Here is a 56,675-nt window from a genome sequence, read left to right as displayed (position 1 = left end):
CTACGCCTTCGGCGCGTTCTCGGCGACCATGACGATCGTGCGGCTGTTCGCCGACCGCGTCGTGGCGCGGTGGGGGCCGGCGGTCTACGTCAGCCGCGCCGCGATGCTGGGCGCCGTCGGCCTGGCAGGGGCCGCGCTGGCCCCCACGCCCGCGCTGGCCGTCGTGGCGTGGGCGGTCTTCGGCATCGGCCTGGCCGGGTGCGTGCCGCAGTTCTTCACCGCCGCCGGCAACGTCAGCGAGACGGCCTCGGGCACGTACCTCGCCCGCGTCACGAGCATGGGCTACCTGGGGCTGCTGGCCGGTCCGTCGGTCATCGGGCTGCTCACCCGCTGGGTTCCGCTGACGACGGCGTTCATCGTGCCGATCGTCGGCTGCGTGCTGGCCGGCGTCCTGGCACCCCATGCGCTGAGGAAGGTGGACGCATGACGCGGCCGCTGCGCGAGCTCATGGCCCCCGACTGGGCCGAGGCCCTCGAGCCCGTCGCCGAGCAGATCGCGGCGATGGGACAGTTCCTCCGCGCCGAGGTCGCCGCCGGACGCTCGTACCTCCCGGCCGGCGAGCACGTGCTGCGCGCGTTCGCCGAGCCGATGGCCGATGTCACGGTGCTCATCACCGGCCAGGACCCCTACCCCACGCCGGGCCATCCCGTGGGCCTGTCGTTCTCCGTGGCGCCCGACGTGCGCCCGCTGCCCCGCAGCCTGGTCAACATCTACCGCGAGCTGGAGTCCGACCTCGGCATCCCGCCGGCACCCACGGGCGACCTGACGCCGTGGTCGCGCCAGGGCGTGCTGCTGCTCAACCGCGTGCTGACGGTGGCGCCCGGGGCGTCGGCCAGCCACCGCGGCAAGGGGTGGGAGGCCGTCACCGAGCAGGCGATCCGTGCCCTCGTCGCCCGCGACCGTCCCCTGGTGGCGATCCTGTGGGGACGCGACGCGCAGAGCCTGCGGCCGATGCTGGGCGACGTCCCCGCGATCGAGTCCGTCCATCCGAGCCCGTTGTCGGCCTCCCGCGGCTTCTTCGGCTCACGGCCCTTCAGCCGGGCCAACGAGCTGCTCGTGGCGCAGGGCGCCGAGCCGGTCGACTGGAGCCTGTCCTCCACCTGAGCCGCGTGACAGCATGACGACTAGGGTGGTCTGGTGGCCGAGCAACCGAGGATCAGGGACAGGGGCGTCGTCATCGACGACGCCTTCAGCGGGCTGCAGCGCTGGGGCCTGCGCATCATCGTCATCGCGGCGGCCGCCTTCGTCATCGGCTGGGGCATCGGCCACATCTGGGTCGTGCTGTTCCCGGCGTCGATCGCCCTGATCGTGGCGACCGTGCTGTCACCGCCCGTGTCGTGGATGCGACGCAAGGGCCTGCCCGCCGCCGCTGCCGCGGGCATCGTCATCGTCACGTTCCTGGCCGCGCTGGGTGCCGTCGTGACGTTCCTGATCCCCCAGGTCACCGAGCAGGCCAGCGAGATCGCCTCGAGCGCGTCCGACGGCCTGCAAGAGGTGCGCGACTGGTTGACGGGCGAGCCGTTCAACCTGTCGGAGAACCAGATCAGCGCCGCGATCGCGGCCCTGCAGGACAAGCTGCAGGACAGCGCCAGCGCGATCAGCGAGGGCGTGTTCACGACCATCAGCACCGCCACGTCGATCATCATCAACATCGTCCTGGTGCTGATGCTGACGTTCTTCTTCATCAAGGACGGCCACCGCTTCCTGCCGTGGGTCTCGACCCTCGGCGGCCACCGCGCCGGCGACCACCTCACGGAGGTGCTGAACCGGGTGTGGAACACGCTCGGCAGCTTCATCCGCACGCAGACGCTCGTGTCGTTCATCGACGCCCTCATCATCGGCATCGGCCTGGCGATCCTCGGCTCGCCCCTGGCGCTGCCGCTGGCGGTCATCACGTTCTTCGGCGGGTACATCCCGATCATCGGCGCCTTCGTCAGCGGCGGCGTGGCCGTGCTGGTGACGCTCGTGACCAACGACTACAAGGACGCCCTGATCGCCCTGCTCATCGTGGTGGCCGTGCAGCAGCTCGAGGGCAACGTGCTCTCGCCCGTCCTGCAGGGCAAGACGATGAACCTGCACCCCGCCGTCGTGCTGCTGAGCGTCACCGCGGGCGGCTCGTTGTTCGGCATCACCGGCGCCTTCCTGGCCGTGCCGGTCGCCGCGAGCGTCGCCGAGATCCTGCGATACGTCAACGAGCGCATCGACGACTCGGTGTCGGTGCTGGCACCCAAGGACGACGGTCGAGCCGCCGAGATCCTGGCCAACGACGAGCTCTCCGACTGACGTCAGTCGCGGCCTGCGACGGCCGCCTGGACGGCCTGGCGGAAGCTCGCAGCGCCGCCGGGCGGGGCTCCCACCACGGCGTCGAGGTCGTGCTCGCGGCAGACCATGTCGAGCATCAGGCTCTCGAGCAGCGAGCTGGCCAGGCTGGTCGGCACCGGCGCCAGCCGGCCGGCCCACAGCGCCGTCGTGCGGGGCAGCAGGATCGGCACGGTGAGGATGGGCCGAGGCCGCAGGCCGGCCACCTCGGCGTACACCGAGATCAGGTCGCGGTACGCCAGCGCGTCCGCACCACCGATGTCGAAGGCGCGGTTGACGTCGGACGGCAGGTCGGCCGCCCCCACCAGGTAGTGCAGGGCGTCGCGGATCGCGATGGGCTGCACGCGGTGCGCCAGCCAGTCGGGAGCGATGACGACGGGCAACCGCTCGGTCGCGGTGCGCAGCATCTCGTACGAGACGGAGCCGCGGCCCACCACGATGCCGGCCTGCAGCACCGCCGTCGGCACCCCCGACTCCATCAGGATGTGGCCGACCTCGCGGCGTGACTCCAGGTGCGGCGACAGCGGGACGTCGTCGGGGTAGAGGCCGCCGAGGTAGACGATGCGGGCGACGCCGGCGTCGCGGCACGCCTGCCCGAAGCGCGTGGCGATCGTCCGGTCACGGGTCGCGTACTCGTACGTGCCGGTCATCGAGTGGATCAGGAACCAGGCCACGTCGACGCCCCGTGCCGCCCGGTGCAGCACCGCGGCGTCCTGGGCGTCGCCCTCGACGACGTCGACGCGCGACGACCACGGCCGGTCGCGCAGTCCGGCCGCGTCACGCGTCAGCACCCGGACGGTCCAGCCGTCGTCGAGCAGCCGCGCGACGACCTGTGCGCCGATGTAGCCGGTCGCGCCGGTGACGAGCGCGGTGCGCGGAGTGGCCATGGACCGACCATCGCACGCGCCCGGCGGCCTCGCCTCCCGAGTGCGCTCGCTGCGAACCCCTGGGCGCGCCGTGCGAGGATCGAGGGAGTCGCACGGAGGTGATGGGGATGGCAGGACGTCTGGTCCGGCGCACGCGCGTCGCCCGCTACGCCGCCGACGGCACGTCAATCGGCCGCGAGGACTCGCTCGCGGTCGAGGAGCCGCTCGAGGTGCGGGTCAACGGCTCGTCGTTCTCGGTGACGATGCGCTCGCCGGGCGACGACTTCGACCTGGTCGGCGGGTTCCTGGTCTCCGAGGGCGTCGTCTGGTCGGCCGACCAGCTCGCGTCGATGCGCTTCTGCGCCGGCACCGACGAGCAGGGGCTGCAGACGTTCAACGTCATCGACGCCGAGCTGAGCCCCGGCACGGCCCCACCCGACCTCAGCCTCGAGCGCCACGTCTACACGTCCAGCTCGTGCGGCATCTGCGGCACCGCCTCGATCGACGCGGTCCACAAGGCCACCCACTTCGGACGTCTCGACGACGACATCACGTGGGACGCCGCCCTGCTGGGCTCGCTGCCCGACCGCCTGCGCGAGCGCCAGAAGGTCTTCGACCGCACCGGCGGCGTGCACGCGGCCGGCCTGTTCTCGGCCGATGGCGAGCTCTTGTGCCTGCGCGAGGACGTCGGTCGTCACAACGCGGTCGACAAGGTCGTCGGCTGGGCGCTGCGCGACGGTCGCCTGCCCCTGCGCGGCACGGCCCTGCAGGTCTCGGGACGCGCCTCGTTCGAGCTCGTTCAGAAGGCCCACATGGCCGGCATCCCGGTGCTGGCCGCCGTCTCGGCACCGTCGTCGCTCGCCGTCGAGCACGCCGAGTCGGCCGGCATGACGCTGCTCGGGTTCAGCCGCGGCGGGGGCTTCAACGTCTATGCGGGCGATCACCGCGTGCACGGCGCCCCCACCTCGTAGGATGGTGGTTCTGCAGCTCCCCTGACGGTGCAGACCTCGACCCCACACCTCGACCTCGGGGCGACTCCGCACCACGAACAGGCAGACTGCGTGAACAGGACCATCAGCTCGATCGGCCGACCGTCGGCGGTGGTCGTCGATCCGGCACGCCTGAACGCCTTGGCCGACCTGGGCCTCACCGAGCGGTCCGACGCGCGCATGGAGCGGTTCGCCGAGCGCGTCCGCGACCAGCTGGCGGTGCCGGTGTCGCTGGTGTCGCTGGTCCAGGCCGACCAGCAGGTCTTCCCGGGGATGTGCGGGCTGCCCGATCCGTGGGCGAGCCGGCGCGCGACGCCGCTCAGCCACTCGTTCTGCCAGCACGTCGTCACGACCGGCGAGCCCCTCGTGATCGCCGACGCCCGGCTCGTGCCGCTGGTGCGCGACAACCTGGCGACCGCCGAGATCGGTGTGGTGGGTTACCTCGGCACGCCGCTGACTGACGACCGCGGACGCGTGCTCGGGTCGCTGTGCGCGATCGACACGTCGCCACGCGACTGGACCGAGCGTGAGCTGGCGATCCTGGCCGACATCGCCGCCGACTGCTCCAACGAGCTGCGGCTGCGGCTCTCGCGCCTCGACGCCGAGCGTGAGCGTGAGCGGCGCGACGCGATCGACGTGCGGCTGCAGGACGTGGTGCGACGCTCGCAGCAGCTGCTGTCGATCGCCGAGGTGCTCAACACCTGCCGGTCCCTCGACGACGTGCGCCGCGCCCTCGACGGCTTCTCCGACCGTGACAACGGTCTGATCGAGCTCGGCATCCGCCTGGGCGACGACCGCCCCCGTCTGGCCGATCCCGTCAGGCTCGTCGGTATCGAGGACATCGACGCAGCCGACAGCCCGCTCGACCTCGACGAGCGGGCCGCGCTGCGGGGGCGAGGGGCCAGCGCGGTGGCGTGGCTCCCGCTGCACGGCTCGGGGCCCAACTTGGGCCACGTCGAGCTGCTGTGGGACGTCCCGCACCGCGTCGACGCCCACGAGCGTCCCGTGGCCGCCGCGTTGGCGGCCTACACCGGCCAGGCCGTCGAGCGCGCGCTGCTGATCCAGAACCGCATCGACGTCGCCCGCGAGCTGCAGGCCGCGATGCTCGCCCCGCTGCCCCACGACACGGGCCTCGACCTGGCGGCCTGCTACCTGCCCGCGATGGCCGAGGAGCAGATCGGTGGCGACTGGTACGACGCCTTCGTCCTGGCCCGCAGCGCCGGTGCCTCGCTGGTCGTCAGCGTCGGCGACGTCACGGGCCACGACATCGCCGCCGCGACCGTCATGGGACAGGTGCGCGCCATGCTGCGGCAGGCCGCCTGGGACGCCCCCGACGCCTCGCCGTCGGCCCATCTCGCGTCGCTCGAGCTGGCCTGCGAGGCCTTCGACATCCCGGCGACGGGCACGGCCGTCATGGCACGGCTGACGATCGTGCCGGGCACCCGCCGCTGGCAGATGACCTGGGTCAACGCCGGTCACCCGCCGCCGCTCGTCGTCGAGCCCGAGGGCGGCTCGGGCCTCCTGACCGACCACGACCTGCTGTTCGGCCACCCCGAGCTGGTCGCCGGCCACCGCGGCGACCACACGATCGAGCTGCGCCCGGGTGCGACGGTCGTGTTCTACACCGACGGCATCACCGACGAGTCGTCGATCGATCGCGACGACCAGGTCGCGGCCCTGGTCGACGTCGTCGGGCGCGCGCGCTCCGGCGGCGCCCACGCAGTGGTCAGGGCGCTGGCCGACCGCTTCGTCGACATGTCGGACGACGTCGTGGCGCTCGTGCTGCAGGTGCCCGCCGACGCATGACGTGAGGTGACCGGCTCAGCGGACGACGTCGAAGACGTTCTTCTGGATGCCGTTGGAGTAGACGTCGTGCTCGACCAGCCGGAGCTTGGTCGTGTCGATGTCGGAGTCGCTCCACAGCCGCTTGCCGGCTCCGAGCAGCAGCGGGAACACCAGCAGGTGGTAGCGGTCGACCAGGCCCGCGTCGGCGAGCGACCTGGCCAGCGTCGCGCTGCCGTGCACCGCGATCGGCCCGCCGTCGGTCTGCTTCAGGGCGGCGACGTCGTCGAGCGTCCGCAGCACCGTCGCCGGCCAGCGGGCGTCGTCCGACCCGAGCGTCGTCGACACGACGTAGCGAGGCATCGCGTTGTAGCCGGCGAAGTCGTCCATCGTCGGCCAGACGGGGGCGAACGCCTCGTACGACACCCGTCCGAGCAGCAGCGCGCCGGTCTCGGCCTGCTCGCGGCCCTTCATCTCGTAGGCCTCGGGCACGAACTCGACGTCGTTGAACGTCCACCCGGCGTTGCGGTAGCCGGGCTCGCCGCCGGGCGCCTCCATGACTCCGTCGAGGGACACGAACGAGGTGACGATGAGGGGACGCATGGCGGACTCCTGGGGCTCGGGCGGCTCTCAGCCTGCCATCACCGGGAGGCCTGCGGAAGCCCGTTCGAGGATCGCGGTCAGGTCGAGCCCCGTCGGCAGGGTGCCGTAGGCGGCACCGTGGTCGCCGCCGAGGCGCGTGGCGCAGAAGGCGTCGGCGACGGCAGCCGGCGAGTGACGGACCAGCAACGACCCCTGGAAGACCGTCGCCAGCTGCTCGACGACGCGGCGTGCGCGGTGCTCGATGTCGTCGAACGACGTCAGCTCCTTCTTGAGCCGGGCGAGTGCGTCGTCGAACCGGGCGTCGGATCCCTCGGCCTGCTCGACCTCGCCGAAGTAGGCGTCGAGCGTCTGCGGCTCGCGAGCCATGGCGCGCAGCGCGTCGAGGGCGGCGACGTTGCCCGATCCCTCCCAGATCGACAGCAGGGGCGCCTCGCGGTAGATGCGCGGGAGGTCGGAGTCCTCGATGTAGCCGTTGCCACCGAGGCACTCGAGCGCCTCGCCGACGACCATCGGCGCCCGCTTGCACACGTGGTACTTGGTGACCGCCAGCGCGATACGACGCAGGGCCGCCTCGCCCTCGTCGCCGCGGACGGCCCGGTCGTTCGCGCCTGCCAGCCGCATCATGGCCGTCGTGGCCGCCTCGGACTCGACCGCGAGGTCGGCCAGCACGTTGCGCATCAGCGGCTGGTCGGCCAGCCGGGCGCCGAACGCCGACCGGTGCCGGGCGTGGTGCATCGCCTGCACGAGGGCCGACCGCATGGCGGTGCTCGACCCGATGACGCAGTCGAGCCGGGTCATGTTGACCATCTCGACGATCGTCCGCACGCCGCGCCCCTCCTCGCCGACGAGCCAGCCGGACGCACCGTCGTACTCGATCTCGGACGAGGCGTTCGACCGGTTGCCCAGCTTGTCCTTGAGCCGCATGAGCTGCATGCGGTTGCGCTCCCCGCCGGGCAGCACGCGCGGCACCATGAAGCACGAGAGCCCGGAGGGGGTCTGCGCCAACGTCAGGAACAGGTCGGACATCGGCGCGCTGGTGAACCACTTGTGGCCGACCAGCTCGAACGTCCCGTCGGGGCGCTCGGTGGCCGTCGTCGTGTTGGCGCGGACGTCGGAGCCGCCCTGCTTCTCGGTCATCGACATGCCCGCGACCAGGCCCTGCTTGGTCGCCGGGTCGCGGAGAGCCGGGTCGTACTCGCGGCTGGTGAGCAGCGGCTCGAGCTGGGCCGAGAGCGTCGGGGCCGAGCGCAGCGCCGGCACCACGGCGTACGTCATCGAGATCGGGCAGCCGTGGCCGGCGTCGACGTTCCAGACCGCGAACTTGGCGGCCCGCGCGACGTGCGCGCCCGGGCGGTCGTCACCCCAGGGGGCCCCGTGCAGCCCGTGGGAGACGGCCGTGCGCATCAGCTCGTGGTAGGCCGGCGTGTACTCGACCTCGTCGACGCGATGGCCGTAGCGGTCGTGCGTGTGCAGGATCGGCTTGTCGCGCTCGGCGACCCGGCCCAGGTGCTGGGCCTCGGCCGTGCCGGCGAGCCGCCCGAGCTCGGAGACCTCGTCGAGCGCCCACCCGGCGCCCTCGCGCTCGAGCCCCTCGCGCAGGGCGCGATCGTCGCTGGTGTCGTGGCCGACCAGCGGCGGGACCTGGTTCAGCACCTCGTGCGTCGTCATGACTCGATGTTACGCCTCAGGTATCAACTGTCAATGAATCGGTAACGCGGCGTGTGGCACAGTGGACACGTGCCCGAGTTCCCACCGCTCTCCGCGCGCTCGGCGATCCTCAGCCTGCTGCTCGGCACCCCGTCCCGCAGCCTCTCCGCCGCGCAGCTCGCCGCCGCGGCCCGGCACCTCGACATCAACCCGGCCACGGTCCGCGTGGCACTCACGCGAGCCGTCGCCGCCGACGAGCTGGTGCGCGACGGGACGAGCTACCGACTCGGGCCACGGCTCGTCGAGCGCCGGGCCCGCCAGGACGCCCACGAGGCCGTCGTCCCGTGGGACGGCAGCTGGGAGACCGCGGTCGTGGTCACGACGGGACGGCCCGGCACCGATCGGGCCGCCCTGCGGACACACTTGGCCGGCGCCCGTCTGGCCGAGCTGCGCGAGGGGGTCTGGATGCGTCCGGCCAACCTGCGCCGTGCCACCACCGACCTCTCGTCGGTCGACGTCCGCCTGTTCAGGGCCACGCCGGACGACGACCCGGCCGGGCTGGCCGCCGACCTGTGGGACCTGAGTGGCTGGGCGGCCGAGACCGTCGACGTGCTCTCGGCGCTCGACGGCACCACCGGACCGGGCCGGCGGTTGGCGGTGGCCGCGCACCTCGTCCGGCACCTGGCCACCGATCCCCTGCTGCCCGACGAGCTGCAGCCTCAGGACTGGCCGGCCGCCGAGGCGCGCCGTGCGTACGCCGGCTACCTGGCCGAGCTCGAGGAGGTCGTCAGCGACTGACCCGCCGCGGCCCCGCCCCGCCCCGCCCGCGAGTGGTGCGATCCGGACACTTCGGGACGGCGTGTCGGACCACACCGCACCACTCGAGGACACAAGCGCACCATTCGCTGACGCCCCCGACGGCTCAGCCGCGGGCGAAGATGTCGTCTTCGGGACGAATGGGGGTGCCGGAGCTGGCGGCGTAGGAACGGTCGATCGCCGCGAGCACGTGCTCGAGCGTCTCGTCACGGGCAGCCACGTCGACGGCACCCAGCGGACCGTCGAGGTGCAGCGCCGCAAAGCCGTGCACCACCGCCCAGCACGTCATCTCAGCACCCTCGCGGGCCTCGGGCGACAGGAAGCCGACGTCGACCAGACCGTCGAGCGTCTCGCTGAGCAGGCCGTACGGGTTCGCGGCGGGCTCAACGAGCGGGTCGTCGGTGGCGGCGGTCAGGGCGACGTCCTTCGCGGCGAACGCGCAGCGGAACAATCCCGGCTCGCTCAGCGCGAAGGCGACGTAGCCCTGACCGACGGCGATCAGCCGCCGCCGCGACCGCAGGACGTCGTCGGAGGTGGGCACACGCTCGACCGCGTCGACGCGCTGCTGCATGGCATCGACGAGCTCGGCCATGCCGCGCGCCGCGACCGCCGCGAGCAGCTCGTCGCGGTGCGAGAAGTGCCGGTAGGCCGCGCTGTGGGAGACCCCGACCGTGCGGGCGAGCTCGCGCAGCGCGACCCCGTCCGGGCCGCCCACCCGTGCGGCGTCCACGGCGGCCCCGACCAGGGCCTCGCGCAGGTTGCCGTGGTGGTACGAGGACGACGTCATGGCGTCACCGTATCGACCCACCCCCACCGCTGGGCACCGCGACGAGGTCGGCCTCGGCGAGCGGGTCGTAGCGGTCGCCGGGCAGCGAGACCAGGGCGATGAGCGCTCCGACGAGGCACAGCACCCCGACGACGGTGCACGCCATGCCGAACCCGTCGAGGAACGCGGTGTCGACGGCGCGCTCGAGCCCCGGCACCCGCTGCGCCAGCACGTGCGCGAAGCCGACCGAGTCGGCGGCCCGTGCGCTGGTGGCGACGTCGACCCGGTCGCCCAGCAGGCTCACGACCCGCTCGCCGTACTGGAACGAGAACAGCGAGCCGACCACCGCGACCCCGAGGGTGCCGCCCAGCTCGCGCGTCGCGTCGTTGACGGCCGAGCCGACCCCGGCCCGGGCCGGCGGCAGCACCTGCATGATCGACTCGGTCGCCGGCGTGCTGACCAGGCCGATGCCTCCGCCCAGCAGGATCATCTGCGGCACGACGACGGTCGCGAACGGCACGTCGGCGCCGATCGTCGAGATCCACAGGAACGAGACCGCCATCATCAGCAGCCCCGGGGTGACGACGGCCTTCGTGCCGCACCGCGGCGCCAGCAGCCCGCCGACGATCGACGCCGCCGCGATCGACACCGCGACCGGGAGGAACCTCAGGCCCGTCTCGAGCGCCGAGTAGTCGCGCACGAACTGGAAGAACTGGGTGATCAGGAAGACGAAGCCGAACAGCGCGAAGAAGGCGATGGTCACCGCGGCACAGGCTGCGCTGAACCGGCGGTCGAGGAACAGCGTCACGTCGATCATGGGGTGCTCCACCGCTCGCTCGACCAGCACGAAGGCGACGATCAGCGCTGCCGCGGCCACGAGACCCGCGATCGTGGACGTGCTCGCCCACCCGTGCGCGGGCGCCTCGATGATGGTCCAGGTCAGGGTGCCGAGCGCGGCCACCGACACCACGAACCCGGGGCGGTCGATCCGCGGGACGGTCACGTCGCGCGACTCCGGCACGAAGGCCACCGCCATCGCCACCGTCAGCAGGCTGACGGGCACGAGCGCCCAGAAGACGCTGTGCCACGAGAAGTGGGTCAGCAGGATGCCGCCGCCCACCGGACCGAGGGCCACGCCGATGCCGACCGACGCACCCCACAGCCCCAGCGCCGAGGCCCGCTCGCGCCGCTCGGTGAAGGTGTTGGCGATGATCGACAGCGTCGTCGGGAAGATGAGTGCCGCGAACGCGCCCATCACGAACCGCAGGGCGATCAGGGCGGTGCTGCTGTCGACCATCGCGGCGGCGGCGCTGCTGGTCGCGAAGCCCAGCAGTCCCACGACGAGGGCCGGACGACGGCCGAAGCGGTCCGACAGGCTGCCCATGGCCAGCACCAGGGCGGCGAAGGCGAGGTTGTAGCCGTCGACGATCCACAGCAGCGAGCGCGTGCTGGCGTCGAGGTCCTCGGCGAGCGTCGGCAGCGCGATGTTGACGACCATCGCGCTGAGGTTGATGGTGAGCGCCGCGAGGCACACGGTGAGCAGGACGAGCGGCTTGCGGACCATGGAGGCTCCTCGAAGTAGACGGTGTCAACATCGATCGTGAGGCATCATGTTGTCGGTGTCAACATCACCATCCTCCGGCCCTGACTACCGTGGGGCCATGAGCTCCGGTACTGCCTCGTCCACCACGCTGCGCCGCGCCGTCCAGGCAGACACCGTCGTGGTCCTGGACGGCGGTCTGTCGGTCGTCCTGGCCGAGGCGGGGTGCGACCTGTCGTCCGACCTCTGGACGGCCGCCCTCCTGAGCGACTCACCCGACCAGGTCGTCGCCGCGCACCGGCGGTACCTCGCCGCAGGCGCGCAGGTCTCGACCACCGCGAGCTACCAGGCCAGCCGTGACGGGTTCGGCTCCACGGGGATGTCGCCCGAGGAGGCCGACCGCCTCATCGGCGACAGCGTCCGGCTCGCTCGGCAGGCCCAGGACGCCGCCACGAGCGAGGCTCCGACCTGGGTCGCCGCATCGGTCGGCCCCTACGGCGCCGCCCTGGCCGACGGCTCGGAGTACCGCGGCGACTACGGCGTGAGCGCACGGACGCTGCGCGACTTCCACGCGCGGCGCCTCGAGGTGCTGGCCGCCGCCTCCCCCGACGTCCTGGCGGTCGAGACGATCCCCGACGTCCGCGAGGCCGAGGTGCTGGTGCCCCTGCTCGACGACCTCGGCGTCGACGCGTGGTTCTCGTACACCGTCGCGGACGGGCGCACGCGCGCCGGTCAGCCGCTCGACGACGCCTTCGCGGTGGCGGCGGGCAGCAGCTCGATCATCGCGGCGGGCGTCAACTGCTGCGCCCCCGACGAGGTGCTGGACGCCCTGCTGGCCGTGCGCGCAGCAGGGGTCCCGGCCGGTGTCGCCTACCCCAACCAAGGACGCACGTGGGACGCCGAGGGGCACGCCTGGACGGGGCGTGCCTCGTTCGACCTCGACCTCGTGCCGTCGTGGATCGAGGCCGGCGCACGACTCGTCGGCGGGTGCTGCGAGGTCGGGCCGGATCACATCTCGGCCCTCGCGGCGACCCTCGGCCGGTCAGCTCCGCAGCAGTAGCGCGACGACGTCGACCAGCGCGATGCCCATCGCCGCGCGGAACGAGGCGCGGCCCGGCAGCACACGGCCTGCGACCAGGAGCGCGGCGCACGCACCCAGCACCACGAGACCGACGACGTCCACACCTCCGGTGGGCGCCACGACCGTGACGACGGTGCCGGCCAGCAGCAGCGCGGTGGCGAGGTCGATCGAGCGGGCGGCACCCAGGCGGTGCGGCAGGCCGACGACACCGGTGCGCCGGTCGTCCTCGAGGTCGGGCACCGCGTTGACCAGGTGGGCCCCGACACCCAGCAGCGCGCCGGCGACCAGGATCCACCACGGCCCGGGCTCGCCGCGCGACGCCAGCGACACGACCACCGGCAGCCCGCCGAAGCAGACCGCGTAGGGCGCCCACGACAGCACCGTGCGCTTCAGGCCCAGGTTGTAGGCCCAGCCGGTCGCGACCAGCGCCAGGTGCAGCCCGCCCGGCCGCGCACCCAGCGACAGCGACGCGATGCCGCAGACGACCGCGGCCACGACGATCGCCGTCCGCACGGTCGCCGCCCCGACGTCGCCGGTGACCAGAGGCTTGTCGCGCCGGCCGGAGCGCCGGTCACGATCGCGGTCGACGAGGTCGTTGGACCAGCCGACCGTCAGCTGACCCGCCAGCGCAGCGACGCCGATCAGGACGACGTGAAGGGCCGAGGCGTCCCACGTCGCGGCGAGCAGCATCGCCGCGACCGTCACGGCGCCCGCCGGCCCCGGATGACTCGCTCGGGCCAGACCCCCCACCCGCGAGTGGTGCGGTGTGGACGTTCTGGGACGGCGTGTCCGACCGATCCGCACCACTCGGGACCCGGAACGCACCACTCGACGACGCCTACTGCACTGCCGTACGGATGCGGACCTCGCGCACGAACTGCAGCGCCGCCTCGCGGACCTCGTCATCGGCGGTCGCCGGCTCGAAGTCGTGGAGCACCCGGATCTTTCGGCACATGCGGCGACTGTAGTCGCGAAACTCCGGCAGGGGGTGCGGCGCAGAAGAAGAGTGGACTGACCGCGACGCCACCGTCACCTTTCACCCAGGATGTCGCCCATCGACAGCAGATCTGCCTCCGCGCCGAGCCGGGCGATCAGCTGGACGCCGACCGGCAGCCCCTCCACCGTGCCTGCGGGGAGGGACAGGCTGGGGGTCCCCGTCATGCTCCACGGGGAGGTCAGCGCGAGGAGGGCGCGCGGGACGTCGACGACGGTGCCCTCTACATCGACCTCACGCGCGTCGACCAGCGGCGTCCGCAGCGGGACCGTGGGCAGGGCCAGGAAGTCGAACCGGTCGAGGAGCGCTTCCAGAGCGCGTCGCCCGTCCTGACGGATCGTCCGCGCCTCCAGCAGCTGGGCGTCGGTGTGTCGGCCGCCGCGACGGAGGCGGTCTCGTACCTCGACGTCGAACAGCTCCGGGGCGGCAGAGAGTCGGCCGGCGTGGACCTCGTGGGCCTCTCGGCCCTGGATCACCTGGTACGCGGCCCGCAGATCGGCGGCGACCGGCATCGTGACCTCCTCGACGACCCAGGCACGGACGGCACCTCGTGCGACGCGCTCGACCGAGGAATCGGTGGGGTGCACCTGCCCGGGCGAGATCCAGCCGATGCGCGGCGGACGCCGGCGCGGCGCGGGTGACGGATGACGGCCGGTCAACGCCTCCCACAGGCAGCGGGCGTCGGCCGCACTCCGCGCCAGGAGCCCGACGGTGTCCATGGACGGCGCCAAGGGCTGGACGCCGGCGGTGCTGAGTGCGGACTGGCTGGGCCGGAGTCCGACGACCCCACACATGGCCGCGGGGATGCGCACCGATCCGCCGGTATCGGTCCCCAGCGCTGCGGGGACGACGCCGGCCGCCACCGCGGCAGCCGAGCCGCTGCTCGATCCTCCCGCCATGCGATCGACCGACGACGGATTGCGCGTCGGCCCTGTGGCCGACCGATCACCCGTCGGCCCGTTGGCGACCTCGTGCGTCGTGGTCTTGCCGACGATGATCGCGCCGGCTTCGCGCAGCGCCGAGACGCAGTCGGCGTCAGTCGACGCCGTGCGGCCGGCGAAGTGGAGAGATCCAGCCCCGGTCGGCAGCCCTCTCACGTCGATCATGTCCTTCACCGCGACGGGCACGCCGTGCAGCGGTCCTCGATCCACCCCGCGAGCCAGCTCCCGATCGGCCGTCAAGGCCGCTTCTCGGGCGCCCGCCACGTCGATCGTCGCGAAGGCATTGATCGACGGTTGCCACCTGGCGGCATCGTGGAGGGCTCGATCGACGAGCTGAACCGACGAGCAGCGCCCCGCCCGCAGCCCGTCCGCCACGTCGGTGATCGAACGGGTCGCGAAGTACCCCCGCTTCATGCAGGATCCGGCCCCTCGAGGGCACTCGCCGCTGCCTGGAACGGCTCGACCGGTGCGATCAACAACCCGGCCCCGGCGTGCCCGCCGTCGCGCAGGGCCGCTCCCATGTGGATGCGTGGTGTCACGCCCGTCCTGGCAACGAGCTGGGCATCGATGCCGAACGGCACTCCCCGGAAGCCCAGGTAGGGGATGCGCCACTCCGGGTGCTCGGCTCGCGTGATGGCGTACATCGCCTCCGTGGTGCGCACCATGCCTTCGGCGGTGCCGCCGCTGTAGTCCTGGAGGGAGAAGGCGGCGGCCGCCGCCAGCCCGCCGAGGCCGACCGTCTCGGTGATGAGACTCTCGCCGCCCATGAAGGCGGTGTCCTCCGGACGGATCCCGTCGAAGAGCTTCGCATCGAGTGTCGGAAGAGGCGCGCGGAACCACCTGTCCCCGGTCCCGGCCGTGCGGATGGCGAACTCCTTCTCGTTGAGCGCCATCGCGGTGACGATGGTGCTGCCGGTGGTGCCGCTGGCCGTGTCCGCGATGCACTTGCCCGCGGCCATGCCCACGTGGAGGAAGAACAGGTCGTTCTGGCTGATGAAGGCCAGGACGTCGCTGGTCGAGTCCGACCAGCCGTTCGTCTCGATGATCGGGCCGTACATCTGCTGGAAGAACACGGCCGTCGCAGCCGTGTTGCGGCTGTGCAGGTCGTCTCCCATCCCGAGCGCTCGACGCACGACAGGACGCAGCGGGACCCCGCCCGCGCTCCGTAGCGCGGTCGACAGCACGGGGGCGAGCACGTCCCTGATCCACAGGAGGCGCCGATGCACGGACTCGTTCCACACGCCGTAGGTGAGCCGCTCGCGCGCACTCCCCTCGTACACCACGCAGTGTCCTCGACGTCCCGTGACCGCGTCCTCCACGACGAGGACCGGCATCGATGCGGAGGTCACTCCGGTGACCGAGCCCACGCAACCGTGGTCATGGCACGGTTGCACGAGGATCTCGCCACGGCTCAACAGATCATCGGCCTCGGCCGGGGTGCCGGCGAGGCCCTCGAAGAGGGCAGCCCCGAGGATCGCACGACGCTGCCCACCGGAGTAGGCCGACCACGGCAGGGGCGCGCCCGAGGTCAGGATCGTTCGTGGCGTCATGCCTGGGAGCGCGTCGACGGCCGGCACGACATCTCGCAGCACGGGGGTGGCGGCGAGCATGGCCCGCACGGCGACGTCGTTCGGGTCACTCATCGGGCTGCCCAGGTCGAGACGAATCGCCGCAGCGCCGCGTTGACCTCGGCAGGCTTCGAGGCGCTCAGGAAGTGATGTCCGCCCTCGACGACCTCGAGTCGTGCATCGGCGGCACCGGAGAACAACCCGATCTCCGCCTCGGCGTTGGCGACGGAGTACACCTGGTCCGCGCTCCCGTGCAGCCACAGGACCGGAGCCTTCACGTCGCCGAGCCGCCCGTGAAGACCGTCGCGGTCCCGCAGGTTGATCGTGCACAGCCGCAGCCGATGACGCCCTGCGTCGCCCGCATAGTTCGTCTCGTAGACCCGCAGCCAGCGCGACCTCTCCTGCTCGCTCAGACCGCCCAGCGCAGCATCGAAGGTGTCGTCGACGAACTGGTCCGGCACCACCCAGTCCTCACCGACCGGGTCGCCGAACTCCTCGATGAACGGTGTGCAGAACGCCGGGCCGTCCCAGCACCCCAGGTCTCGGCTGCGCTGGCTCTCGACGTCCATCGACGTCCCCAGCGGCATCACGCCCTGCACGACCTCTGGCGCCAGCAGTGCCATGCGGACCGCGATCCACCCACCCTGGGAGGTGCCGACGACGAAGGCACGGCCAATGCCGAGGGCGGCCAGCACCTGGAGGTTCGCGATCGCGCTGTCCCAGTAGGTGAACTGGGGGTAGGCGGACCGCGTACGGCCGTGACCGTAGGGCTCGAGCGCTATCAGGTTCACCGCCTCGTTGAGGGCCTCGTCGTCGAACTGCGAGCGGTAGAGCTCGGACGAGGTCGTGTACGAGTTGATGAGCACGACCGTCGGCAGGTCCGGGTCGTACGGTCGTCCGAAGGTGGCGCCGATCGAGGACCCTCCGAGGTGCGGGATGAGGATCGTCTGGTCGAAGCTGCTCATGATGCGTCCTTGCTGTCGGGGTGGGATACCGGGATGTCGTGCGTGGCGGGGGCGAGCCGGGGCTCGTCGGGGTGCAGCTCGCGCGTGGATCGGAAGAGCTCGTCCACCCGCGCCAGCTCGGCGGCGTCGCTCGGACGGGACATGCTCACGCCCACGAAGACCGCCAGGTTCGCGACGAGTCCCACGAGCCCGGAGCCGAGGCCCTCCAGCCACGGGACCGCGCCGCCGGCGTCCATGTAGGGCAGGGTGAGCACCAGGGCGACCGCCGCCCCGACGAGCAGGCCGGCCATGGCGCCCTCACGGGTGCCGCGACGCCAGGCCAGGCCACCGAAGATCGGCACCGCCAGCTGGATGATGGCCTGGTACGCCAGCTGGGTGACTCCCGCGAGGTTCGGCGAGTCGTAGATGCGGTAGGCGATGACTGCGGCCACCACCGCGGTGGCCGCCATCGCCACCTTGGCCAGGATCAGCTCCTGCTTGTCGCTGAGCGGCCGGACCACGCCCACGATGTCGTTGGCCACCTGCGTGCCGATCGCCTGCGTCACCCCGTCGACGAAGCCCATGCCCGCCGCGAAGACGATGACGAGCGCCGCCGCCAGCAACCACGTCCCGCCCGCGTCCTGCGCCAACGCGAAGAACGACGACACCGGGTTCGCCGCCGCGAACGGCAGAGGCGCGACGCAGAGGGCGACCAGCATGAGCAGCACGCAGAACACGAAGCCGATGACCATGGTCTGCAACGCGCCGGTCTTGACCTCCCTGACGCTGGCAGCGGTGTAGATGCGCGTGAAGATCATGGGCCAGCACAGGCTGCCGACGATCCCTGCCGTGACGATCCCGAAGTAGTACAGCCCGCCGCTGTCGGACCCGAACCCGGGCAGCGTCAGCTGTGCGTCGCTCAGCTTGTCCAGGTTGCCCAGCCCGCCGAAGTAGAACACGAGGAGTCCGAGGCACAGCAGCGCCGAGCCGACGTAGGCGACGATCCCCTGCACCATGTCGGTGACGATCAGGCCGTGCATGCCCATCTGGACGGTCCAGAACTGGCGGACGACGAGGACCAGGATGCCGATCAGGATGGAGTCCGCGTCGGACAGGCGTCCCAGTGATGCCCACTGGATGACCGACCCCATGGCGATGAGTCCGAGGATCAGCCACGGCACCAGCGCGACGACGCTGATGGCGCTCGCGACCAGCTTGAGGCTCTGGCTCTTGTAGCGCAGCGCGAGCAGGTCCGCCTGGGTGCGCAGGTCGAACTGCTTGCCCCACCTCCAGACGGGTCGCGCGATGAAGTACATCGCGATGACACCCAGCACGGAGTACACGAGGAAGTACAGGCCGATGACGCCGCTGGCCACGGTCAGGCCGAAGACCGCCGTGAAGGTCGAGCCCGGCCACCACGAGTTCGTGTAGGCCATCGACACGAACCAGCTGGAGAAGGAGCGTTCGCCCACGGCGTAGTTGCTGAAGTCCGCCACGTCGCCGCGACGGTTGGTCCGGTGCAGCACCGTGACGATCAGGGCGAAGAAGAGGGCGAGCGCGCCGAAGGTGATCGTCATCGGTCCAGCTCCCCTCGACGTCGCTCGGCGACCCAGAGCCCGGTCGTCGCGGCGATGGCGGCTGCCGAGACGATCAGGAGGTACCAGACCGAGACCGGGACGGCGGCGATCAGGCCGTGCTGCCGGGTGAGTCCGACGTACACCGGCGGCAGGAGCGCGATGGCGTAGATCAGGGCGAACAGGGCCACGAAGGGCGCTGCCGCCCGGGTGGTCGGCGAGGCGGGTGCTGGTCTCATGCGCGGATCCCTTGCGGTCAGACCGGCCATGCTGACGGACCGGTGCGGCGGAGTCAGCAGCGTAGGTTCGCCGCGACCGCCCGGTCATCGGTCAGTTGACGTATTCGCAGGACCTGTCGTACGCGGTGCCGACCGATCGGCGGCTACAGCAGCAGGAGTCCCTCACGGATCGCGCGAGCGGCGACACCGGCCCGCGACGGCACACCGAGCTTGCCCAGGACGTGCTCGACGTGGGTCGACACCGTGCGACGGCTCACGACCAGCGTGTGCGCGATCTCCGGGTTGCTCGCGCCGGTCGCCAGCAGCGTGACGACCTCCAGCTCGCGAGCGGACAGCCCGTACGGTGGCGGGACCTCACGTTCGGCCACCAGCACGACGCCGCCGGCGCAGCCCGTGAGCTCGATGCTGTGGCAGGTCCCGCCCGGCTCCATCCACAGGTAGCGACCCCGAAGGTCGCCGCGGGACGCCACAAGCCGTGGCCACAGCGTGCCGTCCGCCCGAAGCACGGGGCCGACGTCGCGGCCTGGCACGTGGTGGTCGAGCCCCGACGCGACCAGCAGCGCGACATGCGCATCACCGTGCACCTCGTCCGCCACGACACGGTGGGACTGCAGCACGTTGCTGACCTCCGCGACGAGGGGGAGGAAACGCTCCGTGATCTGCCGCCGCTCGTCGGTCGCCGAGCGGGCGTTCTCCCAGTTCATGTGGATGGCACCCACGTGGGTTCCGTCGGGCAACCAGAGACAGGCCGAGAGACCTTCGTGGAAGCCCGCGGGAAGCAGGTAGCGCTCGGCCACGCTCGTCGCCTCGAAGTGGACGTCCCAGTCGCGGGCGAGGTCTGACCAACGGAGCCCGGTACGCACCTCGTTGCGAGTCACCCGGAACCCCGGGTTGTCGCTCTCGGGCACGAAGTCGCTCAGCAGGGCTCGCAGCGGCGCAGCCGGATATCCATCGGCAGCGAGCAGCTCGTGGTGCGGATCGGCCTCGAAGGGGTTGACGGCGCTCAGCGCGATCGCGTCGCAGCGCACGAGGTCCTTGAGCAGCCCGACCAGACGCTCTGCCCTCTCGAGGACGTCGGCCGACGGCGTCGACACGAGCGAGACGTTGCGGGGTCCGGCAGCCATCCCAGGCATCTCCCGCCTTGTCGCTGCGCCTCGTCGGTCATCACGGGTCGCATGGTCCGTACTCGATGGTAGTTCGATCGAGGCCGCGACATGCGCTTTCACGGGAGCGGTGATGAGCAGGACAGGCGATTCGACCCGCCTCAGTCCTGGCGGCTGCCCTCGGCGGGCCGCTCACCCACGCGCGAGGCAAGGGGAGCCGTCATCCTTCGCGTCGCGTGCGGGATGTCGCATCGGAGCCTCCGACAGGATTCGAACCCGCGACATCCTTATTACAAGTAAGGCGCTCTACCGACTGAGCTACAGAGGCGTACGGGCCAGGCCCGAGCCTCCATCGTAGGGGGCCACGGCCTCGCTCCCGGCACACAGGTACCGACGTCGACGCCCCGGCATGATCCTCGCCTGCGGGATACTGACCGGATGGATGCCTCCTTCGAGCGGCTGCTCGACGCGACGAGCCAGATCGAGACACCGTTCGCCCTCGTCGACGCGCCGGCTCTGTGGGCCAATGCCGACGACCTCGTGCGCCGAGCAGGCGGGGTGCCGATCCGCGTGGCCAGCAAGTCGGTGCGCGTGCGGTCGATCATCGAGCAGACGCTGGCGCGCGACGGCTTCGCGGGCGTCATGTCGTACTCGCTGGCCGAGTCGAACTGGCTCGCCGACCACGGCTTCGACGACATCCTGCTGGCCTACCCCACCGCGAGCCGCGCGGCCCTGCTCGACCTCGTGGCCGACGACCAACGTCGCGCCGCCGTCACGGTGATGGTCGACAGCACCGAGTCGCTCGACCACATCGACGCTCTCATCGGCGCCGACCACCCGGCCATCCGCGTCTGCATCGACGTCGACGCGTCGCTGAAGCTCGGCCCGATCCACCTCGGCGTGCGCCGCTCCCCCGTCCACACCGCCCGTCAGGCTCGCCGCCTGGCTGCGGCGATCGAGCAGCGGCGCGGCTTCGACCTGGTGGGGGTGATGTTCTACGACGCCCAGATCGCCGGGCTGCCCGACTCCTCGCGCGCGGTGCGCCTGGTCAAGCGCCGCTCGGCGGCCGAGCTGCTCGAGCGGCGCGGCGCGGTCGTGCGTGCCGTCGGTGAGCACGCCGAGCTCGAGATCGTCAACGCCGGCGGCACGGGAAGCCTCGAGGTCACCGGCGAGGACCCGGCGATCACCGAGCTGACCGCCGGCTCCGGCCTGTTCTCGCCCGTCCTCTTCGACGGCTACGACGCCTTCGAGTCGCGGCCCGCCGCGTACTTCGTGCTCTCGGTCGTCCGCAAGCCGGCCAAGGACATCGCCACGCTGTTCGCCGGCGGCTACATCGCCTCGGGCCCGACCAACAAGAACCGTCAGCCCCTGCCCACCTGGCCGCAGGGACTCAGCCCCATCGGCACCGAGGGTGCCGGCGAGGTGCAGAGCCCCGTCAAGGGCCGCGCCGCCCGTGACCTGTCGATCGGCGACCGCGTCGTGATGCGCTACGCGAAGGCCGGTGAGATGTGCGAGCGCTTCGACGCCGTCGCGGTCGTCGAGGCGTCCGGCTCCGTCGACGTCGTGCCGACCTACCGAGGCGAAGGGAAGAACTTTGGCTGAGCAGGCCGTGCAGCAGGCAGGGCGCCACCACTGGACCAACTGGGGCCGCAGCGCCGAGTCGCACCCCGTGCACGTCGCGCACCCGGCGTCGACCGCCGAGGTCGCGGAGGTCGTCCAGCACGCCGTCGCCGCAGGGCACTCGGTCAAGGCGATCGGCGCCAGCCACTCGTTCACGGCGATCGGTGCCACCGACGGCGTCCTGGTGCGCCTCGACCGCATGGCCTCGATCGTCGCGGTCGACGCAGACACGGCCCGGGTGCGCGTGCAGGCCGGCATCTCGCTGCACGACCTCAACCCGCTGCTGCTCGCGCGCGGACTGGCCCTGCCCAACCTCGGCGACGTCGACCCGCAGTCGGTCGCCGGCGCGATCTCGACCGGCACCCACGGCACGGGCGGACGCCTGTTCGGCATCTCGGCGGCGGTCGTCGGCGTCCAGCTCGTCACCGCCGCGGGCGAGGTGCTCGAGATCGACGAGCAGCACCCGTGGTTCGGGGCCGGCCGGGTGACGCTGGGCGCGCTGGGGATCGTCACCGAGGTCACGCTGCAGTGCGTGCCCGCCTTCCTGCTGCACGCCCGCGAGGAGCCCATGGCCCTGCCGGCGGTGCTGGAGCAGCTCGGCCCACTCGTCGACGACAACGACCACTTCGAGTTCTACTGGTTCCCGCACACCACCAAGACGCTGACCAAGCGCAACAACCGCGTCCCCGACGGCGCCCCCAAGCAGCCGCTCGGACGCGTGCGGCGCTGGGTCGACGACGAGCTGCTGAGCAACGTCGCCTTCGAGGGCCTCAACCGCGTCGTGTCGCGCCAGCGGTCGTGGATCCCGCGGGTCAACGCCGTCGCGGCCTCGGTGCTGTCGGCGCGCGAGTACGTCGACGACTCGTTCGAGGTGTTCGTGTCGTCGCGCGACGTGCGCTTCCGCGAGTCGGAGTTCGCGATGCCCCGCGAGGCGCTGCCGCACGTGCTCGGCGAGCTGGCGTCGTGGTTCGGCGCCGGGCACGAGGCCATCTCGTTCCCGATCGAGGTGCGCTTCACCGCTGCCGACGACGTCTGGATGTCGACCGGCCACGAGCGCGACAACTGCTACGTCGCGGTGCACCAGTACTGGCGCAGCGACTACCGCGACTACTTCGCCGCCGTGCAGGACATCTTCACCGCCCACGAGGGCCGCCCGCACTGGGGCAAGCTCCACTCGCTCGACGCCTCGTACCTCCGGCGGACGTACCGCCGCTTCGACGACTTCGTGGCCGTGCGCGACGAGCTCGACCCGGGCCGGACGTTCAGCAACCCCTACCTCGACCGCGTCCTCGGCTGACCTCGTCCCCAGCCCAGAAGTGCGGAGAAGCGCACCGGATCGACCGCCCGCATGTATGCGCTTCTCCGCTTCTCCGGATAGCACGGATGACCTGGCTCCTGGCGCCCGTCCACGTCGTGACACGCCCGCTCCGCCGACCCGAGCCGACCTACCGTCGGCGACATGAGCACACCGGTCACCGGCGCCGTCTGCCGCCGCTGTCGTCACTGACGACACCCCGCCCGTCCTCCCCATCACCCATCCCCGAAGGGACCGTTCTGCCATGCCCGAACACACTGCCCAGGACCCGCTGAAGTTCGCCTACTGGGTCCCCAACGTCTCCGGCGGCCTCGTCACCAGCACGATCGAGCAACGCACCGACTGGTCGTACGAGTTCAACGTCGAGGTCGCCCAGCTCGCCGAGAAGGTCGGCTTCGAGTACGCCCTCAGCCAGGTGCGCTACACGGCGTCGTACGGCGCCGACCAGCAGCACGAGTCGACGAGCCTCTCGCTGGCCCTGCTGACCCAGACCGAGAAGCTCAAGGTCATCGCCGCCATCCACCCCGGCCTGTGGCACCCCGCCGTCCTCGCGAAGTTCATCATCACCGCCGACCACATCTCGGGTGGCCGGGCTGCGGTGAACGTCGTGAGCGGCTGGTTCAAGGACGAGTTCACGGGCCTCGGCGAGGCCTGGCTCGAGCACGACGAGCGCTACCGCCGCAGCGAGGAGTTCATCCGTGTCCTGCGTGGGTTGTGGACCTCGGCGCAGGATGGAGGGGGAGGGTTCACCCACCTCGGCGACTTCTACCGCATCCACGACTTCACCCTGCGGCCCGCGCCTGTCGACGTGCCGGGCCGCGCGCACCCCGAGATCTTCCAGGGCGGCAACTCCACGGCGGCCCGCCGCAACGGTGGCACCGTCGCCGACTGGTACTTCTCCAACGGCAAGGACTTCGACGGCTTCACCGAGCAGTACCTCGAGGTCAACCAGAACGCCGCCCTGGCCGGACGCGCGACGCCGCCGAAGTTCGGCCTCAACGGCTTCGTCGTGGCCCGCGACTCCGAGGACGAGGCCCACGCGGTGCTCGAGGAGATCATCGCCAAGGCCAACCCCGAGGCGGTCGAGGGCTTCCGCCAGGCCGTGCGGCAGGCCGGCGCGTCCAGCGGCGACGGCAAGGGCATGTGGGCGGACTCCACGACCCGCGACCTCGTCCAGTACAACGACGGCTTCCGCACCGGACTGATCGGCACGCCCGAGCAGGTCGCGACGCGCATCGTGGAGTACAAGAAGCTCGGCGTCGACCTGTTCCTGCTCGGCTTCCTGCACTACCTCGAGGACATCGCCTACTTCGGCGAGAAGGTGCTGCCGATCGTCCGCGAGCTCGAGGCGGATGCCGTCCGCGCCGGCGAGCTCGCCCCCGCCCGCTGAATCCCTGCTCCTCGAGCCTGTCGAGAGGCCCTCTCGACAGGCTCGAGGGTCACACCGAGAAAGGCCTGCCGGGTCGACCAGGACCCGGCAGGCGTGTCCGAAGAATCCCGCTAGAGAAACCAGACAAGGAAAGACTATGACGACCACCGTTCACGAGGCCCTCGCCTCCTCCCCGTGGGCCGATCAGCCCCGTCCCACCACCACCGCCGGCTGGCTCGACCGCGCCGCCGACGTCGCCGGCATCCTCGCGACGGACGCCGTCGAGCGCGACCGCGCGCAGGCCGTCCCGACCGCCGAGGTGCAGCTGCTCAAGGATGCAGGCCTGGTGACCCTGCTCGGCCCCGTCGAGCACGGCGGGGCCGGCGAGACGTGGGAGACCGCCTACCGGGTCATCCGCGAGATCGCCTCCGGCGACGGCTCGATCGGCCAGCTCATCGGCTACCACTACCTGTGGGCGTGGGCCGTCCGCCTGGTCGGCACGCCCGCGCAGATCGCCGCGGTCGAGGAGCTGTACACCACCAACGACTTCTTCTTCGGCGGTGCCGTCAACCCGCGCGACAACGACCTGTCGATCACGGAGGACGGCGACGAGCTGGTCTACAACGGCCGCAAGTCGTTCTCGACCGGCTCGAAGGTCAGCGACCTGACCGTTCTGGAGGGGGTCCTCGAGGGGACCGAGAAGCACGTGTTCGCGATCGTCCCGACGCAGCAGGACGGCATCGTCTTCCACGACGACTGGGACAACCTCGGCCAGCGGCTCACCGAGTCGGGCGGCGTGACGATCACGGACGTGCGCATCCCGTGGGCCGCCGCGGCCGGCTACGTCGACAAGGAGCCGATCGAGCTGACCTACGGCACGCTCAACCTGCCGACGATCCAGCTGGTCTTCGCCAACTTCTACCTCGGCATCGCCCAGGGCGGTCTGAAGGCCGGGACGGCCTACACGCGCAAGAACACCCGCGCGTGGCCCTACGGCGGCGACGACAAGCAGAGCGCGTCCGAGGAGTGGTACATCCTCGAGGGCTACGGACGCCTCCAGTCGCAGGTGTGGGCCGCTGAGGCGCTCGCCGACGCCGCGGGTGCCGAGATCTCCGGGCTGTTGCACGCCGAGCGGGAGGCCCTGACGCCCGAGCAGCGTGGGCACGCAGCCGTCCGCATCGCGGCGGTCAAGCAGCTGACGACCGATGTCGCGCTCGCGGTCGGCACCACGATCTACGAGCTGACGGGAGCCCGCGCCACGAGCAGCTCGGTCGGCCTCGACATCTACTGGCGCAACGCCCGCACGCACACGCTGCACGACCCCGTCGCCTACAAGCGCCGCGAGGTCGGGGAGTACGCGCTGCTGGGCCGGGTGCCGGAGCCGTCCTGGTACACGTGAGCCACGCGAAGTAGCACGGAACACCGTGTCCCGCGAGGTGGTCCCGAACGTCGAGAACGTCCGGGACCACCCCGGTCCTCGGGGGACGATCGAGACCCGACCCACTCGAAGGATCACCACATGGCCAAGCAGATCGTCCCGTTCGTCGTCCACGGCACCGGCACCGGCGTCGCGCAGAACATCAGCGTCCCCGGCGACGTCTCGCACACGTTCGAGTCGGACACGTTGCCGCCCTTCGGCGGGGCCGACTCGGCACCCAGCCCCCTCTCGTACACGCTCGGCGCCCTGACCGGCTGCAACCAGATCTCGGCCCAGCTCGTGGCCAAGGAGCTCGGCGTGACGCTCGGAGAGTTCACGTTCGCGGCGACCGGCGACTTCGACCCGTCGGTGTTCGTGGGCGGCGCCGAGGGCAACGCCAACTTCGACGCGGTCCGCGTCGAGGCCTCGGTGCAGACCGACGCCGACGAGGCCACGTTCGCGACGCTGGTCAGCGAGCTCGAGCGTCGCTGCCCCGTCACGCAGCTGTTCAAGCGCAGCAGCCTCGACTACACGTCGACGTGGACGGCGCTCCCGCTGGAAGCCGCGTCCTGACGGTGCCCGCCACTCCTCGCGGCGTCCCCGAGCTGCTGGCCACCGTGCGCGAGCTCGTGCCGAACATCGTCGAGGGAGCTGCCGACCGCGACCGCGAGCGGCAGCTCCCCCGTGAGGAGATCGACGCGCTCTCGGCCACCGGTGCGCTGGCAATCACGGTGCCGGCGACCCATGGCGGCGCAGGCGGCGGAGCGTCCGCAGCCTTCGAGCTGACACGCCTGCTGGCGACCGCCGACCCGAACGTCGCGCAGGTCCCCCAGAGCCACTTCGTCTACCTGCGACTCGTCGAGCTCGCCGGCTCCACGGCGCTGAAGGACGAGATCTTCGCGGCCGTGCTGACCGGCGAGCGCGTCGCCAACGCCCAGTCGGAGCGCGGTGGGCGCACCATCACCGACATCTCGACCAGGATCATCGTGGACGGGTCCGACGCCGTCGTGACGGGCGAGAAGTTCTACTCCACCGGCAGCCTGCTGGCCGACTGGCTGGCGGTCCTCGGGCGGGACGACGACGGGGTCGACCACGTCGGCTTCGTCCGCGACAACACCCGCGGGGTCTCGATCGTCGACGACTGGACGGGCATGGGCCAACGCACCACCGCGAGCGGCACGATCACGTTCGACGACGTCCGCCTGCCCGCGACGCACGTCGTGCCGCGATCCGAGGCCGTCACCGGACCCTACGGCTACGGCGCGCTCGCGCAGGGCCTGCACGCCGCGATCGACGTCGGCATCGCCCGGGGCGCGCTCGCCGAGGCGTCCGCGTTCGTGAGGTCGTCCAGCCATCCGTGGTTCGAGGCGCAGGTCGACCGTGCCGAGGACGACCCCCTGCTCGTGCAGCGGTTCGGCGAGCTGGAGGTCGAGGTGCGCGCCGCCGAGAGCGCCCTGCACGTCGCCGGTGCTGCCGTCGACCACGTCGACCGCGTCCGCACCGACGATGCCGCGGCCGAGGCGTCCCTGCAGGTCGCCGCCGCCAAGGTGCTGGCCGACCGCGCGGCCCTCGCGGTGACCAACGGGCTGTTCGAGCTGGGCGGCACCCGCGCCAGCGACGACCGCCTCAACCTGCACCGCCACTGGCGCAACGCGCGCACCCACACCCTCCACGACCCGATCCGCTGGAAGCTCCAGCACCTCGGACGGTGGACCGTGCGGGGCGAGCGCCCGCCCCGCGGCCCCCAGCTGTGACCCACACCCGTACCTCCGACAGAAGGCACCCATGACCCTGACGTTCGACTGGTTCCTGCCCACCACCGGCGACAGCCGCGCCCTCGTCGGCGGCGGGCACAGCGTCCCGAGCGACCTCGGACGGTCGGGCGGGTCGATCGACACCGCCGGACGCTTCCGCGAGCCCGATCTGCGCTACCTCGCGCTGGTCGCCCGGACGGCGGAGGACCTCGGCTTCGACGCCGTCCTGACGCCCACCGGCACCCCGTGCGAGGACGCCTGGGTCGTCGCCTCGGCACTGATCCCCGAGACCGAGCGGCTCAAGTTCCTGGTCGCCCTGCGGCCCGGGCTCGTCACGCCGACGCTCCTCGCGCAGATGTCGTCGACGTTCCAGCGGCTGTCGGGCAACCGCCTGCTGCTCAACGTCGTCGTGGGCGGCGACCCGTCCGAGCAGCTGCGCTTCGGCGACCGCGTGGCCAAGGACGACCGCTACGCCCGGGCAGCCGAGTTCCTGCAGGTGTTCCGCGAGTCGTTCACCGAGGCCGGCAGCAGCTTCACGGGCGACTACTACGACGTCGAGGACGCCCGCACCCGCCGTGCCGCCGAGGTGCCCGAGATCTACCTCGGCGGCTCGTCCGCCGCCGCCGGCCCCGTCACAGCGGCGCACACCGACGTCTACCTGACGTGGGGCGAGCCGCCGTCGGCCGTGGCCGAGAAGATCGCGTGGATCCGCGGACTGGCCGAGGCCGAGGGGCGCACCGTGCGCTTCGGCGTCCGGCTCCACACCATCAGCCGCGACCGCTCCGAGGACGCCTGGGCGTTCGCGAGCACCCTGCTGTCGCAGCTCGACCCCGCCGAGGTCGCGCGGGCCCAAGAGGTGCTGCTGTCGAGCGAGTCGGAGGGCCAGCGGCGCATGCGCGAGCTGCACGGCGGGCGGTACGACCCGGCCGACGCGCACTCGCTGGAGGTCCACCCGGCGCTGTGGTCGGGCATCGGCCTGATGCGCAGCGGTGCGGGCACGGCCCTGGTGGGCAGCCACGCCGAGGTCGCCGACCTCATCGCCGAGTACGCGGCGGTCGGGGTCGAGGAGTTCGTCCTGTCGGGCTACCCGCACGTCGAGGAGGCGTACTGGTTCGCCGAGGGCGTCGTGCCCCTCCTGCGCCGGCGCGGCCTCGTCACCTGACAGCACCTCGCTGCGTCATCGCCCCTGCGGTCGGGTCCCGCAGAAGCCATGACACAACTGGTGGAGGCCGGTCAGAAGCTCTGGTGGCTGCCGAAGGCTCGCTGCCAGTACGTCAGCGCCTGGTTGGGGGACGCGTCGGCGGCCTCGACGTCGCCGAGTACCAAGGTGTGGTCCCCCGCCGGGACGAGCTGCGCGACCGTCAGCGCGACCCAGGCGTGACGCTCGGCCAGGGCGGGAGCCCCGTGGTCCAGCTCCCACGGCACATCGAGGAACTTGTCGTCGCCCTTGCCGGCGAATCGGAGGGCGACCTGGTCCTGGTGGGAGGCCAGCACGTTGACACCGACGCTCGACCCGACCTGCAGCTTGGCGAGCAGCTTCGAACGGTTGTCGAGCGAGACCAGCAGCATCGGCGGCTCCATCGACAGCGACGAGAACGCGCTGACGGTCGTGCCGTGCGGCGCGCCGTCGTGGAAGGTCGTGACCACCGAGACGGCCGCCGCGACGTTGCCCATCGCGGTGCGGAACTCCTTCTGCAGCACCTCGGGGTCGATCTCGTGGTCGTGGTCGTGCGTCATGCCGGCACCCCCGCTCCCGCAGCCGCACGGACGACCGGGGCCCACCGCTCGACCCAGGCCTGCTCGACCGGATCGGGGGCGGGGACGCTGTCGACGAGATAGAGCGCCGGTGCAGGGACGGTGGCACCCAGCTCGACGAGCACGGGCTTGAGGTGCAGCTCGGGCGAGAGCTGGTGCGCGGGTCCCCCGCCGAGCTGGAGCGGCACCGCGACGACGCCCTCGAGCCCGGTCGACCCCGCGAACTGGTCGAGGAACAGCTTGAGCAGGCCCGTGTAGGTGGCCTTGTAGGTCGGCGACGCGACGATCACGACGTCGCTGGCCGCCACCCGCTCGACCGCCTCGGTCACCGCGGCGTCGCCCCACGACAGCAGGCCCGGGCCCAGGTCGACGACGTCGAACGCCGCGCCGACCGAGCCGCCGAGCCCGTCGGCGAGCCGCGCCGCGGCGTCCCAGGTGCGGGAGCGCGGCTTGGGGTTGCCGACGACGACCGTGATGTCCATGTCTTCCACGGTAGGCCGGTCGCCCACGTCAACGGGCCTGATCCCGCCTGACGGACGCGATGCAGGGGTGGGTGTGTCGATCGTCACTAGACGGCCTTTCCAGGATTGAGGATGCCGGCGGGGTCGAGCACGCGCTTGATCGCGTGGTGCAGGCCGTCGACGTCCGGTCCGACCTGACGGGCGACCCAGCGCTGCTTGAGCAGACCGACGCCGTGCTCGCCGGTCACGCTGCCCCCGAGCTCGAGGGCCAGGGCGAAGAGCCGGTCCGCCGCGTCGACGGCCGCGGCCGGCAGAGCGGCTCCCGGCTCGGCGTCGACCACGATGATGGGGTGGAGGTTGCCGTCGCCGGCATGGGCGAAGACGTAGATCGTCGTGCCGGTCGCCTCGGCGACGGCGTGCACCCGGCGCACGGCCTCGGCCAGTCGTGACGGCGGGACGGCGATGTCCTCGATCAGTGCGCGACCCGTGGCCTCGATCGCAGGCAGCGCGAGCCGCCGCGCGGCGAGCAGCTCGGCGCTGACTGCCGGGTCGGTGCTCGACCGGACCTCGGTCGCGCCCACGAGAGCCTTCTCGACGACCGCCACCTCGGCCGTGACGTCGGTGCCGTCGACCTGGGCCAGCAGGAACGCCTCGCCGCGCTCGTGCAGGTGGCTGCCCGCCAGGCGGTCGATCGCGCCGAGCGTCGCACCGTCGACGATCTCCAGGACCGACGGCTGGACGCCCGTCGAGCGCACCGCGACGGCGGCCTCGGCGGCCAGCTCGAGCGACGCGAAGTAGGCCGCGATCGTCGCGGTGACCGCCGGGCGCGGCCGGAGGCGCAGCGTCGCCCCCACCACGATGCCGGGCGTCCCCTCCGACCCGACGACCAGCGACATCAGGTCGTAGCCGGCGACGTCCTTGAGCGTGCCGGCGCCCAGGTGGACGAGCCGCCCGTCGGCCAGCACGACGTCGAGGGCCAGCACGGCATCGCGCGTGACGCCGTACTTGGCTCCCCGCAGCCCGCCGGCATTGGTGGCGATGTTGCCGCCGATCGTCGAGATGGCGACGCTGCCGGGGTCGGGAGCGTAGAAGAGCCCGTGCGCGGCCGCTGCGGCGTCGAGATCGGCGGTGATCACGCCGGGCTCGACGATCGCCACGTGGTCGGCGGGGCGGAGCTCCACGATGCGGTCGAGACCGGAGAGGTCGAGGACGATGCTGCCGGTGCCGGCGACGGCGCCCCCGGCCAGTCCGCTGCCGCCACCTCTGGTGACCAGGGCGATGCCGTGGGCCGTCGCGAACCGGGCCACGGTCTGCACCTCGGCGACCGACCGGGCGCGGACGACCAGGTCAGGAGCGCCCGCGTCGGGCGAGCCGGAGCGGTCGGTCGCGACCTCGGCGAGCCGGTCGGCAGCGGTCGACCAGTCGGCGAGCTCGTCGGTCAGCGACGACAGGTCGCGCGTCACAGCACCTCTTCGACGGCGATCGGCCGCAGGTCGGCCCCCCGCTTGAGCCGCTCGAGGAAGCGGACGACGGTGGCGGCGACGGTGCGGTGGGTGACGTCGTTCAACGCGTCGTGCAGGCCGCCGTCGACCGTCACGAGCTCGATGCGCGGCGCGAGGCCGCGGACGGTCCGGCGCACGCGAGCGACCGGGGCGATCTCGTCGGCAGCGCCGTGGACCACCAGCAGCGGCACCGAGACCGAGCCGGGCTCCGGTCGCGGGACGTGGGCCGAGACGGCACCGAGCACGTGGTCGACACCCTCGCGACCCAGCACGTTGCGGTGGTTGGGGCAGGCGGTGCGGATGCTGATCTCGTCGTCGACGGCAACGACCTCGTCGTCGGGGAAGGTCAGGCCGGCCAGCACCGCGCCGTCGGGCTGGGCGAGGTCGCGTCGGTGGGCCAGGTAGTCGAGCACCACGGCACCACCGGTGTCGGAGCCGACCAGCACCACCGGGAGGGTCGTCTGCGAGTCGGTCAGCACGGCGTCGATGCGGCGTGCGACGTCGTCGAGGTCGGTCAGGTCGCCCTCGACGAAGCGGACGCGGTAGGCGTCCGACGCGATCCGCCGGCCGAACCGCTGGTAGACGGCAGCGCTCTCCGCACGGCCGCCGACCACCACGAGGGTGCCACGCGGCGCGATGCCGTCCGGTTCGTTCCACTCCGCCTGCAACAAGGTCTCCACAGTCATGTGACCAGCGTCGGCCAGGACCGGCAGGACTGTCCAAGACGCATGCGTGATGACGTCCCATGCCGGATCGTGATCGATCGCCATACACCTTGTGGCCGTAGGACGGACTCCCGTTCCAGGCCCTGAGACGGGATCCTGGGGATGCGCTGCGTACCTAGAGTTCCCGTCATGGCCTCCTCACTCGACCTCGACCACCTGCGCACACTCGTCGCGATCTCGGAGTGCGGCGGGTTCAGCAAGGCCGCCACGGTGCTGCACATCAGCCAGCCGGCCCTGAGCCAGCACATCCGACTGCTCGAGCGCAGCCTCAAGCGCAAGCTGTTCGTCAAGGAAGGCCGCGGCATGCGCTTCACGGTCGACGGCGAGCTGGTGCTGGCCGAGGCGCGCCAGATCCTCGGCGTCCACGACCAGGCGCTCGAGCGGCTCAAGGTGCACAGCGAGCAGATCGTCGTCGTCGGCTCAAGCGAGCACTCGGCCGACCAGGTCCTGCCCGAGATGATCCGCGCCCTGGACGCCTCCTTCCCCGGCGTGACGACCCGCTTCGAGATCGGCCGCTCCACGCGGCTCGCCGAGCTCGTCGAGAAGGGCAGCGTCGACTTCGCCTTCGTGCTGGCGTCGCGCGGCAACGAGGGCGGACGCGAGATCGGCCGCATGCCGCTGCACTGGTACGCCGCACCGGGCTGGACGCCGCCGGCCGACGACCGACCCTTCCCCCTCGTCGCGTTCGAGGAGCCGTGCGCTCTGCGCGAGCGGGCGATGGGCGCCCTCGCCGCCGACGGCCACCGCGTCGTGGTCTCCGGGCAGTCGACGACGCTCGAGGGCGTGCTCGCCGGGGCCCGCGCGGGCCTCGGTGTCGCGCTCCTGCCCAGCATGGGCGGTGCACCGGCCGGCCTGGTCCGCCGCGACGACCTGGCCGACGTCGGCAGCGCAGGGCTCAACCTGCTCACGCGACGCGGCCTGGACGCCGAGATCGAGCGGACGGCCGTCGCCGCCGGTGAGGCCTTCTTCCAGCGGCGGACGCTCAAGGTCCTCGAGCTCGCCGGCTGACCCATCCGCATCCGTGATCGGCATCGATCCACGATCACCATTCGACGGATGTCGGCGGCGTCCCTAGCGTCGTCGACATGACCGTCCTGATCTCGGCCGACCAGCTCGCCAGCGACCTGAGGAGCGACCGTCCCCCGGTCGTCCTCGACGTGCGGTGGACCCTGGGAGGCCCTCCTGGTCACGGCGAGTACCTGAAGGGCCACGTGCCGGGCGCCGTCTACGTCAACCTCGACACCGAGCTGGCCGCCCACGGCGCGCCGACCGACGGGCGGCACCCCCTGCCCGACGTCGCCGCGCTCCAGCGCTCCGCCCGGCGCTGGGGGGTGTCGGGCGGAGCCTCCGTCGTCGTGTACGACGGTGGGGGCAATCTCGCAGCAGCACGTGCGTGGTGGCTGCTGCGCTGGGCCGGCGTCTCGGACGTCCGGTTGCTCGACGGCGCCCTGCCGGCCTGGGTGGCCGCCGGCCGCGAGCTCGAGAGCGTCGACGTCGTGCCTGCCCCTGGCACCGTCGAGCTCACGGCGGGATCGTTGCCGACGCTCGACGTCGACGACGTCGCCACCTTCGCCGGGACCGGGGTGCTGCTCGACGCGCGGGCGCCCGAACGCTTCCGCGGCGAGATCGAGCCCGTCGACCCCAAGGCCGGTCACGTCCCCGGGGCGACCAGCGCTCCCACCGGCGGCAACCTCGACGCCGACGGTCGCTTCCTGCCCGCCGAGCAGCTCCGCGCCCGCTTCAAGGGGCTGGGCGTCGACGCCTCGACCCCGGTCGGCGTCTACTGCGGCTCGGGCGTCACCGCCGCCCACCAGGCGGCCGCCCTCGCGATCGCTGGCGTCGACGCCGCCCTCTACCCGGGTTCGTGGTCGCAGTGGAGCAACCTCGACCGCCCCGTCGCCACCGGCTCCTGACCGACAGTACGTTTTACCCTGCTATTGCAGGCCGTGATTGATAGTCGCAGGCTATGGGATCGCATCCCCATTAACTGTTGGACCCCGCGGCACGACCACACCTAGCGTGGTCGTCATGAGCACCTCGCCGGACGCCCCGACCGCCGTCGCGGTCGACCCGCGCCGGTCGTGTCGTCCGGCGCGCTGACCTCGCCGGTCCGACCGCCCCAGCCCGGTCCTGCCGCGTCCCGCCTTTTTCCGCCCCACCCCGTCATGCCCCGCTAGGAGTCACCGCCATGGCTGTCGAGTTCATCAGCGCCATCAACGTCAACTCGTCCAACGAGCTCAACCGACTGGGACGCCCCGACATCGACCCGGCGTTCTTCCGCCGCTACGTCAACGCCCTCGAGGACGCCGAGTTCGACTACACCCTCGTCCCGTACGCCTCGATGGCCCACGACCCGTTCGGCATCGCGAACGCGATCGTCCAGCGCAGCGAGCGCATCGCTCCGATCGTGGCGCTGCGGCCCAACACCGTCTACCCGACCGTCGCCGCGAAGGCACTGGCGACGCTCGACCAGTTCAGCCGGACGGACGACGGGCGAGGACGCTCGGCCGTGCACTTCATCGCGGGGGGCAACGACCACGAGCAGGCCCGCGAGGGCGACTACTCCACCAAGGAGGAGCGGTACCGGCGCACCGCGGAGTACATCGACATCCTGCGCCGCGCCTGGTCGAGCGACACGCCGTTCGACCACGAGGGCGAGTTCTACCGCTTCGAGGACTTCGTCAGCGCGGTCAAGCCGGTCGAGGGCACCATCCCGGTGTCCGTCGGAGGGTCCTCCGCCGAGGCCTACCAGGTCGGCGGATCGCGCGGTGACATCTTCGGCCTCTGGGGCGAGCCCCTGGCGGACACGCGCCAGCAGATCGACCGCATCAAGGCCGAGGCGCTGGCCGCCGGGCGCACCGACAGCCCGCGCATCTGGGTGACCCTCCGCCCGATCATCGCGGCCACCGAGGAGCTCGCGTGGGCCAAGGCGCACCGCACGCTGGACGTGCTGAAGAACGGTCCCGCCTTCAGCTGGCGCCAGGTCACCGGCGGTCAGGACCCCGCCAACGTCGGGTCGCAGCGCCTGCTCGAGATCGCCTCCCGCCAGGACGTCCACGACCGGGCGCTCTGGACGCCCACGGCGTCCGCCACGGGCGCCGCCGGCGCGTCCACGGCCCTGGTCGGCACGCCCGAGACCGTCGCGGCCGCGATCCTCGACTACGTCGACCTGGGCGCCGAGCTGATCTCGATCCGCGGCTACGACAACCTCAACGACCTCGTCGACTACGGCAGGTACGTCATCCCCTTGGTGCGCCAGGAGCTCGCGCACCGCGAGGTCTCCGGCGCCCGCGGCACCCTGCAGCACGAGCACCTCGGCGCCCTCGCTCCCGACTTCGATCCCACGGCCATCGCGCCGTCCCTTGAGAGGACCCCCGCATGAGCACCATCCCCGAGACGGCGGCCCGCTCCGCCGAGTTCATCAGCCTGTCGCACCTCAACCCGTCCACCGAGCTCGAGCCGATCCCCACCCGCGGCATCGACCTGCCGTACTTCCGCCGGTACGTCCGCGCGCTCGAGGAGGGCGGCTACGACTACACGCTGCTTCCGTACGGCACCGGCAGCGCCGACTCGTTCGTCGTCGCGTCGGCGGTCGGGCAGCTCACCGAGCACCTCAGGCCCATCGTGGCGCTGCGCCCCAACACGACCCATCCGCTGGTGGGCGCGCAGAAGCTCGCGACGCTCGACCAGCTGACCGAGGGACGCGCCGTGGTCCACCTGATCTCGGGCGGCAGCGACGCCGAGCAGGCCCGCCACGGCGACTACCTCAGCAAGGACCAGCGGTACGCCCGCACGTCGGAGTACCTCGACCTGCTGCGCCGCGGCTGGCACGACAAGGCGCCCTTCAGCCACGACGGCGACTTCTACCGCTTCGACGACTTCGGGCCCGGCTTCGCGCCGTACGGCGACACGATCCCGATCTCGATCGGCGGCTCGTCCGACGAGGCCTTCCAGGTCGGCGGCGAGAAGGCCGACATCTTCAGCTTCTGGGGCGAGCCGCTGGCCGACATCCGCTCGCAGATCGAGCGCGTGCACACCATCGCGCGTGCCGCCGGACGCACGACGCTGCCGCGCATCTGGGTGACCTTCCGCCCGATCGTCGCCGAGACCGAGGAGCTGGCCTGGCAGAAGGCCTTCGACCACGTCGTCAAGATCGAGAAGACGTACCAGTCCGGCGGTTTCCAGCTCGGCCGGACCAAGGACGCGCCGCAGAACGTCGGTTCGCAGCGCCTTCTCGACTTCGCCGCGAAGGGCGACGTCTACGACCGGGCGCTGTGGACCCGCACGGCCGCCGCGACCAACGCGGGCGGCGCCTCGACGGCCCTGGTGGGCACGCCCGAGACCGTCGCCGCGGCGATCCTCGACTACATCGACATCGGCGCCGACCTCATCTCGATCCGCGGGTACGACACCTTGGCCGACGCGGTCGACTACGGCCGGTACGTCATCCCGCTGGTGCGCCAGGAGCTGGCGCACCGCGAGGCGACCGGCACGCGGGGCACGCTCCAGGACGAGCATCCCGGCGCACTGGCCCCGGGCTTCGACGCCTCCGCCCTCGCCACGGCCGGCGCGCGATGACCGCGACCGTGGGCACCGACGCACGGGTCGACCTCGTCGTGCCCGACCTCGTCGTGCCCGACCTCTCGCCCGAGGCCCTGGCCGACGTGACCGCGCGGATCGCCGCGACGGCCGCCGAGTACGACCGGACGGGTGCCGTGCCGGTCGAGGGACTCCGTGTCGCTCACGAGGCCGGTCTGCTGACCGCCACGGTCGGGACGCAGTTCGGCGGCCCCGGGATCGGACCGATCGACACCGCGCGCATCCTCATCGCCCTGGGCGAGGGCGACGCGTCGGTCGCGCTCCTCGCGGCCAACACCCTGATCACGCACCAGGGTCAGGCCGTCGCCGAGCACTGGCCGGCCCACTACTACGCCGATCTCCTGCACCGCGGCACCCAGGGGCCGGCCCTGGCGAACGCGATCCGTGCCGAGCCCGAGCTCGGCGCTCCTGCCCGCGGGGGCCTGCCCGCGACGACGCTGACGCGCCGCGACGACGGCTGGTCGCTCAGCGGTCGCAAGTCGTACGCGACCGGCGGCACTGCCCTGGCCTACCACGTCGTGTGGGCGGTCGTCGACGACCAGACGGCGGACGCCAAGCACCCGCAGGTGGGGCACGTCATCGTCCCGGCCGATCTGCCCGGCATATCGTGGATCGAGACGTGGGACCACCTGGGCCTGCGCGCGTCCAACACGCACGACGTCGTGTACGACGACGTCCGCCTGCCGCTCGACGCCTTCGTCGAGATCCCCCGGGGGGCCGACGGCGTCTACCGGGACCCGGCCGCCGCCGCCTCGCTCGGCTCGTTCGGCCATCCCGCGCTCTACATCGGCGTCGCCCGCGCCGCCCGCACCGCCTTCGTCGACTACACACGGAACCGGGTCCCGGCCGCGCTCGGCCGACCCATCGCCACCACGGAACGCATCCAGACCGTCGCCGGCGAGATCGACGCGCAGATCGCCCAGGCCGAGACGCTGCTGTTCGGGACCCTGCTGCGGGCCGAGACCGGAGACCAGTCGCACCTGCCGCAGCTGTCGCTGCTGAAGGTCCAGATCGCGCGGTCCGTCATCGCCGCCACCCAGACCGCCGTCTCCGCGCTCGGCAATCCCGGCCTGACCCGCACGCTGCCGCTCGAGCGCCATCTCCGCGACGCCCTCTGCGTGCGCGTCCACCCCCCGCAGGAAGACGTCGCGCTGGTGGCCGCCGGTCGCCGCGTACTGGACCAGTAGTCCCTGCACCCCTTCCCCCACCCACGATCCTTCCCTCCCCCCTCCCCCCTCGAGAAAGTCAGCTCCATGTCATTCAGACGCTCCCTGTCCGCCCGCCGTGGCGTGGCCGCCGTGGCGGTCACGGTCGCCGCGACCCTGGGCCTCAGCGCCTGCAGCTCCTCCGATCCCGGCGGAAGCAGCGCCGGCGACGGCGGCACGCCGGTCGCCGGCGGCACCCTCAAGGTCGCCTTCTGGCCCGACAACGCGGCGTTCACGTGCGTCGACCCGTTCCAGACCTACTGGATCGAGCACCGCACCGTCATCCGCAACCTCGCCGACTCGCTGACCGACCAGGACCCGAAGACCGGCGAGATCAAGCCGTGGCTCGCCGACAGCTGGAAGGTCTCGCCCGACGGACTGACGTACACGTTCTCGCTCAAGCAGGGCGTCACGTTCAGCGACGGCTCCCCGGTCGACGCCGCCGCGATCAAGGGCAACGTCGACGGCTGGCTCGACACCGTGAAGGCCACGAACGGCGCCGCCTTCGGCTCCAGCTACGTGCTGGGCCTGAAGGGCGCGAAGGTCATCGACCCGAAGACCGTCGAGCTCGACTTCTCGCAGCCCAACTCCTCATTCCTGCAGGCCACGTCGACCACGAACCTGGCGATCATCTCGCCCGACTCGTACGCCAAGACGCCGGCGCAGCGCTGCGCCGGGGACTTCACCGCCTCGGGCGCGTTCACCCTCGACAGCTACAAGCCCAACGAGCTGCTCAAGATCGTCAAGCGTCCCGGGTACGCGTGGGGCTCGGCGCTGTCGAAGAACACCGGCGAGGCCCACCTCGACGCCGTCGAGTTCACCTACGTCGCCGAGGACAGCGTCCGCACCGGCAACCTGGTCAGCAAGGCGATCGACATCGCGTGGCCGCGCAACCCCTTCACGGTCGAGGACCGCGAGCTCATCGAGCGATCCGATGCCACCGTCGAGCAGCGCTCGCTGCCCGGTGTCGCGCTGACGCTGTTCCCGAACGTGTCCTCGGGACGCATCCTGTCCGACCCGGCGGTGCGCAAGGCCCTCTACAAGGCCATCGACCTGGAGTCCTACGCCTCGACCGCCTACGGCAAGGACTACCCGGTCGTCGGCGGACCGTTCGACGAGACGACGCCGTACTTCGCGGCCCAGAAGGACAAGCTGGCCTTCGACCGCGACGAGGCCGAGCAGCTGCTCGACAGCGCGGGATGGACGCGCACCGGCAACGGCTACCGCACCAAGGACGGCAAGCGCCTGACGCTCGTCGACCAGATCCAGGTGCTGACGCCCGGCGACGAGCTGCTGCAGGACCAGCTCAAGCAGGTCGGCATCGACCTCAAGCTCGACGTGGTGCCGGCGGCCGAGCGGCCGGCCAAGATCGCGAACGGCGACTACGACCTGAGCGGCACGTACTTCACCCGGGCCGATCCCGGTGCGCTGCAGTTCATCCTCGATCCCGACCTGGCCAACTCCAAGGCGCTGGCCACCAACGCCTCCACGCCCGAGACGCTCGCGAAGATCAAGGCGCTGTTCGCCCAGGCCATCCAGACGACCGACGAGGCCGAGAGCAAGAAGGCCTACACCGAGCTGCAGGCGCTCCTGATCGACGAGGGCGTCACGTACCCGATCGCCGAGCGCGTCCAGTTCGCCGGCGTCAGCAAGGCCGTCCACGGCTTCTCCTTCACGTCCGAGAGCTTCCTGAAGCTCAACGACGTGTGGAAGTCGAAGTAGGACGACGGAGGGGCTGAGATGACCAGGTACGTCCTCGGACGGGTGGCGCAGGCAGTCGGAGTGCTGTGGGCCGCCTACACCGTCACCTTCGCGGTGCTCTACCTGCTGCCGAGCGATCCCGTCGCGCTGCAGCTGGGCGCGGCGGGGATCGAGACCGACAAGCTCAGCCCCTCCCAGCTGGACGCCGCGATGGCCCGGTACGACCTCGACCGGCCCGTCCTCGAGCAGTACCTCACCCACCTGTGGAACGCCCTGCACGGTGACTTCGGCATGTCGATCTCCAAGCAGGTGCCGGTCACCGACCTCCTGGTCGACCGTATCGGCGCCACGGCGGCGCTGAGCCTGCTGGCCGGGACGCTGTCGCTGATCGGCGGATTCGCCCTGGCCTACTCGGCCTCGTACCTGAGGTGGCGGCCCGCGCGGCTCCTGCTGAGCCGGCTTCCCTCGGTCGGTGCCTCGTTCCCGCAGTTCTTCGTCGGCCTGCTGCTGATCCAGGTGTTCGCCTTCAACCTCGCCTGGTTCCCCGCCACGGGGACGGACGGCTTCTCGTCGCTCGTCCTTCCCGCCGTGACGATCTCGCTGCTGACGTCATCGGTGCTGGCCCAGGTGCTGATGCGCAGCTTCGACGAGACCCTGCGGCAGCCGTACATCGTGACGGCCCGCGCGAAGGGGCTCTCCCGGGCGGCCGTGCAGTGGAAGCACGCCTTCCGCAACGCGGCCCTGCCCGCCATGACGATCCTGGGCGTCGTGGTCGGCCTGACCGTGACGAGCGCGATCGTCACCGAGACGGTGTTCTCCCGCAACGGCATCGGCAAGCTCGCCCAGGAGGCTGTCATCGCCCAGGACGTCCCCGTCGTCCTGGCGATCGTGACCTTCGCGGCGGCGCTGTTCGTCGTCGTCAACCTGGTCGTCGACCTGCTCTACCCCTTGCTCGATCCCCGCATCGTCCACGTCCAGAAGGTGAGCAGATGAGCATCCTGAACCCGCGCCCCGGGCGCACGTCGACGTCCGGTCTCGAGCGCGCCGTCGACGAGGCGCTGCTGTCCGAGGCCGTGATCGACGACGGCGACCTCGGCGGTCGCCGGGCCAACCTGCGCGCCGCGGTGGGGACCCTGGCTCGCAAGCCCGGCTTCGTCCTCGCTCTGGTCTTCACGATCTTCGTCGTGCTGACGGCCTTCGTGCCGTCGTGGTTCGCCGGGCACGACCCCTACGCCACCTCCCCGTCCGACCGCCTGCTCTCCCCGAGCCTCAGCCACCCGTTCGGCACCGACGAGATCGGGCGCGATCTGTGGTCGCGCGTCGTCCATGGCTCGGCCCTGACGATCAAGGCGACGATCATCGCCCTGGCCATCGCGATCGTCGCCGGGCTGACCCTGGGTGTCGTCTCCGGATTCTTCGGCGGCATCGTCGACGCGCTCATCATGCGCGCGGTCGACGTCCTGCTGGCCATCCCGAGTCTGCTGTTCGCCCTGGCGATCGTCACGGCGCTCGGCTTCGGCACCGTGCCGGTCGCCATCGCCGTCGGTATCGGCATCATCCCCGGCTTCGCCCGCACGACGCGCGCCGAGGTGCTGCGGGTCAAGACCCTGCCGTACGTCGAGGCGGCCCGGGCGGGCGGCGCCTCCTGGCTCCGGGTGCTGGTGCGCCACGTGCTCCCCAACTCGTGGGGACCCGTGGCCGTGCTGGCCGTGCTCGACACGGGCGTCGCGATCATCGCGATCGCCTCGCTGAGCTTCCTCGGCTTCGGCGCGGCCCCGCCGGCCGCCGAGTGGGGCACGTTGATCTCGGCCGGGCGCAACTTCCTGATCACCGCCCCGTGGGTGCCGCTGCTGCCCGGGCTGTTCGTCGCGGCGGTCGTGCTGAGCCTCAACCACATCTCCAAGACCTTCCAGGAGCTGGCACGATGACCACGCCCACCCCCGTCGAGACCGACTCCCCCCTCGTGACCGTCGCCGACCTGCACGTCGGCTACGTGCGACGGCGCCGCTCCGTGCCGGCCGTCGCCGGCATCGACCTGACGATCCGGTCCGGCGAGATCGTCGCCCTGGTCGGGGAGTCGGGCTCCGGCAAGACGACGGTCGCCAACACCCTCATCGGCCTGCTGCCCGACAACGCCACGATCGGTGGCGGCAGCGTCGTCGTCGACGGCGTCGAGGTCGTCGGCGCCAAGGAGCGGACCCTGCGCAGCCTGCGCGGCAGCGTCGTCGGCCTCGTGCCGCAGGACCCCATGGTCGGGCTCAACCCCACCCGTCGCATCGGCGCCCAGGTGGCCGAGTCGGTCCGGCTGCGGGGCGTCTCGGGTCCCCAGGTCGACGCCGAGGTGCTCGAGCTGCTGGATCAGGCCGGCATCGACGACCCGGCCCTCCGTGCCCGTCAGTACCCCCACGAGCTGTCGGGCGGGCTGCGTCAGCGCGTGCTGATCGCGATCGCCCTGGCCGGCAAGCCGCGGCTCATCATCGCCGACGAGCCGACCAGCGCCCTGGACGTGACGGTGCAGAGCACGATCCTGGACCACCTCGAGCGGCTCGTGCGCGACTCGGGCACGTCGCTGCTCATCATCACCCACGACCTGGCCGTCGCCGCCGATCGCAGCGACCGTGTCGTCGTCCTCCAACATGGCCGCATCGTCGAGCAGGGACGCCCCGCCGACATCCTCGTCAGACCCGCGCACGAATACACGCGCCGTCTCATCGCAGCGGCGCCCGGACTGGCCAACGGCGGACGCATCGTCCCCCATTTCGACCTCGCCCCGTCCGAGGTCGCCACCCCCGATCCGATCATCCGCCTCGAGTCGGTGTCGAAGGCGTACGCGCGCCCCGGCGGCGGCGATCGGTTCCTCGCCCTGGACGACGTGACGATCGAAGTCGCCCGTGGACGCACGCACGCGCTCGTCGGCGAGTCCGGCTCCGGCAAGACCACTGCGCTGCGTCTCGCCCTGGGACTCGAGCAGGTCACGAGCGGTCGCGTCATCCTCGACGGCACCGACATCACGGGGCTCGGCTGGAAGCAGACTCGCCCCTTGCGCCGGACGATCCAGCTCGTGCACCAGAACCCGTACGCCTCGCTCGACCCCCGCTTCACGATCGGCCAGAGCATCGTCGAGCCGCTGGTCTCGTTCAAGATCGGCGACCGGGCCAGCCGGGCCGCCCGGGCGGCAGAGCTGCTCGACCAGGTGTCGCTGCCGTCGTCGTACCGCGACCGGTTGCCGTCCGAGCTGTCCGGTGGCCAGCGCCAGCGTGTGGCGATCGCCCGAGCCCTGGCCCTGTCGCCCGAGCTGATCCTGCTCGACGAGCCGGTCTCGGCGCTCGACGTGTCGGTGCAGGAGCAGATCCTCCAGCTGCTGACCGAGCTCCAGGAGCGCCTGGGTCTCAGCTACCTGTTCATCTCGCACGACCTCGCGGTCGTCGCCCAGGTGTCCCACACCGTGTCGGTGCTGAACCGGGGCACAGTCGTCGAGTCGGGATCGGTCGCCCAGGTCTTCGGCTCGCCCCAGAGCCAGTACACCCACCAGCTGATCGACGCGATCCCCGGCCAGCGCGCCGAGGCCGCCGCGCACGTCGAGGAGGTCGCCCATGTCTGAGCGTCGCTACGTCATCATCGGCGGTGGAGCCATCGGAGGTGCCCTCGCGGCGCAGCTCGTGCCGGCGGGTCACGACGTCGTCCTGGTCGCCCGCGGCGAGCACGGCCGTGTGGTCGCCGAGCACGGCTTGACGGTACGGCGCCCGAACGGTGTCGACGTCGTCGAGATCGCGGTCGCGGTGTCGTCGGCAGAGGTCCGCCTGCGGCCGTCCGACGTGCTGGTGCTGGCCACCAAGGCCCAGGACGCCGAGGCCGCGCTGGTCGAATGGGCCTGGCAGCCCGTCGGCGGCGGCGGTGTCGCGGCCGACCTGCCGATCGTGACGTTCCAGAACGGGCTCGCGACCGAGGACCTCGCGCTGCGGCGTTTCTCCCGCGTCTACGGCGCGACGATCGCCATCGCAGCCAGCTTCACGACTCCGGGCGAGATCGTGTCACCCTCCCTGCCGCCGGCCGTCGGAGCGATCTGGGTGGGCCGGTACCCGTCCGGGCTCGACGACCTGGCCCGGTCGCTCGTCGACGACCTGGTCGGCGCCGGGTTCCACGTGACGGCGGTCGACGACGTCCGCCAGGCGAAGGCCGCGAAGCTGCTCGGCAACGTCGGCAACGGGCTCGACCTGCTCGACGGCGACGACGCCGCGCGGGCCGAGGCCCGCGCGGTGCTCAAGGAGGAGGCGGCCGTGGTACTCGGGGCGGCCGGCCTCCTGTCGCCCGCCGACGCGCCGGACCTCAGCGCCACGCCACTGAAGGTCCTGCCCGTCGATGGGCACGTCGGGGGACGACTGTCGACCTGGCAGAGCTTCGCGCGGGGCGCGTCGAGCGAGGTCGACTACCTCAACGGCGAGATCGTGCTGCTGGCACGACGGGCGGGGCTGTCGGCACCGCTCAACGAGCGGCTGCAACGTCTGCTCGGCGACGCGACAGCAGATCGGACGCTCGACGCTCTCGTCCCGCAGGCTGCGGCGGCCGGCTCGTTCAGCGCGTCGTGAGACCTGACGGACTGGTCAGGTCCAGACCGGGCACCGTCCGCACCGGCCTCCGGACGATGCTCGACGGATCGCTCGCCCACCCCCGTCCCGCTGCGCTCGCCACCGTCGTCGGGGTCGTGAACGGCCTCACCATGGTGCTCAGCGCCTGGGCGATCGGCTGGACCACCGATCACCTCGTCATCCCGGCGCTGGCCGGTCGCGAGGTCTCGCGGGCCACCTGGTGGGTCGCCGTCGGTGCGATCCTCGGCGTGTCCACGGTCCGCTGGACGACCATCGTGCTGCGCGGCATCGCCAGCGGTCGGGTGCAGCACGCGGCACAGGCCCGCACGCGACGCGCCGTGGTGCGTCACTACCTCGACCTCGACCTCGGCTGGCACCGCCGACACTCACCCGGCCGGCTGCTCTCGACGGCGGTGTCCGACGTCGATGCGGTGTGGTTGCCCACGGCATTCCTGTACTTCGCGCTCGGCATGGTCGTGATGCTCGTCGTGGCGATGGTCCAGCTCATGACCCGGGACGCGGCGCTGGGCGCGGTCGGCCTCACCCTCGTCACGTCCGTCCTCGCGCTGAACCTGCTGTACCAGCGCGCGCTCACCCCGCGAGCACAGGCGGCGCAGGCGGCACGGGGCGACCTCGGGGCCGCGGCGCTCGAGAGCATCGACGGTGGTCAGGTCGTTCGCACCCTCGGCCTCGTCGACCACGAGGAGCGTCGGATCGGCGATGCGGCAGGACGTCTCCGGGCGGCCAACGTCCGCATGGGCGACGTCAGCTCCCTGTTCGACCCCATGCTCGAGCTGTTGCCGACAGGGGCGATCCTCGCCGTGCTCGCCGTGGGTGCGGGACGAGTCGAGTCCGGCGCGCTGACGGTCGGCGTCGTCGTCGAGGTCGTGTACCTGCTGCTGACGGTCTCCATCCCGCTGAACGTCATCAGCCGGTTCCTCGGCATGCTGCCGATGTCGGCGGCCGGCGGGTCCCGGGTCGCGGCCGTGCTCGAGTCCGACAACGTGACGCGCTTCGGTGCACGCCGCCTGGCCGACGAGGGTCCGCTCGACGTGCGGGTCGTCCACGCCCAAGTGACCCGCGGCTCGCGCGTGCTGCTCGACGACATCGACCTGCACCTGGCGCCCGGCGAGATCGTCGCCCTTGTCGGCGCGACCGGCGCGGGCAAGAGCACGGTCGTCGACCTGGTGACGCGCCAGATCGACCCGACGAGCGGCGTCGTGCGGATCGGGACGCCCACGACGGACGGGGTCGACGCCGTCGAGCTCGCCGCGGATCAGGTCGCCTCTCACATCGGCCTGGTCGCGCAGGACTCGTGGCTGTTCGCGGGGTCGCTGCTCGACAACCTCGTCCTCGACGGGCACCCGCGAGAGGCCCGGAGCTACCGCGACGACGAGGTCGAGGCCGCCCTCGTCGCCGCCCGTGCCGACGAGGTCGTGCGCGCCCTCCCCGATGGCCTCGACACCATCGTCGGCGAGCGGGGCGGACGGCTGTCCGGAGGCCAGCGACAGCGCATCTGCCTGGCCCGCACCCTGCTGCGCGGTCCGCGGCTGCTGGTGCTCGACGACGCGACGTCCGCACTCGACCCGGCGGTCGAGCGCGACGTCCTCGACGCGATCGCCGACCTGCGCGGGCGGACCACGGTGCTGGTCGTCGGTGGTCGTCCCAGCTCGGTAGCGATAGCCGATCGCGTGGTCCTGCTCGACCGTGGCCGCATCGTCAGTTCCGGCACGCACGCCGAGCTGATGGCCGCCGAGCCCGCGTACGGCCGCGTCCTCGACGCGTACGGATCGGCACAGCACCGTGTCTGAACACCCCCCGCCCGGGCTGGCGGACCTGGGGCGCTCGTCCGCCCGCGACGTCCTGGCCCGGGTGCGGCAGACCTCGCCCAGCATCGTGACGGGCCTGTGGCTGACCGTGATCCTGGCAGCCGTCGCTGGTGCCGGACGCATCGTCACGCCGCTGACCGTGCAGCAGGCGCTAGACCACGGTCTGCTGGACACCGACGCCGACGCCTCGTCGGTCGTCGCCCACGCCGTCGCGGTCGGGGCCGGCGCGACCCTCGCCGCCCTGGTGGCGTCGTGGTGGCTCAACCGGCGCGTCTACCGGCGCCTGGAGCAGGCGCTCGCCGAGCTGAGGACGGCGGGTGTGGCCCGTGTCCACCGCATGGCGCCCGAGACAGCCGCCACGACCCGCAGCGCCGATCTCGTCACCCGCCTGACCAGTGACGTCGACGCCGTCACGACCTTCGCCCAGAACGGCGGCGTGGTGCTGCTGGTCAACGTCATGCAGATGATCATCGCCGGCGTCATCATCACCGCCTACTCGTGGCAGCTGGCCCTACCGGTCCTGGCTCTCGCGGTGGCGCTGACGGTGGCGATGACACGTATCCAGTCGGTCGTCGCCACTCGCTACCTGGCCGTCCGCGAGAGCGTGTCGGAGCTGCAGACCACGGTCGGAGAAGCCGTGGCAGGCATCGCTGTCGTACGGTCGACCGGCACCCGCGCACGCATGGCAGCCGATCTCGACGCGGCCGTCGACCGCACTGCCGCGGCGCAACGTCGCACCCTTGTGCCGCTGCACGTGAACACCGCGCTCGGCGAGATCGCGATCTCGCTTATGACCGTGGCCGTGGTGGTCCTGGGTGTGCGCTGGTCCTCCGGAGCGTCGGGGTGGGAGCCGTCCTTGGGCCTGACGGCCGGCGAGGTCGTGTCGATGCTGCTGCTCGTGACCTTTTTCGTCCGGCCCCTGCAGTCGCTCGTGCAGATGCTCGGCGAGGCGCAGAACGCCGTCGCCGGTTGGCGTCGCGCCCTGGAGCTGGTGACGGCACCTGGCGGGACGGTCGGCGGCGAGGCGCACGACCTGCCGTCAGGGCCGATCTCCGTGCGGTTGCTCGATGTCTCCGCCGGCTACGGCGGACCGCCCGTGGTGCACCGGCTCGAGGTGGCGATCGACTCCGGCGAGCACATCGCCGTGATCGGCGAGACGGGCTCGGGCAAGAGCACGTTCGCCAAGCTCGTGACGCGACAGATCGCGCCGAGCCGCGGGGTGGTGCTGCTCGGCGGGGTCCCGATCGGGGACGTCAGCGACCGGTCACTCCAGCGACGGGTCGCGATCGTCCCCCAGGACCCGTTCCTGTTCAACGTCACGATCGCCGAGAACATCGTCATGGGCGCCCGATCGGGCTCCTGGGACCTCGACGCGATCGTCGAGTCGCTGGGCCTCGGCCCCTGGCTCGACGGGCTGCCGGACGGCCTCTCGACACGGGTCGGCGTGCGGGGCGCCCGTCTGTCGGCGGGCGAGCGACAGCTGGTGGCGCTCGCGCGGACCGCGCTGGTCGATCCCGATCTCCTCGTGCTCGACGAGGCCACCAGCGGCGTCGACCCCGCCACCGACGTCCGGCTGCAGCGGGCGCTGTCCTCGCTCACCGCCGGCCGCACGACGATCTCGATCGCCCACCGCATGGCCACGGCGCAGGGCGCCGACCGAGTGCTTGTGTTCGACGGCGGACGGATCGTGCAGGACGGCGCCCACGACGACCTCGTGACGCAGCCGGGCGTCTACGCACGGCTGCACGACGCCTGGACGGAGCACATCACCGCTGGGGCGTGAACGAGTCACGGCTCGCGGGCGAACCCCGCGAGCCGGGCTGGGTCAGCCCCGGCGCTGGCTGATGGCGTACAGCGCGATGCCTGCCGCCACTCCGGCGTTGAGGCTCTCGAGACCCGTGCTCATCGGGATCGAGACGATCTCGTCGCAGGTCTCGCCCACGAGGCGCGACAGGCCCTTGCCCTCGCTGCCGATGACGACGACCAGCGGGCCGTCGACCAGCTGCGAGTCGGCGACGTCGACCGTGCCGTCGGCGGCCAGGCCGATGACCATGCAGCCGTCCTCCTGGAACTGCTTGAGCGTGCGCGTGACGTTGGTGACGCGAGCCACCGGCACCCGGGCCGCCGCACCCGCGGACGTCTTCCAGGCGGCGGCGGTGATCTGCGCGGCCCGACGCTCGGGGATGACGACGCCGTGCGCGCCGAAGCCCGAGGCCGAGCGGATGATCGCGCCGAGGTTGCGGGGGTCGGTGATGCCGTCGAGCACCAGGATGAGCGCCGGCTCGTCGCGCTCGGCGGCGAGGTCGAGCAGGTCCTGCGGGTGCGCGTAGTCGTACGCGTTGAGCTTGGCCGCGATGCCCTGGTGCACGGCGCCGCCGGTGAGCTTGTCGAGCTCGATGCGTCCGATCTCGAGCAGGCTGACGTGCTGCTCGGCGGCGAGCTTGAAGATCTCTCGGATCTTCTCGTCGCGGTCGGTGCCCTCGGCGACGTAGAGCGCGTGCACCGGCACGGTCGCGCGCAACAGCTCGAGCACCGAGTTGCGTCCGGCGACCCACTCGGCGCCCTCGCCCGGCTTGGCCCGCTTGGGCCGCGCCTGCTCGCGCTTGGCAGTCGCGTTCTTCATCTTGTAGATCTTGTGGTTCGGACGGTCCTCGGCCCGCGGGGTCGGGCCCTTGCCCTCGAGCCCCTGGCGGCGGCGTCCGCCGGATCCCGCGGTGGGGTTGCCCTTGCCGGACTTCTTGATGGCGCCTCTGCGACTGCTGTTGCCTGGCATGGTGCTAGCTCCCTAGAAGATCAGTCTTCACGGACCAGCGCGCACCCTGCGGCGTGTCCTCGATGTCGATGCCGGCCGCCGTGAGCTGGTCGCGCACACGGTCTGCGGTGGCGAAGTCCTTGGTGGCCCGTGCCGCCTGGCGCTGCTCGAGGAGTCCCTCGACGAGGGAGTCGATCACCTGCGCATAGGCCGCATCGTCACCCCCACGATCCCACGTCGGGGACAGTGGGTCCAAACCGAGCACGTCGAGCATGGCCCGGACGTCGGCGAGAGCTCGGCGCAGGTGGGCGCTGTCGCCGTCCGGCAGCGCCGCCTGTCCGGCTCGCACGACGGACTGCAGGTGGGCCAGCGCCGCCGGTACCGACAGGTCGTCGTCCATCGCCGTGGCGAACCCGTCGACCACCTCGCCCAGCTCGCCGGCGCCGCACAGCTCCGCGGCACGCCGGACGAATCCCTCGATGCGCCCGAACGCCGTCGCGGCCTCGGCGAGCGACTCCTCGCTGAACTCGACGATCGAGCGGTAGTGCGAGGCGGCGAGGTAGTAGCGCAGGTCGATGGGACGCACGCGCTTGACGACCTCGCTGACCATCAGCGTGTTGCCGACCGACTTCGACATCTTGGCGCCGGCCAGGTTGAGCATCGCGTTGTGCATCCACACCCGCGCGAACGGCTGCCCCGCCGCCCGCGACTGGGCCAGCTCGTTCTCGTGGTGCGGGAAGCGCAGGTCGAGCCCGCCGCCGTGGATGTCGAACTCGGGGCCCAGGTACTTGGCCGCCATCGCCGAGCACTCCAGGTGCCAGCCCGGACGTCCGCGGCCCCAGGGCGTCGGCCACGAGGCGGACTCGGGGTCGCCGGCCTTGTGCCCCTTCCAGAGCGCGAAGTCGCGGCCGTCGCGCTTGCCCTCGGGCGGGGCGTCCTCGGCGTTGAGCATGTCGTCGACCTTCTGCCCGGACAGCTCCCCGTAGGCGGGCCACGACCGGACGTCGAAGTAGACGTCACCCGAACCGTCGCCCGCGGCGTAGGCGTGACCCCGCTCGATGAGCGTCTGGATCATCTCGATCATCTCGGGGACGACGCCGGTCGCGCGCGGCTCGTACGTGGGCGGGACGCAGCCCAGCACCTCGTAGGCCGCGTGCAGCGCCCGCTCGTTCTCGTAGGCCACCGCGAACCACGGACGTCCCTGCTCGACGCCCTTGGCCAGGATCTTGTCGTCGATGTCGGTGACGTTGGCGACGATCGAGACCTCGAGGCCCGAGCGCTCGAGCCACCGGCGCAGGACGTCGAAGACGACCTCCTTGCGGATGTGGCCGATGTGCGGCGGGCCCTGCACCGTCAGCCCGCAGTGATAGATCGACACCCGGCCCGGGACGACCGGGTCGAGAGCGCGGATCTGCCGGGACGCGGTGTCGTAGAGCTGGAATGCCACGGCACAACCCTATCGGCTCGCGGCGACCCGGCGGCGATCGTCCGTCCGGCTGTCGTGCTGTCACATCAGCCCCACACGTCCCATCGACGGCCTACCATGGTGCGATGCGCCGCATCCTTCCCCTTGTCGCCTCCGCCGTCGTCGGCCTCGGCGTCGTGACCGCCGTCCCCGCCACGGCCGCCACCGACCAGCCCACCTTCCACCGCTGGACGTCCACGGGCGACTTCGCCCAGGGCACGTCGAAGGGCCTGTCCGCCAAGTCCGGACGCATGGTGGTCGGCGGCAAGACGTCGGTGACCCGCTACAAGGACCCCCGCGTCTCGGGCGGCAAGAAGTCGTACGACCGCGGCACGTGGCAGAGCCCGTGGCAGTCCACCGGCTCCGCCGCCACCTCGCTCGTCCCGTCGTGGAGCATCAAGACACCCGGCGGCACGTGGGCTCGCATCGACGTCCGCGTGCGCAGCGGCGCCACGGTCGGCAGCTGGGACACCGTCGCCCGGTGGGCCGGCAGCACCTCGCGCGTCAAGCGCTCGTCGTACTCCGCGCAGTCCGATGACCTCGCCCGCGTCTCGACCGACACCGTGCTGGCCAATGCCGGCAAGAGTTTCGACCGCTACCAGGTGCGCGTCATCCTGCACCGGCCCAAGGGCAGCCGCTCCACGCCGACGCTGTACGCCGTCAACGCCGTCGCCGCACCGTTCGCCACCCGGTCGATCCCGACCAGCGCCACCACCATGACGGCCACGACCGACCTGCCGGTGCCGCAGTCGTCCCAGATGATCCACCGCGGCGAGTTCCCGCAGTGGGGCAACGGCGGCGAGGCGTGGTGCTCGCCGACGTCCACCGCGATGGTCATGCGCTACTACGGCAAGGGACCGAAGCCGTCGGCCTACTCGTGGTCGCGCTACACCGACTCGTTCGTCGACCACGCCGCCCGCTACACCTACGACCACCAGTACAAGGGCACCGGCAACTGGTCGTTCAACGCCGCCTACGCCGCGGGCTACTCGCTCGACACGTTCGTGACGCGCCTCGACTCGCTGCGTGAGGCCGAGAGCTTCATCCGCGCCGGCATCCCGCTGGTCGCCTCCGTCGCCTTCGGCCGCGGCCAGCTCACCGGATCGCCCATCTCGGCGACGCCCGGACACCTCATAGTCATCCGCGGGTTCACGGCCACCGGCGACGTCATCGTCAACGACCCGGCCGCGCCGAAGAACTCGACCGTGCGGCGCGTCTACTCCCGGGCGCAGTTCGAGAAGGCCTGGACCAACGGCAGCGGCGGGGTCGTCTACGTCATCCGTCCCACCAGCACTCCCCTGCCGGCTGCCAGCGCCCGCTGGTAGGTCAGGACACCCGCACCGAGATGCGCGGGTAGCCGGTCGCGCCGTCGGGCAGCACGTCGGCGACGGCATCGGTCTGGGGCTTGCCCGTGGCATCGGTCGCCCGCGCCTCGATGGCGTGGTCGCCGGGCTCGGCGTCCCAGTCGGCCGTCCACTGAACCCACGTGTCGACCGACGGAGCCGCGCCCAGGCGGGCCTTCTGCCACGGGCCGCCGTCGACACGGAACTCGACGCCCTCGACACCCGTGTGCTGGGCCCAGGCCACACCGGCCACCGTCACGGTGCCGGCATCGACCGTGCCGCCGTCGCGCGGGACGTCGATGCGTGACTCGGTCTTGATGGGGCCGCGCTCGCCCCAGCCGCGCTGCGTCCAGAACGCCTCGAAGTCGTCGAAGCGGGTGACCTTCCACTCCGTGACCCACTTGGTCGCCGAGACGTAGCCGTACAGGCCGGGCACGACCTGCCGCACCGGGAACCCGTGCGGCACGGGCAGCGGCTCGCCGTTCATGGTGAGGGCCAGCAGCGCGTCGCGGCCGTCCGTCAGGGCGTCGAGCGGCGTGCCGCACGTCCACCCGTCCTCGGACGTCGAGAGAAGCGCGTCGGCGCCGGGCCGGATGCCGACCTCGTCGAGGATGCTCTTGATCGGCACGCCGCCCCACACGGTGTTGCCGATCAGCTCGCCGCCCACGACGTTCGAGACGCAGCAGATCGTGATCCAGGCGTCGGTGAGACCGCGGTCGAGCAGGTCCTGATAGCTCAACGTCAGCTCGCGGTCGACCATCCCGGTGATGCGCAGCCGCCACTCGGACGGGTCGATCAGCGGCGCCTGCAGCGCGGTGTCGATGCGGTAGAAGTCACGGTTGGAGGTCAGCCACGGCTGCTGCCCGGCGACCTGCAGATCGGCGCCGGCCGGCACCTCGACGGGACGGGCCGGGATGCGCAGCGCGGCTCGAGCCCGCTCGACGGTCTGCCGGCGACGACGGCGCGAGGCCAGGGCCTGCCCCGCACCGCCCACCACGGCCGTCGCGACCGCGATCAGCGCGGCCGTGCGGATGAACGTGCGACGCGACGCGTCGGGCGCGGCATGCGCGTTCGCGCGGGGTGCCAGCAGCAGCTGCAGCACGGCGACCAGCACGAACCCGCCGGCGACGGCGGCGAAGACGCCTTGGGGCGAGGCGTAGGGGCGCGTCAGCACCGCGGCCGCCGCCAGGACGACCAGCAGCGAGACGAGGGCGAACGCCGCGAGCCGGCGGGTGAGCCACCACCGCCCGACCACTGCGCCGAGCAGCAGGATGGCCACCACGACGCTCGCGACGGCGAGGGGCTTGTCCTTGGTGCCGACGACCTCGATGATCGCGTGGGCGATGGGGCCGGGCGTCAGGGCGATGACCGACTGGCCGACCGACACGACCGGCGACTCGCGCAGGTCGAGCAGGGCGCTGAGCCCCTCGCTGGCCACCATCGATGCCGCCGCGGCCAGCACGCCGGCAGTCACCGTCACTCGAGCTCTCACCTCGCCATCCTCGCGCGCACGTCCAATCTGTGCCGGACGAACTGGCATGATCGGCAGGTGAGCTCTGCACGCATCGGCATCGGCACCGACGTCCACCGCCTCGTCGACGGACGTCCTATGTGGCTCGCGGGCCTGTCGTGGCCCGACGAGCCGCAGGGGCTGGAGGGCCACTCCGACGGCGACTGCGTCGCCCACGCCATCGTCGACGCGGTGCTCGGTGCCGCGGGTCTCGGTGACATCGGCAGCCACTTCGGCACGTCCGACCCGCAGTGGTCCGGAGCGGCCGGCGTCGACTTCCTGGTCGAGACCGCGCGGCGGCTGCACGAGCACGGCTGGACGGTCGGCAACGTCTCGGTGCAGGTGATCGGCAACGGCCCGAAGATCGGTCCCCGCCGCGAGCAGGCGCAGCGCGTGCTGAGCGATGCGGTCGGCGGCCCCGTCGCCCTGTCGGCCACGACGACCGACGGTCTGGGCCTGACCGGACGCGGTGAGGGCATCGCCGCCATCGCGACCGCCCTCGTCGTCCCTCGCTGACCCCTTCCGCCCCTACCCCCCCCCCGGGGGTCGGTGCGCCAGCGTCCAAGAATCGGGAGACGGTGGACGCGAACGCACCGCCCTGCGGGCCCGGACATGACGAAGCCCCGGCCCCGCGTGAGCGGAACCGGGGCGTGCGAGCGTCAGATCAGGACGCGAGGACCTCGTCGAGACGCGTCTCGGCCTTGTCCTCGTTGGTCTTCTCGGCCAGCGCCAGCTCGGACACCAGGATCTGGCGAGCCTTGGCCAGCATGCGCTTCTCACCGGCGGACAGTCCGCGCTCGTGATCGCGGCGCCACAGGTCGCGCACGACCTCGGCGACCTTCAGCACGTCGCCGGAGTGCAGCTTCTCGAGGTTCGCCTTGTAGCGCCGGGACCAGTTGGTCGGTTCTTCGACGTGCTCGGCACGGAGGACCCCGAACACCCGCTCGAGGCCTGCTTCGTCGACGACGTCGCGAACCCCGACAAGATCAAGGTTGCACGCGGGGACGCGGACGACCAGATCGTTCTGCGAGACGATGCGCAGCACGAGGTAATCACGCTCCTCGCCCTTGATCGTCCGGGTCTCGATGTCCTCGATGACTGCAGCGCCGTGATTGGGATAGACAACGGTTTCGCCGACAGTAAAAGTCATAGAGAAAACACCCTTCGTAGATTCCAAGAATACCATGAGGAACCCACAACCACCCCTGCGCTTTCAGGGCATGGACGCCATAGCAGACGACCTGTGAGCAGGTCAAAGGCATGCTCCACCGAGGTCTCGGATACCATCGAGGCGGGTCGTGCGACCCGCTGCCGTCCCACTCGCGGACGGCCGCGCAGCCCGCGCCCGATCGACTCGCAGCCCCTCGACGCTGACCCTTCGACGAAAGTAGTGACCCGGTGAGCCACGCAGCCCGTCGCCGTCTGATCGCCGTCTCCCTGACCGCGGTCGCCGGCCTGAGCCTGACCGCCTGTGGGACGAGCTTCGGCGCCCAGACCAACCAGGTCTACCAGCCCGCCGTGGGCACCAACGTGCGCGGACAGGTCGAGTCGCACAACACGCTCCTCGTGGCCAACCGCGACGGGTCGGCGACCCTGTCGGCCGCCGTGGTCAGCAACCTCAAGACCGATCAGACCCTCACGGGCGTCACGGTCACCGATCAGCAGGGCAAGACCCTCACGGTGCGCAAGCCCAAGGCCCCCCTGACGCTTCCCAGCCGCGTGCTCACCACGATCGGCGGCGAGGCGCCCGACAGCGTCTTCGTGGTCACCTCCGGTGCCGAGCCGGGCGACTACGTCGACGTCACCTACACCTTCAGCGACTCCTCCGAGCTCGTCGTCGACGCGCCGGTGGTCGCCCGCGCCGAGCACGCCGCCGAGTACGAGGACGTCGCCGGCGGCGACGGCATCGTGCCCAAGGCCGTCAGCGGCACCGGCACCGAGTAGGCAGCGGCCACGCACGGCCGACCACGAGCACGACGAACCCCCCGCTGCGGCAGGCAGCGGGGGGTTCGTGGTTCGTGGCCCTCAGCCGTCCTCGCGGGAGGACGCCGGGGCGGGCGGGGTTCAGCTCAGCTGGCCGGTGACCAGGTAGACGACGCGGCGAGCCATCGAGACGGCGTGGTCGCCGATGCGCTCGTAGTAGCGACCGAGCAGCGCGATGTCGACCGCCGGCTCGACGCCGTGGTCCCACGAGTCGCCGAGCAGGGCCCGGAACAGCTCCTTGCGCAGCTGGTCCATCTCGTCGTCCTCGGCCTCGAGCTGCGCCGCCTTGGCGACGTCGCGGTTGGCCACGATGCGCGAGGCCGAGTCGATCATCGAGTCGGCGACCGACGCCATCGACAGGATCGTCGGGTGCAGGTGCGCCGGCACAGCCGACTCGGGCATCCGTCGCCGCGCGATCTTGGCGACGTGGACGGACAGGTCGCCCATCCGCTGCAGGTCGGCCAGCATCCGCAGGGTCGCGACGAGCTGGCGCAGGTCGGTGGCGACCGGCTGCTGGGTGGCGAGGAGCAGCAGGGTGCGCTCCTCGATGGTCTCGGTGGCCTCGTCGATGACCTTGTCGCCGGCGATGACCGACTCCGCGATCTGGCCGTCTGCCTGCAGCAGCGCCTTGGTCGCGTCGGCGACGGCACCGCGGACGGTTCCGGTCAGGTCCACCAGGTCGTCGACGATGGCGTCGAGCTGTTCGTAATACTGATCGCGCATGACACCCACCGTAGGGAGGGCGGGTGAACGCACGGCGACCCCCGGTGAACGGGGCGTGAACGCCAGCCGAAAGCACTGTCGCCGCGGGCCTCGGTGGACGTCCGCCAGCGGGACCGCCCCCTACGATCATCGTGTGGACATCAGCGCAGGCCTCGTGATCGCGGGAGCGATCGGTGCCGTCGTCGGAGCCATGATCACGTACCTGTGGAGATTCAGCGAGAGGACGCAGCACACCGTGGCCGAGCAGCCTGCCCCCGTCGTCCCCCCCGGCGTCGAGCTCGTCCTGTCGGTGCTCTCCTCCTCCGCGGTCCTCATCGACTCCGCCGACACGGTCGTGAAGGCGTCGGCTCCGGCCTTCGCGATGGGCATCATCAACGACGACCGTCTCGAGCCCGACGAGCTCATGGCCCTGGTGCGCCAGGTGCGCCGCGACGGTCAGGTGCGCGAGGCCGACATCTCCCTGCAGCCCAAGCGCGGCACGACGGCCTACATCCACGCCCGCGTCGCTCCGCTGACGTCCCGCCTGATCCTCGTGCTCGCCGACGACCGCACGCGCGAGCAGCGCGTCGAGTCGATCCGCCGCGACTTCGTCGCCAACGTCAGCCACGAGCTCAAGACGCCGGTGGGCGCGCTCAACCTGCTGGCCGAGGCCGTCGGCGAGGCCAAGGACGATCCCGAGGCGGTCGTGCGCTTCTCCAGCCGCATGCACCTCGAGAGCGAGCGACTCACCCGGCTCGTGCAGCAGATCATCGACCTGTCGCGCCTGCAGAACGACATCCTCAGCGACGACGCCACGGCCATCAAGGTCGGCGAGCTCGTCGGCGAGGCCTGCGAGCACTCCGCGACCGAGGCCGAGCACAAGAAGATCGACATCGTCACGTCGGTCGAGCCCGACCTGCAGGTGCACGGCGACCGGTCGCAGCTGCACGCCGCCGTCAGCAACCTGGTCGAGAACGCCGTGACTTACAGCCCCGAGGGCTCACGGGTCACCGTGACGGCTCTGCTCGACGACGGCGACGTGCGGCTGACCGTCACCGACAACGGCATCGGCATCCCCGGCGAGGAGCTCGACCGCATCTTCGAGCGGTTCTACCGCGTCGACCCGGCCCGGGCCCGGGCCACCGGCGGGACGGGGCTGGGTCTGTCGATCGTCAAGCACGTCGCCGCCAGCAACGGCGGCACCGTCGAGGTGTGGAGCGAGCCCGGACTCGGCTCGTCGTTCACCCTCGTGCTGCCGGCGTTCCAGCACGACATCGATGAAGACTCTGAGAGGAACCGAGCGTGACGAA

General features: G+C 71.6%; 53 protein-coding genes and 1 tRNA gene (2 of these 54 running past the window's edge). 31 read left to right on the top strand and 23 right to left on the bottom strand.

Annotated features, from left to right (window positions below):
• The 3 genes in view from DX116_RS09855 to DX116_RS09845 are tightly spaced (at most 33 nt apart) and all read left to right on the top strand, a layout consistent with a single transcriptional unit that may run on beyond the window.
• Nucleotides 1–427, top strand: partial view of an MFS transporter gene (locus DX116_RS09855; protein WP_233556633.1) — the 3' portion only. It extends 716 nt beyond the left edge of the window; only the last 427 of its 1,143 coding nucleotides appear in the window; its start codon lies off the left edge, out of view; it ends in the stop codon at nt 425–427.
• Entirely contained in the window at nt 424–1,104 is a 681-nt protein-coding gene (locus DX116_RS09850) for a uracil-DNA glycosylase (RefSeq protein WP_119703913.1), read from the top strand. Before DX116_RS09855 ends, DX116_RS09850 begins: the two co-directional genes overlap by 4 nt.
• A gap of 33 nt (nt 1,105–1,137) precedes the next feature.
• Nucleotides 1,138–2,283: an AI-2E family transporter gene (locus DX116_RS09845; RefSeq protein WP_233556632.1), complete on the top strand. Its 1,146-nt coding sequence runs from the start codon at nt 1,138–1,140 to the stop codon at nt 2,281–2,283.
• Between the two features lie 2 nt (nt 2,284–2,285).
• Here the strand turns inward: DX116_RS09845 and DX116_RS09840 are convergent, their stop codons facing one another.
• On the bottom strand, nt 2,286–3,206 hold the full coding sequence (locus tag DX116_RS09840) for an NAD(P)H-binding protein (RefSeq protein ID WP_119703911.1): 921 nt from the start codon (nt 3,204–3,206) through the stop codon (nt 2,286–2,288).
• A 107-nt stretch (nt 3,207–3,313) separates the two neighbouring features.
• Between DX116_RS09840 and fdhD the strand changes: the two genes are divergently transcribed.
• Both fdhD and DX116_RS09830 read left to right on the top strand, forming a co-directional pair.
• Nucleotides 3,314–4,156, top strand: a complete 843-nt coding sequence (gene fdhD, locus DX116_RS09835; protein WP_119703910.1) for a formate dehydrogenase accessory sulfurtransferase FdhD — start codon at nt 3,314–3,316, stop codon at nt 4,154–4,156.
• A 90-nt stretch (nt 4,157–4,246) separates the two neighbouring features.
• Nucleotides 4,247–5,980, top strand: coding sequence for a GAF domain-containing SpoIIE family protein phosphatase (locus DX116_RS09830; RefSeq protein ID WP_119703909.1), 1,734 nt, complete (start codon nt 4,247–4,249; stop codon nt 5,978–5,980).
• A gap of 15 nt (nt 5,981–5,995) precedes the next feature.
• On the opposite strand, the gene DX116_RS09825 is transcribed toward DX116_RS09830, so the two are convergent.
• The gene (locus DX116_RS09825; protein ID WP_119703908.1) at nt 5,996–6,559 is read right to left on the bottom strand and encodes a dihydrofolate reductase family protein; all 564 of its coding nucleotides are present in this window, start codon (nt 6,557–6,559) and stop codon (nt 5,996–5,998) included.
• A gap of 27 nt (nt 6,560–6,586) precedes the next feature.
• Nucleotides 6,587–8,227, bottom strand: a complete 1,641-nt coding sequence (locus DX116_RS09820) for an acyl-CoA dehydrogenase family protein (RefSeq protein ID WP_119703907.1) — start codon at nt 8,225–8,227, stop codon at nt 6,587–6,589.
• 69 nt (nt 8,228–8,296) lie between these two features.
• Between DX116_RS09820 and DX116_RS09815 the strand changes: the two genes are divergently transcribed.
• A complete protein-coding gene (locus tag DX116_RS09815) occupies nt 8,297–9,004 on the top strand; it encodes a PaaX family transcriptional regulator C-terminal domain-containing protein (RefSeq protein ID WP_119703906.1) in 708 nt (235 codons plus the stop codon).
• 124 nt (nt 9,005–9,128) lie between these two features.
• Here the strand turns inward: DX116_RS09815 and DX116_RS09810 are convergent, their stop codons facing one another.
• Nucleotides 9,129–9,809, bottom strand: coding sequence for a TetR/AcrR family transcriptional regulator (locus DX116_RS09810; protein WP_119703905.1), 681 nt, complete (start codon nt 9,807–9,809; stop codon nt 9,129–9,131).
• Nucleotides 9,810–9,813: 4 nt separating this feature from the next.
• Nucleotides 9,814–11,352: an MFS transporter gene (locus tag DX116_RS09805; protein WP_119703904.1), complete on the bottom strand. Its 1,539-nt coding sequence runs from the start codon at nt 11,350–11,352 to the stop codon at nt 9,814–9,816.
• Nucleotides 11,353–11,449: 97 nt separating this feature from the next.
• Between DX116_RS09805 and mmuM the strand changes: the two genes are divergently transcribed.
• A complete protein-coding gene (mmuM, locus tag DX116_RS09800) occupies nt 11,450–12,388 on the top strand; it encodes a homocysteine S-methyltransferase (RefSeq protein WP_119703903.1) in 939 nt (312 codons plus the stop codon).
• Here mmuM and DX116_RS09795 read toward each other — a convergent pair.
• The 9 genes from DX116_RS09795 to DX116_RS09760 form a co-directional block, all read right to left on the bottom strand.
• On the bottom strand, nt 12,371–13,114 hold the full coding sequence (locus DX116_RS09795) for a UbiA family prenyltransferase (RefSeq protein ID WP_199715983.1): 744 nt from the start codon (nt 13,112–13,114) through the stop codon (nt 12,371–12,373). The genes mmuM and DX116_RS09795 overlap by 18 nt on opposite strands.
• Before the next feature lie 133 nt (nt 13,115–13,247).
• On the bottom strand, nt 13,248–13,364 hold the full coding sequence (locus DX116_RS09790; protein WP_119703901.1) for a DUF2277 family protein: 117 nt from the start codon (nt 13,362–13,364) through the stop codon (nt 13,248–13,250).
• Between the two features lie 74 nt (nt 13,365–13,438).
• Nucleotides 13,439–14,758 (bottom strand): amidase, encoded by a 1,320-nt coding sequence (locus DX116_RS09785; protein ID WP_119703900.1) that lies wholly within the window; start codon nt 14,756–14,758, stop codon nt 13,439–13,441.
• Complete coding sequence (locus DX116_RS09780) at nt 14,755–15,987, bottom strand: YlbE family protein (RefSeq protein ID WP_119703899.1); 1,233 nt, start codon at nt 15,985–15,987, stop codon at nt 14,755–14,757. The genes DX116_RS09785 and DX116_RS09780 overlap by 4 nt, the downstream gene beginning before the upstream one ends.
• A complete protein-coding gene (locus DX116_RS09775; RefSeq protein WP_119703898.1) occupies nt 15,984–16,877 on the bottom strand; it encodes an alpha/beta fold hydrolase in 894 nt (297 codons plus the stop codon). The genes DX116_RS09780 and DX116_RS09775 overlap by 4 nt, the downstream gene beginning before the upstream one ends.
• Nucleotides 16,874–18,433, bottom strand: a complete 1,560-nt coding sequence (locus DX116_RS09770; RefSeq protein ID WP_119703897.1) for a sodium:solute symporter family protein — start codon at nt 18,431–18,433, stop codon at nt 16,874–16,876. Before DX116_RS09770 ends, DX116_RS09775 begins: the two co-directional genes overlap by 4 nt.
• The gene (locus tag DX116_RS19930) at nt 18,430–18,669 is read right to left on the bottom strand and encodes a hypothetical protein (RefSeq protein WP_158591963.1); all 240 of its coding nucleotides are present in this window, start codon (nt 18,667–18,669) and stop codon (nt 18,430–18,432) included. Before DX116_RS19930 ends, DX116_RS09770 begins: the two co-directional genes overlap by 4 nt.
• A gap of 143 nt (nt 18,670–18,812) precedes the next feature.
• Nucleotides 18,813–19,793 carry a helix-turn-helix transcriptional regulator gene (locus DX116_RS09765; RefSeq protein WP_158591962.1) on the bottom strand — a complete coding sequence of 327 codons (981 nt, stop codon included), beginning with the start codon at nt 19,791–19,793 and terminating at the stop codon, nt 18,813–18,815.
• 234 nt (nt 19,794–20,027) lie between these two features.
• A tRNA-Thr gene (locus DX116_RS09760) sits at nt 20,028–20,100 on the bottom strand.
• Nucleotides 20,101–20,210: 110 nt separating this feature from the next.
• On the opposite strand from DX116_RS09760, the gene DX116_RS09755 reads away from it, so the two are divergent.
• The 7 genes from DX116_RS09755 (at nt 20,211) to DX116_RS09725 (ending at nt 28,409) form a co-directional block, all read left to right on the top strand.
• A complete protein-coding gene (locus DX116_RS09755) occupies nt 20,211–21,374 on the top strand; it encodes an alanine racemase (RefSeq protein WP_119703895.1) in 1,164 nt (387 codons plus the stop codon).
• Nucleotides 21,367–22,689: a D-arabinono-1,4-lactone oxidase gene (locus DX116_RS09750; RefSeq protein WP_233556629.1), complete on the top strand. Its 1,323-nt coding sequence runs from the start codon at nt 21,367–21,369 to the stop codon at nt 22,687–22,689. The genes DX116_RS09755 and DX116_RS09750 overlap by 8 nt, the downstream gene beginning before the upstream one ends.
• Nucleotides 22,690–22,951: 262 nt before the next feature.
• Nucleotides 22,952–24,097, top strand: a complete 1,146-nt coding sequence (gene sfnG / locus DX116_RS09745; protein ID WP_119703894.1) for a dimethylsulfone monooxygenase SfnG — start codon at nt 22,952–22,954, stop codon at nt 24,095–24,097.
• 136 nt (nt 24,098–24,233) lie between these two features.
• Nucleotides 24,234–25,475, top strand: coding sequence for an acyl-CoA dehydrogenase family protein (locus tag DX116_RS09740; protein ID WP_119703893.1), 1,242 nt, complete (start codon nt 24,234–24,236; stop codon nt 25,473–25,475).
• Nucleotides 25,476–25,595: 120 nt separating this feature from the next.
• Nucleotides 25,596–26,066 (top strand): OsmC family protein, encoded by a 471-nt coding sequence (locus DX116_RS09735; RefSeq protein WP_119703892.1) that lies wholly within the window; start codon nt 25,596–25,598, stop codon nt 26,064–26,066.
• Complete coding sequence (locus DX116_RS09730) at nt 26,033–27,247, top strand: SfnB family sulfur acquisition oxidoreductase (RefSeq protein WP_199715982.1); 1,215 nt, start codon at nt 26,033–26,035, stop codon at nt 27,245–27,247. The genes DX116_RS09735 and DX116_RS09730 overlap by 34 nt, the downstream gene beginning before the upstream one ends.
• 31 nt (nt 27,248–27,278) lie before the next feature.
• Nucleotides 27,279–28,409: an LLM class flavin-dependent oxidoreductase gene (locus DX116_RS09725; protein WP_119703891.1), complete on the top strand. Its 1,131-nt coding sequence runs from the start codon at nt 27,279–27,281 to the stop codon at nt 28,407–28,409.
• Nucleotides 28,410–28,480: 71 nt separating this feature from the next.
• Here DX116_RS09725 and DX116_RS09720 read toward each other — a convergent pair whose 3' ends face one another.
• The 4 genes from DX116_RS09720 to DX116_RS09705 all read right to left on the bottom strand — a co-directional run bounded on the left by DX116_RS09720 (nt 28,481) and on the right by DX116_RS09705 (nt 31,651).
• On the bottom strand, nt 28,481–28,984 hold the full coding sequence (locus DX116_RS09720; RefSeq protein WP_119703890.1) for a flavin reductase family protein: 504 nt from the start codon (nt 28,982–28,984) through the stop codon (nt 28,481–28,483).
• Nucleotides 28,981–29,484, bottom strand: coding sequence for an NADPH-dependent FMN reductase (locus DX116_RS09715; protein WP_119703889.1), 504 nt, complete (start codon nt 29,482–29,484; stop codon nt 28,981–28,983). Before DX116_RS09715 ends, DX116_RS09720 begins: the two co-directional genes overlap by 4 nt.
• Before the next feature lie 86 nt (nt 29,485–29,570).
• Nucleotides 29,571–30,926 carry an FAD-binding oxidoreductase gene (locus tag DX116_RS09710; protein ID WP_199715981.1) on the bottom strand — a complete coding sequence of 452 codons (1,356 nt, stop codon included), beginning with the start codon at nt 30,924–30,926 and terminating at the stop codon, nt 29,571–29,573.
• Nucleotides 30,923–31,651 (bottom strand): alpha/beta hydrolase, encoded by a 729-nt coding sequence (locus DX116_RS09705; protein WP_119704216.1) that lies wholly within the window; start codon nt 31,649–31,651, stop codon nt 30,923–30,925. The genes DX116_RS09710 and DX116_RS09705 overlap by 4 nt, the downstream gene beginning before the upstream one ends.
• A gap of 168 nt (nt 31,652–31,819) precedes the next feature.
• On the opposite strand from DX116_RS09705, the gene DX116_RS09700 reads away from it, so the two are divergent.
• From DX116_RS09700 to DX116_RS09645, 12 genes are all read left to right on the top strand, one after another.
• Entirely contained in the window at nt 31,820–32,698 is an 879-nt protein-coding gene (locus DX116_RS09700) for a LysR family transcriptional regulator (protein WP_119703888.1), read from the top strand.
• Between the two features lie 77 nt (nt 32,699–32,775).
• On the top strand, nt 32,776–33,603 hold the full coding sequence (locus DX116_RS09695) for a sulfurtransferase (protein ID WP_119703887.1): 828 nt from the start codon (nt 32,776–32,778) through the stop codon (nt 33,601–33,603).
• Nucleotides 33,604–33,878: 275 nt separating this feature from the next.
• Nucleotides 33,879–35,072: an LLM class flavin-dependent oxidoreductase gene (locus DX116_RS09690; protein WP_119703886.1), complete on the top strand. Its 1,194-nt coding sequence runs from the start codon at nt 33,879–33,881 to the stop codon at nt 35,070–35,072.
• On the top strand, nt 35,069–36,268 hold the full coding sequence (locus tag DX116_RS09685) for an LLM class flavin-dependent oxidoreductase (protein ID WP_119703885.1): 1,200 nt from the start codon (nt 35,069–35,071) through the stop codon (nt 36,266–36,268). The genes DX116_RS09690 and DX116_RS09685 overlap by 4 nt, the downstream gene beginning before the upstream one ends.
• A complete protein-coding gene (locus DX116_RS09680) occupies nt 36,265–37,476 on the top strand; it encodes an acyl-CoA dehydrogenase family protein (protein ID WP_119703884.1) in 1,212 nt (403 codons plus the stop codon). The genes DX116_RS09685 and DX116_RS09680 overlap by 4 nt, the downstream gene beginning before the upstream one ends.
• A gap of 66 nt (nt 37,477–37,542) precedes the next feature.
• Nucleotides 37,543–39,216 (top strand): ABC transporter substrate-binding protein, encoded by a 1,674-nt coding sequence (locus DX116_RS09675; RefSeq protein WP_119703883.1) that lies wholly within the window; start codon nt 37,543–37,545, stop codon nt 39,214–39,216.
• Nucleotides 39,217–39,234: 18 nt separating this feature from the next.
• Nucleotides 39,235–40,188 (top strand): ABC transporter permease, encoded by a 954-nt coding sequence (locus DX116_RS09670; RefSeq protein ID WP_119703882.1) that lies wholly within the window; start codon nt 39,235–39,237, stop codon nt 40,186–40,188.
• Nucleotides 40,185–41,123, top strand: a complete 939-nt coding sequence (locus DX116_RS09665) for an ABC transporter permease (RefSeq protein ID WP_119703881.1) — start codon at nt 40,185–40,187, stop codon at nt 41,121–41,123. The genes DX116_RS09670 and DX116_RS09665 overlap by 4 nt, the downstream gene beginning before the upstream one ends.
• Nucleotides 41,120–42,796: a dipeptide ABC transporter ATP-binding protein gene (locus tag DX116_RS09660; protein WP_119703880.1), complete on the top strand. Its 1,677-nt coding sequence runs from the start codon at nt 41,120–41,122 to the stop codon at nt 42,794–42,796. The genes DX116_RS09665 and DX116_RS09660 overlap by 4 nt, the downstream gene beginning before the upstream one ends.
• On the top strand, nt 42,789–43,781 hold the full coding sequence (locus DX116_RS09655; protein WP_119703879.1) for a ketopantoate reductase family protein: 993 nt from the start codon (nt 42,789–42,791) through the stop codon (nt 43,779–43,781). The genes DX116_RS09660 and DX116_RS09655 overlap by 8 nt, the downstream gene beginning before the upstream one ends.
• The gene (locus DX116_RS09650; protein ID WP_199715980.1) at nt 43,778–45,592 is read left to right on the top strand and encodes an ABC transporter ATP-binding protein; all 1,815 of its coding nucleotides are present in this window, start codon (nt 43,778–43,780) and stop codon (nt 45,590–45,592) included. The genes DX116_RS09655 and DX116_RS09650 overlap by 4 nt, the downstream gene beginning before the upstream one ends.
• Nucleotides 45,585–47,393 (top strand): ABC transporter ATP-binding protein, encoded by a 1,809-nt coding sequence (locus tag DX116_RS09645; protein ID WP_119703877.1) that lies wholly within the window; start codon nt 45,585–45,587, stop codon nt 47,391–47,393. Before DX116_RS09650 ends, DX116_RS09645 begins: the two co-directional genes overlap by 8 nt.
• Nucleotides 47,394–47,435: 42 nt before the next feature.
• On the opposite strand, the gene rlmB is transcribed toward DX116_RS09645, so the two are convergent.
• Both rlmB and cysS read right to left on the bottom strand, forming a co-directional pair.
• Nucleotides 47,436–48,383, bottom strand: a complete 948-nt coding sequence (gene rlmB, locus DX116_RS09640; RefSeq protein WP_119703876.1) for a 23S rRNA (guanosine(2251)-2'-O)-methyltransferase RlmB — start codon at nt 48,381–48,383, stop codon at nt 47,436–47,438.
• Nucleotides 48,384–48,387: 4 nt separating this feature from the next.
• Nucleotides 48,388–49,809 (bottom strand): cysteine--tRNA ligase, encoded by a 1,422-nt coding sequence (gene cysS, locus DX116_RS09635; protein ID WP_119703875.1) that lies wholly within the window; start codon nt 49,807–49,809, stop codon nt 48,388–48,390.
• Between the two features lie 104 nt (nt 49,810–49,913).
• On the opposite strand from cysS, the gene DX116_RS09630 reads away from it, so the two are divergent.
• A complete protein-coding gene (locus DX116_RS09630) occupies nt 49,914–51,152 on the top strand; it encodes a peptidase C39 family protein (protein ID WP_158591961.1) in 1,239 nt (412 codons plus the stop codon).
• 1 nt (nt 51,153) lies between these two features.
• On the opposite strand, the gene DX116_RS09625 is transcribed toward DX116_RS09630, so the two are convergent.
• Nucleotides 51,154–52,662, bottom strand: a complete 1,509-nt coding sequence (locus DX116_RS09625; protein ID WP_233556627.1) for a molybdopterin-dependent oxidoreductase — start codon at nt 52,660–52,662, stop codon at nt 51,154–51,156.
• A gap of 57 nt (nt 52,663–52,719) precedes the next feature.
• On the opposite strand from DX116_RS09625, the gene ispF reads away from it, so the two are divergent.
• Nucleotides 52,720–53,196, top strand: a complete 477-nt coding sequence (gene ispF / locus DX116_RS09620; RefSeq protein ID WP_199715978.1) for a 2-C-methyl-D-erythritol 2,4-cyclodiphosphate synthase — start codon at nt 52,720–52,722, stop codon at nt 53,194–53,196.
• A gap of 148 nt (nt 53,197–53,344) precedes the next feature.
• Here the strand turns inward: ispF and DX116_RS09615 are convergent, their stop codons facing one another.
• Nucleotides 53,345–53,830 (bottom strand): CarD family transcriptional regulator, encoded by a 486-nt coding sequence (locus DX116_RS09615; RefSeq protein ID WP_056612020.1) that lies wholly within the window; start codon nt 53,828–53,830, stop codon nt 53,345–53,347.
• A 248-nt stretch (nt 53,831–54,078) separates the two neighbouring features.
• On the opposite strand from DX116_RS09615, the gene DX116_RS09610 reads away from it, so the two are divergent.
• Nucleotides 54,079–54,624 carry a hypothetical protein gene (locus DX116_RS09610; RefSeq protein WP_119703873.1) on the top strand — a complete coding sequence of 182 codons (546 nt, stop codon included), beginning with the start codon at nt 54,079–54,081 and terminating at the stop codon, nt 54,622–54,624.
• Nucleotides 54,625–54,744: 120 nt separating this feature from the next.
• On the opposite strand, the gene phoU is transcribed toward DX116_RS09610, so the two are convergent.
• A complete protein-coding gene (phoU, locus tag DX116_RS09605; RefSeq protein WP_119703872.1) occupies nt 54,745–55,386 on the bottom strand; it encodes a phosphate signaling complex protein PhoU in 642 nt (213 codons plus the stop codon).
• A 133-nt stretch (nt 55,387–55,519) separates the two neighbouring features.
• On the opposite strand from phoU, the gene DX116_RS09600 reads away from it, so the two are divergent.
• Nucleotides 55,520–56,671, top strand: a complete 1,152-nt coding sequence (locus tag DX116_RS09600) for a sensor histidine kinase (protein WP_119703871.1) — start codon at nt 55,520–55,522, stop codon at nt 56,669–56,671.
• Nucleotides 56,668–56,675, top strand: the start of a protein-coding gene (locus DX116_RS09595) for a response regulator transcription factor (protein ID WP_119703870.1). It continues 673 nt past the right edge of the window; 8 of the gene's 681 nt are visible here — the first part of the coding sequence; it begins with the start codon at nt 56,668–56,670; its stop codon lies off the right edge, out of view. Before DX116_RS09600 ends, DX116_RS09595 begins: the two co-directional genes overlap by 4 nt.

The organism is Aeromicrobium endophyticum (assembly GCF_003586285.1).
In the GTDB taxonomy this organism is placed as follows: Bacteria; Actinomycetota; Actinomycetes; order Propionibacteriales; family Nocardioidaceae; genus Aeromicrobium; species Aeromicrobium endophyticum.
This window is presented reverse-complemented; position numbering and strand designations above follow the sequence as displayed.

What these genes read in the sequence shown, in the direction of transcription:
- DX116_RS09850 (WP_119703913.1), top strand. Translation starts at nt 424, where the DNA reads ATGACGCGGCCGCTGCGCGAGCTCATGGCCCCCGACTGGGCCGAGGCC.
- DX116_RS09840 (WP_119703911.1), bottom strand. Translation starts at nt 3,206, where the DNA reads ATGGCCACTCCGCGCACCGCGCTCGTCACCGGCGCGACCGGCTACATC.
- fdhD (WP_119703910.1), top strand. Translation starts at nt 3,314, where the DNA reads ATGGCAGGACGTCTGGTCCGGCGCACGCGCGTCGCCCGCTACGCCGCC.
- DX116_RS09825 (WP_119703908.1), bottom strand. Translation starts at nt 6,559, where the DNA reads ATGCGTCCCCTCATCGTCACCTCGTTCGTGTCCCTCGACGGAGTCATG.
- DX116_RS09820 (WP_119703907.1), bottom strand. Translation starts at nt 8,227, where the DNA reads ATGACGACGCACGAGGTGCTGAACCAGGTCCCGCCGCTGGTCGGCCAC.
- DX116_RS09810 (WP_119703905.1), bottom strand. Translation starts at nt 9,809, where the DNA reads ATGACGTCGTCCTCGTACCACCACGGCAACCTGCGCGAGGCCCTGGTC.
- DX116_RS09805 (WP_119703904.1), bottom strand. Translation starts at nt 11,352, where the DNA reads ATGGTCCGCAAGCCGCTCGTCCTGCTCACCGTGTGCCTCGCGGCGCTC.
- mmuM (WP_119703903.1), top strand. Translation starts at nt 11,450, where the DNA reads ATGAGCTCCGGTACTGCCTCGTCCACCACGCTGCGCCGCGCCGTCCAG.
- DX116_RS09790 (WP_119703901.1), bottom strand. Translation starts at nt 13,364, where the DNA reads ATGTGCCGAAAGATCCGGGTGCTCCACGACTTCGAGCCGGCGACCGCC.
- DX116_RS09785 (WP_119703900.1), bottom strand. Translation starts at nt 14,758, where the DNA reads ATGAAGCGGGGGTACTTCGCGACCCGTTCGATCACCGACGTGGCGGAC.
- DX116_RS09780 (WP_119703899.1), bottom strand. Translation starts at nt 15,987, where the DNA reads ATGAGTGACCCGAACGACGTCGCCGTGCGGGCCATGCTCGCCGCCACC.
- DX116_RS09775 (WP_119703898.1), bottom strand. Translation starts at nt 16,877, where the DNA reads ATGAGCAGCTTCGACCAGACGATCCTCATCCCGCACCTCGGAGGGTCC.
- DX116_RS09770 (WP_119703897.1), bottom strand. Translation starts at nt 18,433, where the DNA reads ATGACGATCACCTTCGGCGCGCTCGCCCTCTTCTTCGCCCTGATCGTC.
- DX116_RS19930 (WP_158591963.1), bottom strand. Translation starts at nt 18,669, where the DNA reads ATGAGACCAGCACCCGCCTCGCCGACCACCCGGGCGGCAGCGCCCTTC.
- DX116_RS09765 (WP_158591962.1), bottom strand. Translation starts at nt 19,793, where the DNA reads ATGGCTGCCGGACCCCGCAACGTCTCGCTCGTGTCGACGCCGTCGGCC.
- DX116_RS09755 (WP_119703895.1), top strand. Translation starts at nt 20,211, where the DNA reads ATGGATGCCTCCTTCGAGCGGCTGCTCGACGCGACGAGCCAGATCGAG.
- sfnG (WP_119703894.1), top strand. Translation starts at nt 22,952, where the DNA reads ATGCCCGAACACACTGCCCAGGACCCGCTGAAGTTCGCCTACTGGGTC.
- DX116_RS09740 (WP_119703893.1), top strand. Translation starts at nt 24,234, where the DNA reads ATGACGACCACCGTTCACGAGGCCCTCGCCTCCTCCCCGTGGGCCGAT.
- DX116_RS09735 (WP_119703892.1), top strand. Translation starts at nt 25,596, where the DNA reads ATGGCCAAGCAGATCGTCCCGTTCGTCGTCCACGGCACCGGCACCGGC.
- DX116_RS09725 (WP_119703891.1), top strand. Translation starts at nt 27,279, where the DNA reads ATGACCCTGACGTTCGACTGGTTCCTGCCCACCACCGGCGACAGCCGC.
- DX116_RS09720 (WP_119703890.1), bottom strand. Translation starts at nt 28,984, where the DNA reads ATGACGCACGACCACGACCACGAGATCGACCCCGAGGTGCTGCAGAAG.
- DX116_RS09715 (WP_119703889.1), bottom strand. Translation starts at nt 29,484, where the DNA reads ATGGACATCACGGTCGTCGTCGGCAACCCCAAGCCGCGCTCCCGCACC.
- DX116_RS09705 (WP_119704216.1), bottom strand. Translation starts at nt 31,651, where the DNA reads ATGACTGTGGAGACCTTGTTGCAGGCGGAGTGGAACGAACCGGACGGC.
- DX116_RS09700 (WP_119703888.1), top strand. Translation starts at nt 31,820, where the DNA reads ATGGCCTCCTCACTCGACCTCGACCACCTGCGCACACTCGTCGCGATC.
- DX116_RS09695 (WP_119703887.1), top strand. Translation starts at nt 32,776, where the DNA reads ATGACCGTCCTGATCTCGGCCGACCAGCTCGCCAGCGACCTGAGGAGC.
- DX116_RS09690 (WP_119703886.1), top strand. Translation starts at nt 33,879, where the DNA reads ATGGCTGTCGAGTTCATCAGCGCCATCAACGTCAACTCGTCCAACGAG.
- DX116_RS09685 (WP_119703885.1), top strand. Translation starts at nt 35,069, where the DNA reads ATGAGCACCATCCCCGAGACGGCGGCCCGCTCCGCCGAGTTCATCAGC.
- DX116_RS09680 (WP_119703884.1), top strand. Translation starts at nt 36,265, where the DNA reads ATGACCGCGACCGTGGGCACCGACGCACGGGTCGACCTCGTCGTGCCC.
- DX116_RS09675 (WP_119703883.1), top strand. Translation starts at nt 37,543, where the DNA reads ATGTCATTCAGACGCTCCCTGTCCGCCCGCCGTGGCGTGGCCGCCGTG.
- DX116_RS09670 (WP_119703882.1), top strand. Translation starts at nt 39,235, where the DNA reads ATGACCAGGTACGTCCTCGGACGGGTGGCGCAGGCAGTCGGAGTGCTG.
- DX116_RS09665 (WP_119703881.1), top strand. Translation starts at nt 40,185, where the DNA reads ATGAGCATCCTGAACCCGCGCCCCGGGCGCACGTCGACGTCCGGTCTC.
- DX116_RS09660 (WP_119703880.1), top strand. Translation starts at nt 41,120, where the DNA reads ATGACCACGCCCACCCCCGTCGAGACCGACTCCCCCCTCGTGACCGTC.
- DX116_RS09655 (WP_119703879.1), top strand. Translation starts at nt 42,789, where the DNA reads ATGTCTGAGCGTCGCTACGTCATCATCGGCGGTGGAGCCATCGGAGGT.
- rlmB (WP_119703876.1), bottom strand. Translation starts at nt 48,383, where the DNA reads ATGCCAGGCAACAGCAGTCGCAGAGGCGCCATCAAGAAGTCCGGCAAG.
- DX116_RS09630 (WP_158591961.1), top strand. Translation starts at nt 49,914, where the DNA reads ATGCGCCGCATCCTTCCCCTTGTCGCCTCCGCCGTCGTCGGCCTCGGC.
- DX116_RS09615 (WP_056612020.1), bottom strand. Translation starts at nt 53,830, where the DNA reads ATGACTTTTACTGTCGGCGAAACCGTTGTCTATCCCAATCACGGCGCT.
- phoU (WP_119703872.1), bottom strand. Translation starts at nt 55,386, where the DNA reads ATGCGCGATCAGTATTACGAACAGCTCGACGCCATCGTCGACGACCTG.